This window comes from Cryobacterium glucosi (genome assembly GCF_004402235.1).
GTDB lineage: Bacteria > Actinomycetota > Actinomycetes > Actinomycetales > Microbacteriaceae > Cryobacterium > Cryobacterium glucosi.
In genome coordinates, this window is the sequence record NZ_SOFS01000012.1 from 227,877 (window position 1) to 285,547 (window position 57,671).

Below are 57,671 nucleotides of genomic sequence, written 5' to 3' on the forward strand. Positions count from 1 at the left end.
CGTAGGCGAGGTGCGTCTTGTATGGTTCGAGCTTCACGACGGACGGCGGGTTCTCCTTGTCGCGGCCGGCCGGAAGCCCAGAGGACGGGCAGTCGATCGTCTCGGGGATTTCATCATCGGGCAGGTTCGCCGCGAAGTAGCGGACGGTCTCGTTGCCGAGAGCGTCCCAGTAGGAGACGCGGATCCGGTCCGCCTGGAAACCGCGGTCCTGCTCCCCCATGGGGCCGGCTCCGACCCTGGATCCACGAATTGCGCTGCCACCAGATGCCATTGTGTTCCTCCATGAAAGGCGATTGTGCTTGTGGCCGCACGGCCACGGGTGTGGGAAAAGCGAAGGGGGTGTGAGGGAGTTACAGTGCCGTGTCGAACTTGGTGATGAGGCCCAGGACGACGATGCACGCGATCCAGAGGACGGCGAGGATCACGGTGATGCGATTGAGGTTTCGTTCCGCAACGCCGGAGGCGCCGAGGTTCGAGGTGACGCCGCCACCGAACATATCGGAGAGGCCACCACCACGGCCCTTGTGCAGGAGGATGAGCATGGTGAGCAGGAGGCTCGTCAGTCCGAGGACAACCTGCAACACGACCTGGAGAATCTGCACGCGAAACCTTTCAGAATGGTGGAGTTTCTCCACCGGGATCAGTGATCATCATAGCCTGACTGACGAACCAGCCCGCCTCCCCTGGTCAGGGTGGCGGGCTGGAGCGGTGATATCAGGTGGAACTTCGGGCTAGACGCCCACGTGCTTCTGGAATCGGACGATGCTCGAGAACTCGTCGATATCCAGGCTTGCCCCGCCGACGAGCGCTCCGTCGACGTTGGGTTCGCGCATGTAGCCCGCGATGTTGACGCCCTTCACGGAACCGCCGTAGAGGATGCGGGTCTTGTCGGCCACATCCTGTCCGAGGGTCTCGCTGAGGACCAGGCGCAGCTGGGCTGCGACCTGTTCGGCCTGCTCAGGCGTTGCCGCCTGGCCGGAGCCGATGGCCCACACGGGCTCGTATGCCACTACGATGTCAGCCGCGCTGTCGATGCCCGACAGTGCGGTGCGCAGCTGGGCGACAGGGACGGCGCTCGGACCGTGCAGTTCCAGGTCCGCGGCGGTCTCGCCGACGCAGATGATCGGAACGAGTCCGTGCTTGACGGCGGCGGTGACCTTCGCGGCCACCTCCTCGTCGTTCTCCCCGTGCAACGTGCGACGCTCGGAGTGCCCGATGAGCACGTACGTGCACTCGAGCTGAGCGAGGAACGCGCCGGAGATCTCACCCGTGAAGGCGCCGGAATCGTGAGCCGAGACATCCTGCGCGCCGAAGACGACGGGCAGCTTGTCGGCTGACACGAGCGTCTGCACGGAGCGAAGGTCGGTGAACGGCGGGAACACCGCAACCTCGACGGCCGCGAAGTCGTGCTTGGCGTCCTTGAGGTTCCAGGCGAGCTTCTGCACGAACGCGATGGCCTGGAGGTGATCCAGGTTCATCTTCCAATTGCCTGCAATCAGCGGGGTGCGCTGAGTGTTTACTGCCATCCGAGGACCTCCAGTCCTGGGAGACGCTTGCCTTCGAGGAACTCAAGGCTCGCGCCGCCACCGGTAGAAATGTGACCGAACTGGTCGTCCGTGAATCCGAGCGTGCGCACGGCGGCGGCGGAATCGCCACCTCCTACGACGCTGAGACCGTCAACCTCTGTGAGTGCTGCGGCCACCACACGGGTGCCCTCAGCAAACGGTGCGAGCTCGAACACGCCCATGGGCCCGTTCCAGAACACCGTCTTCGATGCGCGGATGATCGCGGCGAATGCCGCGGCCGTGTCCGGTCCGATGTCGAGGCCCAGACCGGTGGCACCGAATGCGGTGTCCTCAATCGAGTCGGCAGCGGTGACCACGTGCTCGGCGTCAGCTCCGAATTTGGAGGCGACGACGACATCCGTCGGCAGGACGATCTTCACGCCCAGGCGCTCGGCCTCGACCAGGTAACCGCGAACGGTTTCGATCTGGTCGGCCTCGAGCAGGCTTGCGCCCACCTTGTGGCCCTGAGCTGCGAGGAAGGTGAAAAGCATTCCGCCACCGATGAGCAGCGAGTTGACCCGCGGCAGGAGGTGACCGATCACGCCGAGCTTGTCCGAGACCTTGGAGCCGCCGAGGACGACCGTGTACGGCGCCTCCGGCTTTTCGGTGAGACGGTCGAGCACGTCGAGCTCGGCAGCGATCAGCAGGCCGGCAGCGCTCGGCAGGATTGCTGCCAGGTCGTACACGCTTGCCTGCTTGCGGTGAACGACGCCGAAGCCGTCAGACACGAGGACGTCGCCGAGGGCGGCGAGCTCGGTCGCGAAGGCGACCCGCTCTGCGTCGACCTTGCTCGTCTCCCCCGGGTTGAACCGGAGGTTTTCGAGCACGACGACGTCGCCATTGGACAGCGCGCCGACGGCGGCCTTTGCGGCGTCACCGACGGTGTCGGTCGCGAAGGCGACGTCGTGTCCGAGCAGTTGCGCAAGGCGCACTGCGACGGGCGCGAGGCTGTACTTCTCTTCCGGTGCACCCTTCGGCCGTCCGAGGTGGGAGACGATGACCACGCGGGCGCCCTGTTCGAGCAGCGCCTTGATGGTCGGGAGGGACGCGCGAACGCGACCATCGTCCGTGATCTCGCCGTCTTTCAACGGCACGTTCAGGTCACAGCGGACGATGACGCGTTTTCCGGTGAGCAGCCCCAGCGATTCGATTGTACGAAGCGTCACTGCGGGCCCCTGCTACAGGCTCTTGGCGACGAGCGCGGTGAGGTCAACCATGCGGTTGGAGTAGCCCCACTCGTTGTCGTACCAGGACGACAGCTTGACCTGGTCGCCGATGACGCGCAGCAGGCCGGCGTCGAAGATCGAGGAGTGCGGGTCCGTCACGATGTCGCTGGAGACGATCTCGTCTTCCGTGTACATCAGGATGCCCTTGAGGGGACCGGACTCCGCAGCAGCCTTGTAGGCGGCCTTGATCGCTTCGATCGTGACGGGGCGCTCCGCGATGACGGTGAGGTCGGTGATGGAACCGGTGGGAACCGGAACGCGCAGTGCGAAGCCGTCAAGCTTGCCCTTGAGCTCGGGGAGGACGATGCCGAGGGCCTTGGCCGCACCGGTCGAGGTCGGGATGATGTTGATGGCTGCGGCGCGGGCGCGACGCAGGTCGGAGTGCGGGCCGTCCTGGAGGTTCTGGTCGGCGGTGTACGCGTGGATCGTCGTCATCAGGCCGGACTTGATGCCGAAGTTGTCGTTGAAGACCTTGGCCAAGGGCGCGAGGCAGTTCGTGGTGCAGGACGCGTTGGAGATGATGTCGAACTTGGCCGGGTCGTAGTCCTGCTCGTTGACACCCATGACGATCGTCGCTGCGTCGCCTGAGGCGGGAGCGGAAACGATGACCTTCTTGGCGCCTGCGGTGATGTGCTTGCGCGCATCCTCTGCCTTGGTGAAGCGGCCGGTGGACTCGATGACGATGTCGACGCCCAGGGCGCCCCAGGGAAGGTTGGCCGGGTCGCGCTCGGCGAGAACCTTAATCGGCTTGCCGTTGACGAGGATGGAGTCGCCCTCGACGGAAACGGTGGCGTTCAGGCGTCCGGTGATGGAGTCATATTTAAGAAGGTGGGCCAACGTCTTCGTGTCGGTCAGGTCGTTGACGGCGACGATCTCGATGTCGCTGCCCTGCGCCAGGGCGGCGCGAAGATAATTGCGGCCAATGCGGCCAAAGCCATTAATACCGATCTTTACAGACACGAATGTCTCCTAATCTTGTGCGCCGAAGCGCGGTTTCTTGTGGGTGAAATACACGGGGGACGGGCCCCTCACGGGGCCCGTCCTACGGCTGCGCTATGAGAGCAGCAGAAGCCCGTTGGTCTTTTCGCGAGCGATCGTGAATCGGTCCTGGACGTTCGCCCAGTTGACGATGTTCCAGAATGCCTTCACGTAGTCCGCACGCACGTTGCGGTAGTCGAGGTAGTACGCGTGCTCCCAGACGTCGAGCATGAGTACCGGAATCGTGCCGGCTGCGAAGTTCGACTGCTGGTCGAAGAACTGCTGGATGATCAGGCGCTGCCCGATCGAATCCCAGGCGAGCACCGCCCAGCCGGATCCCTGCACACCGAGGGCTGCCGCCGTGAAGTGCGCCTGGAACTTGTCGAAGGAACCGAAGAAGTCCTCGATGGCGCTCGCAAGCTCGCCTGTGGGCTTGTCGCCGCCGTCCGGGGAGAGGTTGGTCCAGAAGATGGAGTGGTTGACGTGACCGCCGAGGTTGAAGGCGAGGTCTTTTTCAAGCTTGTTGACGTTGGCCAGCTGGCCGGAGTCGCGAGCTTCCGCAAGCTGCGCGAGGGCGGTGTTCGCGCCGGTCACGTAGGCCTGGTGGTGCTTGCTGTGGTGAAGTTCCATGATGGTGCCGCTGATGCTCGGCGCGAGCGCCGAGTAGTCATAGGCGAGAGCGGGCAAAGTGTATTCAGCCATTCATATCTCCTCTGTCGAGTTGGCGCGAAGTACTCCGCCACGAGTGTGTAAGCGACGTTTCAAGTCTACTCAGGTCAGGGTGCCCCGCTGACGAGGGGGCCTCAAACATCGTCGAGGTCAGCCGGAAGGTTCGCATCGGTTCCGGGGATCCCGAGGTCGACGGCCTTTTTGTCCGCCATGGCGAGCAAGCGGCGGATGCGTCCGGCGACGGCGTCCTTCGTCATGGGCGGATCGGCGTGGTGGCCCAGTTCGTCGAGGCTGGAGTCGCGGAACGAGAGGCGCAACTCGCCTGCGTAACGGAGGTGTTCCGGAATATCGCTGCCGAGGATTTCCATCGCGCGCTGCACGCGGGCGCACGCCGCAACGGCGGCCTGCGCGCTGCGGCGGAGGTTGGCGTCGTCGAAATTGACGAGGCGGTTGGCCGTTGCGCGCACCTCACGGCGCTGTCGGAGCGCTTCCCAGTTGAGCACGGTCTCCGCCGCACCCATGTGCACGAGCATGGCGCCGATGGCGTCGCCGTCGCGGATCACGACCCGGTGCACGCCCCGCACCTCACGGGCCTTGGCGACGACGCCGAGTCGACCGGCCGTACCGACGAGGGCCATCGCGGCCTCGTTGCCCGGGCAGGTCACTTCGAGGGCCGCCGAGCGACCGGGATCGGTGAGGGAGCCGTTCGCGAGGAACGCACCGCGCCAGACGGCGGCGATCTCTTCCTTGGACCCCGTGGTCAGCCGGTTCGGCAGACCTCGGATGGGGCGTCGCCGGGCGTCGAGCAGGCCGGTCTGTCTGGCCAGGGTTTCTCCCCCATCGAGCACGCGCACCAGGAAGTGGCTGGTGCGGCGCAGGCCGGATGCCGAAATCACGGAGACTTCGCTGCGGACGCCGTAGAGTTCGGCGAGGTCCTTCCGCACCCGGCGGGCGAGGAGTGCGGTGTCGAGCTCGGATTCGATCGCGATCCGGCTGTTGATCATGTGCAGGCCGCCGGAGAATCGCAGAATCGTCGCGAGCTCCGCCGCCCGCACCGTGGTCTTCGACACGTCAACCCGTGCAAGTTCATCTTTGACGTCGGCCGTGAGTGCCAATCGTTTGTCCATTCTGTCGTACTGACCCCAAAATGGGTCGGTCTGTGGTCTGTGTGGCCCGGCGCAGCCCGCGGGGCGGCGCACCGGGCGGGGTCTTACTCCCGGCCGAGGTCGCGATTCTTGAGGCTTATCGCGACTCCGGGCAGATCGCCGATCCGGCGAGCGATTTCGCGGGCCATCGCCACCGAGCGATGCTTGCCGCCCGTACAGCCGATGGCGATGGTGGCGTGGCGTTTGTTCTCGCGCTGGTAGCCCGCCAGCACCGGTGCGAGCGCCAGGGAGTAGTGCTCGATGAAGTCCAGGGCGCCTTCCTGGGCCAGCACGTAGTCCCGCACTTCGGGGTCCTGTCCGGTGTGGGAGCGGAGTTCGGGCACCCAGAACGGATTCGGCAGGAAGCGGACATCGGCGACCATGTCGACATCCGTGGGAAGACCGTACTTGAAGCCGAAACTCATGACCGTGACGTGCACGCCTGCGGCATCTTCGGCCGCGAAGCGTTCGCTGATGGTCGTCGCGAGCTGGTGGATGTTGAGGTCGGACGTGTCGATGACCATGTCGCACGATTCACGGACGGCGCGCAACCGGGTGCGTTCGGCGTCGATGCCATCGAGGATGGTGCCGTCGCCCTGCAGCGGATGCGGACGGCGCACGGACTCGAAACGCCGCACGAGGACGTCGTCCCTGGCCTCGAGAAAGATCACGCGCAACTGGGAGCCGTTGCGGAGGGACTGCACGATCTCCTGGAAGTCCGCGAAGAAGTCACGGCCGCGGATGTCCACGACGGCGGCGATCTTGGGCAGGCTCGTGCCCGCCTTGCCGGCGAGTTCGACGAGCGGGCGCAGCATTTGCGGCGGAAGGTTGTCGACGACGTACCAGCCGAGGTCTTCGAGGGCGTTGGCCACTGTCGAACGCCCGGCCCCGGACATTCCCGTGACGATAAGCATTTCCTGCTTGTCGTTCTCCGTCATCCTGGGGGTGCGCCTTCTGTCGGTGGTGGGCCTGTCAGTCCAGCCTACCGACCGAGATCGGTTTCAGGCGCGAAAGTGCTGGTGGATCGTCGCCGCGAGGCCTGGTCCGATGCCGCGGACCTCCGCGATTGCCTCGATGGGGGCCTCTTTGAGCCGGGCGACGGATCCGAAATGCTGCAACAGCACTTTGACCCGTGCCGGGCCGAGGCCGGCGATCTCGCCGAGGACCGTTGCGATGTCGCGTTTGCGGCGGGCGCGCTGGTGGGTGATCGCGAAGCGGTGGGCCTCGTCCCGGATCCGCTGGATGAGGAAGAGTGCGTCGCTGTTGCGCGGCAGGATGACGGGATAGTCCGAGTCCGGCAGCCAGATCTCCTCGAGGCGCTTGGCGATGCCGCACAGCTGGATGCCGGTGACCCCGGATTCGCGAAGCGCCCTGGCCGCCGCAGCGACCTGCGGCTGGCCGCCGTCGACGATCAGGAGGTTCGGCTGGTACCGGAACTTCTTGCGTCTGGCCGGCGAGTCCGGCGACGCACCCGCGGGATCCGGTGCGGGCTCCGTGCCGGCATCCGTTGCAGGGCCGTCGTCTGGCACGAGGTAGGCGAGGCGCCTGGTCAGGGTGCGGTAGATCGAGTCGGTGTCGTCTGTGGACTCCGGGATGCTGAAGCGCCGGTATTCGTCCGTGCGTGGAAGCCCGTCTTCGAAGACCACCATCGAGGCGACGATGTTCGTGCCGCTCAGGTGCGAGACGTCATAACACTCCATTCGGAGCGGCGCCGAGTCCATACCGAGCGCCTCCTGGATGTCCTCGAGCGCCTTGGAGCGTGCGACGAAGTCGGAGCTGCGGCGGGTCTTGTAGAGCATCAGTGCCTGCCGTGCGTTCTGGGTGGCCGTCGCGAGCAGAGCGGCCTTCTCGCCGCGCTGGGCGGCCACGAGGTGCACCTTGCGCCCGGCGATGCCGCCGAGCCATTCTTCGAGCGCTGCGGAGTCGTCAGGAAGCAACGGGACGACGACCTCCCGCGGCGGCACGGCGTCCCTGGAGTATGCGGTCTGCAGCACGGAATCGATCAGCTCCCCTGTTGTCAGGTCCAGCTCCTTGTCGACGACCCAGCCGCGGACACCGCGGATCCGGCCGCCGCGCACGATGAACAGCTGCACAGCCGCAGCGAGCTCGTCCTCCTCGACGGCGAACAGGTCGATGTCGACGTTGTCACGCAGCACGACCGCACTCTTCTCGAGCACGTTCGTGAGCGCCTTGACCTGGTCCCGCCGTTTGGCCGCGAGCTCGTACTGCTGGCCGAGGGCAGCGGCCTTCATCTCGTTGGTCAGTCGGTTGATCATGGTGCGGTCCTGGCTCGCCATGAAACTCACGAATTCGTCGACGATGACGCGGTGCTCCTCGATCGAGACCTTCTGGGAGCACGGGCCGAAGCAGCGGCCGATCTGGCCGGCGAAACACGGTTTCCCCGATTGCATGGCGCGTTTGTAGTTGGCGTTGTTGCAGGTGCGGATCGGGAAGGCCTTGAGCATCAGGTCGATCGTCTCGTGAACGGCCCAGACCTTGGGGTACGGGCCGAAATAACGCGCGCCGCGGATGCCGGTGGTGCGGGTGACGAGGGCGCGCGGCGCCTCGTCTGCGAGGGTCACGGCGAGGTACGGGTAGGACTTGTCGTCCTTGAACTGCACGTTGAACGGCGGGTCGAACTCGTTGATCCAGGTCCATTCGAGCTGGAGGGCCTCGACCTCGGTTCCGACTGTGGTCCACTCGACGGACGCGGCCGTCGTGACCATGCGCCGGGTGCGCTCGTGCAGGCTGCTGAGCGGCGCGAAGTAGTTGCTGAGGCGGGCGCGCAGGTTCTTGGCCTTGCCGACGTAGAGCACCCGCCCGGTCTCGTCGCGAAAGCGGTACACGCCAGGGACCGTGGGGATCTCCCCCGCCTTCGGCCGATAGCTCAACGCGTCCGACATGAACTCTCCTGGTACTTCCCCGCGCCGGACAGAAACCGGCCGAACAGAATTTTAGCGCGCCGCCAGGATCTCTTTGAGGAAGGTGCCCGTGTGGCTCTTCTTGACGGTCGCGATGTGCTCCGGTGTTCCGGTCGCGAGCACGCGCCCGCCGCCGGACCCGCCCTCCGGCCCGAGGTCGATCACCCAGTCGGCCGATTTGATCACGTCGAGGTTGTGCTCGATCACGATCACGGTGTTGCCCTTGTCGACGAGACTGTTGAGCACCAGCAGGAGCTTGCGCACGTCTTCGAAGTGCAGCCCGGTCGTGGGTTCGTCGAGCACGTAGACGCTGCGGCCGTTCGAGCGACGCTGGAGTTCGGTGGCGAGCTTGACGCGCTGCGCCTCACCTCCGGAGAGCGTCGTGGCGCTCTGGCCGAGGCGCACATAGCCGAGTCCGACCTCGACGAGGGTCTTCAGGAAGCGGTGGATCGCCGAGATCGGCTCGAAGAATTCCGCAGCCTCGCTGATCGGCATGTCGAGGACCTCGGCGATGTTCTTGCCCTTGTAGTGAACGGTGAGGGTGTCGCGGTTGTACCGCGCTCCCCCGCAGACCTCGCACGCGACATAGACGTCGGGCAGGAAGTTCATCTCGATCTTGATCGTGCCGTCGCCGGAGCAGGCTTCGCAGCGGCCGCCCTTGACGTTGAAGCTGAACCGGCCGGGCAGGTAGCCCCGCGCCTTCGCCTCGATCGTCTCCGAGAAGAGGGTGCGGATCTTGTCGAACACGCCCGTGTACGTCGCCGGGTTGGACCGAGGGGTGCGGCCGATCGGGGCCTGGTCGACGTGGATGACCTTGTCCAGCTGCTCGAGCCCGGTGACCCTGGTGTGCTTGCCGGGGAGCTTGCGGGCGCCGTTCAGCCGGTTGGCGAGCACCCGGTAGAGGATGTCGTTGACGAGGGAGGACTTTCCGGAGCCGCTCACGCCGGTGACGGCGGTGAAGGTGCCGAGCGGGAACGTCACGGAGACCTTCTTGAGGTTGTTCGCCTCCGCCCCGATCACGTTGATCTGGCGGTCAGGGTCGATCGGCCTGCGCGTCTCAGGCGTCTCTATCGACTTGCGGCCGGCGAGGTAGTCTCCCGTGAGCGACTCCCGGTTCTCCAGGAGGCTCGCGTAGGAGCCGGAGTGCACGACGTGGCCGCCGTTCACGCCGGCGCCGGGACCGATGTCGACGATCCAGTCGGCCATCTTGATGGTGTCCTCGTCGTGTTCGACGACGATGAGGGTGTTGCCGAGGTCGCGGAGGGCGACGAGGGTCTCGATGAGTCGCCGGTTGTCCCGCTGGTGCAGGCCGATGCTCGGCTCGTCGAGCACGTAGAGCACCCCGGTCAACCCGGAGCCGATCTGCGTGGCCAGACGGATGCGCTGGGCCTCTCCGCCGGAGAGGCTCGCGGCTGCGCGGGCCAGGTTCAGGTAGTTGAGGCCGACCCGGATCAGGAAGTCCAGCCGCGCCTTGATCTCGCGGAGGACCTGGGCCGCGATCATGGCCTCACGGTCGGTCAGTTCGAGCAGGTCCATGAACGACCGGGCGTCCGCGAGGCTCAGGTTGCAGACATCCGCGATGCTGGAGCCGTGGATCAGCACGGCGAGGACCTCGGGCTTGAGCCGGGTGCCCGAGCAGACCGGGCAGTCGATCTCGCGGAGGTACTCGCCCCAGCGGGCCCGCTGGGTGTCGGACTCCGCCTGCAGGTACTGGCGTTCGATGTACGGCACGACGCCTTCGAAGCCGGAGGTGTAGCTCATCTCACGGCCGTAGCGGTTCTTCCACTTCACGCGGACCTCGAAGTTGTCGCCGCGGAGCACGGCATTCTGCACGTCGGGCGTGAGTTCGCCCCAGGGGGTGTCGAGTGAGAAGTCGAGGTCGTGCGCGAGGCCGTCGAGCAGCTTCTCGTAGTACTGGAAGAGTCCCTTGCCCTGGGTGGTCCAGGGCAGCACGACGCCCTCCGCGATGCTGAGCTCAGGGTCGCCGAGAAGGAGATCCTGGTCGACGGACATTCGCGTGCCGAGGCCGGAGCACTCGGGGCAGGCGCCGAAGGGCGCGTTGAAGGAGAAGGTGCGCGGTTCGATCTCGGTGAGCTGCACGGGGTGGTTGTTCGGGCAGGAGAGCTTCTCGGAGTAGCTCTGCCACGCCGCGTCACCCTCCCCGTCGACGTAGTTGATCTGGACGATGCCGTCGGTGAGTTTGAGCGCGGTCTCGAGGGAGTCGGTCAGGCGGCTGAGGAGTTCCGGCGCCGCGACGAGGCGGTCGACGACCACGGAGATGTCGTGCTTGAGCTGCTTCTTGAGCGTCGGCGGTTCGCTGAGCTGGATCTGGGTGCCGTCGACCATGGCGCGGGAGTAGCCGCCGGCGGCGAGCTCCTTGAACAGGTCGACGAACTCGCCCTTCTTCTGGGAGACGACCGGGCTCAGGATCTGGTACCGGGTGCCCTGCGGAAGTTCCATGAGCTGGTCGGCGATCTGCTGAACGGTCTGGGCCTGGATGACCTCGCCGCAGACGGCGCAGTGCGGCACTCCGATGCGCGCCCAGAGCAGGCGCATGTAGTCGTAGACCTCGGTGATCGTGCCGACAGTCGACCGCGGGTTGCGGTTGGTCGACTTCTGGTCGATCGAGACGGCGGGGCTGAGCCCCTCAATGAAGTCGACGTCCGGCCGGTCGACCTGGCCGAGGAACTGGCGTGCGTACGCGGAGAGCGACTCGACGTAGCGGCGTTGCCCCTCCGCGAAGATGGTGTCGAACGCGAGTGAGGACTTGCCCGAACCGGACAGTCCCGTGAAGACGACCAGGGAATCCCTGGGGATCTCCAAATCGACGTTGTGCAGGTTGTGCACACGCGCACCGCGGACACTGAGCTTGGACCCGGACGTTACCTTGGAAATTGACACCGTTCGAGTCTATTGAGTGCCACCGACACTCCTGCGCCCCGGACGCACGCCCTGAGCGAACAAACGTTCGAATTCCGACCGCGACGTTGGGCGGTTGTTGATCAGATGTGCCCGGCCTTCTCCATCTGGCGGAGTTCGCGTTTGAGTTCGGAGACCTCGTCCCGGAGCCGGGCAGCGAGTTCGAACTTGAGCTCGCCCGCGGCCTCGAGCATCTGGCCACTGAGGTCGGCGATGATCGACTCGAGGTCGTTGGCTCCGTTCGCGGCGATGCCGGTGCGGAGCGGGGTCGCCGCGACCTTGCGCCGGGCGTCGCGACCGGCGAGGAGCTCGGCGGTGTCGGCCTCTTCCCGCGCGAGGATGTCGGTGATGTCGGCGATCCGTTTGCGGAGCGGAGTGGGGTCGATGCCGTGCAGGGTGTTGTAGGCGACCTGCTTTTCGCGGCGGCGGTCGGTCTCGTCGATCGCGCGTTCCATCGAGGCGGTCAGCCGGTCGGCGTACATGTGCACCTCGCCGGAGACGTTCCGGGCGGCCCGGCCGATCGTCTGGATGAGGGAGGTTGCGGAGCGCAGGAACCCTTCCTTGTCGGCGTCGAGGATTGCGACGAGCGACACCTCGGGCAGGTCGAGGCCCTCCCGGAGGAGATTGATGCCGACGAGGACGTCGTACACGCCCGCGCGGAGCTCGGTGAGGAGCTCGACCCGGCGCAGGGTGTCGACGTCGGAGTGCAGGTAGCGCACCCGGACGCCGGCCTCGGTGAGGAAGTCCGTGAGTTCCTCGGCCATCTTCTTGGTGAGGGTCGTGACGAGTACCCGCTCGTTGAGTGCGACGCGCTTGTGGATCTCCTCGAGGAGGTCGTCGATCTGTCCCTTGGACGGCTTGACGATGATCTGCGGGTCGATGAGCCCGGTCGGGCGGATGATCTGTTCGACGATGCCGTCTGCGATGCCCATCTCGTATTTCCCGGGCGTGGCGGACAGGTACACGGTCTGGCCGACCCTGTCCTTGAATTCGTTGAACTTGAGCGGCCGGTTGTCGAGGGCGCTCGGGAGCCGGAAGCCATGCTCGACGAGCGTGCGTTTGCGGGACGAGTCCCCCTCGTACATCGCCCCGATCTGCGGGACGGTGACATGGGATTCGTCGATGACCATCAGGAAGTCGTCGGGGAAGTAGTCGAGGAGACAGTGCGGCGCCTCCCCCGGTGACCGCTGGTCGATGTGCCGGGAGTAGTTCTCGATGCCGGAGCAGAAGCCGATCTGTTCCATCATCTCGAGGTCGAAGGTCGTGCGCATCCGAAGTCGCTGCGCCTCGAGCAGTTTGCCTTCCCGTTCGAGCTGGCCGAGCCGTTCGGCGAGTTCTTCCTGGATGGTGACGATGGCCCGCTGCATGGTCTCGGTGCTCGCGACGTAGTGCGAGCCGGGGAAAACGGACACGGATTCGAGCTTGCGGACGATGTCACCGGTGAGCGGGTGCAGGCTGTAGAGCGCCTCGATCTCATCGCCGAACATCTCGATCCGGATCGCGAGTTCCTCGTACATCGGGATGATCTCGATGGTGTCGCCGCGCACCCGGAAGTGGCCCCTGGAAAAGTCGACGTCGTTGCGCTGGTACTGCATCGCAACGAACTTGCGGATCAGCCAGTCACGGTCGACCTTCTGGCCCACCTGGAGGGCGATCATGGCCTCCATGTATCCCTCGGGTGTGCCGAGGCCGTAGATGCAGGACACGGTGGAGACGACGACGACGTCGCGGCGGCTCAGGAGCGAGTTCGTGGTGGAGTGCCTGAGCCGCTCGACCTCGGCGTTGATCGAGGAGTCCTTCTCGATGAAGGTGTCCGTCTGCGGGACGTACGCCTCCGGCTGGTAGTAGTCGTAGTACGACACGAAGTACTCGATGGCGTTGTTCGGCATCAGCTCGCGGAACTCGTTCACGAGCTGGGCTGCGAGGGTCTTGTTGTGCGCGAGCACGAGCGTCGGGCGCTGCACCTGTTCGATCAGCCAGGCGGTCGTCGCGGACTTGCCGGTTCCGGTGGCTCCGAGGAGCACGATGTCGGTTTCACCGGCGTTGATGCGTTCGGCGAGTTCTTTGATCGCGGTCGGCTGGTCGCCGCTCGGCGTGTATTCGCTCACGACCTCAAAGGGATGTACGGATCGCGTGGGTTCCATCCCTCCAGTCTAGATTCGACCACCGACACTCTCGGTGCCGGCAGAGTTTCCGGCGCTCCGCACGCGTTCCCAGAGCGCGTCGACCTGTCGCAGGGTGTGTTCCAGGGTGCCATCGGTGTCGATCACGACGTCGGCGATCGCAAGCCGTTCGGCATCATCGGCCTGGGCGCGGATGCGCAGGGCCGCGTCCTCCTGGCTCATCCGGCGCAGGTCGACCATCCGTTGCATCCGGGTCTCCGGAGTCGCCTGGGTGACGACGACGAGGTCGAACGGATGCTCGACGGCCGCCTCGACCAGAAGGGGTACGTCGTAGACGACCACCGCCGAGGGATTCGCGAGCCCGGCTGCACGAATGCGTGCGTTCGTGAGCGACCGCACTGCGGGGTGCACGATCGCGTTGAGCCTCGCCAGGGCCGCCGGGTCGCCGAAGACGATCGCGCCGAGTCTGGGCCGGTCCAGCGCACCGTCCGGTCCGACGAGAGCGGTGCCGAACTCCGCCGCGATCGCCGCCAGGACGGGGCTGCCCGGTTCGACGACCTCGCGGGCGAGGCGATCCGCATCGATGACGACGGCCCCGTGTTCCGTGAGGGCGCTCGCAACGGTGCTCTTGCCGGATGCGATCCCGCCGGTCAGTCCAATGAGGTACACCCCGGCAATGCTACCGATGTGGCCAGGGCGCAGAAAACCGGCCGGGCCCCGAAGGGTCCGGCCGGTTCTGGTGTTGCGGTGGAGCTGCGTGCTAGTTGTTGCTGCTGAGCTTCTCGCGCAGTGCGGCGAGTGCCTCGTCGTCAGCAAGCGTTCCGGCTCCGGCCGTCTCGCTCGAGAACGAGTTGCCAGCTGCGGAGGGAACGTCGCCGACGGCGATGATCTCGTCGTTCGCGGACGCGACCTGCTTCTTGTGGGCTTCCCAGCGAGCCTGGGCTGCAGCGTAGTCCTGCTCCCACTTCTCGCGCTGGTTTTCGAAGCCTTCGCGCCACTCGTTGGTCTCCGGGTCGAAGCCCTCGGGGTACTTGTAGTTGCCCTGGTCGTCGTACTCGGTGAGCATTCCGTAGAGCGCCGGGTCGAACTCGGTGCCCTCGGGGTCGACACCCTCGTTGGCCTGCTTGAGGCTCAGCGAGATGCGGCGACGCTCGAGGTCGATGTCGATGACCTTGACGAAGACCTCGTCGCCGACCGAAACGACCTGCTCGGCGAGCTCGACGTGCTTGCCGGAGAGTTCGCTGATGTGGACCAGGCCCTCGATGCCCTCTGCAACGCGAACGAACGCGCCGAAGGGGACGAGCTTGGTGACCTTGCCCGGTGCAACCTGGCCGATGGCGTGGGTGCGGGCGAAGACCTGCCACGGGTCTTCCTGGGTGGCCTTGAGCGACAGCGACACGCGCTCGCGCTCGAGGTCGACCTCGAGGATCTCGACGGTGACTTCCTGGCCAACCTCGACGACCTCGCTGGCGTGCTCGATGTGCTTCCAGCTGAGTTCGGAGACGTGAACCAGGCCGTCAACGCCACCGAGGTCGACGAACGCACCGAAGTTGACGATCGAGGAGACGACGCCCTTGCGGACCTGTCCCTTCTGGAGGTTGTTGAGGAACGTGGTGCGGCTCTCGGACTGCGTCTGCTCGAGCAGGGCACGACGGGACAGCACAACGTTGTTGCGGTTCTTGTCGAGCTCGAGGATCTTCGCTTCGATCTCCTGGCCCAGGTACGGGGTCAGGTCGCGAACGCGGCGAAGCTCGATGAGCGAGGCCGGCAGGAAGCCACGGAGGCCGATGTCGACGATGAGCCCGCCCTTGACGACCTCGATGACCGAACCGGTGACAACGCCATCGGATTCCTTGATCTTCTCGACGTCGCCCCACGCACGTTCGTACTGGGCGCGCTTCTTCGAGAGGATGAGGCGGCCTTCTTTGTCTTCCTTCTGGAGAACAAGGGCCTCGACCAGGTCGCCGACCTTGACAACCTCGGAAGGGTCAACGTCGTGCTTGATGGAAAGTTCGCGGGAGGGAATGACGCCCTCGGTCTTGTAACCCACGTCGAGGAGGACCTCGTCGCGGTCGATCTTCACAACGGTGCCCTCGATGAGGTCTCCGTCGTTGAAGAATTTCAGAGTCTTTTCGACCGCGGCAAGAAAGTCTTCAGCAGATCCAATGTCGTTGATGGCGACCTGCTTAGGTGCCCTATCGGTCGTTGCGATTGTCATGTAGTAGTTGCTCCAGGATGGACATAAGTCGGGCCATACGCGAACGGGTGGGGATTGTGGACTCCGCGCATGGCAGCGGATAGTTCGTCACAAACGTGACAGTCAAGCTTAGCTGTTTGCAGGGGCCACCGGCAACATCCGCTTGTCACGTCGTGTACGCGGAGAGACGTCAGGACAGCAGCGCCGCGCGGAGGGTGTCGAGGCCGACGCCGCCGAGGTCGAGGGCTCGCCTGTGGAAGTCCTTGATCGAGAACGCCGCACCCTCCCTGGCCGTGCTGGCGTCGCGGAGTTCCTCCCAGATGCGCTGGCCGATCTTGTACGAGGGCGCCTGTCCCGGCCAGCCGAGGTACCGGTTGACTTCGAACTGCACCGTGCTCTCGTCGACGTTGGCATTGCGGCGGAAGAAGTCGAAGGCATGCTCGGCCGTCCAGACGCCGCTTCCATCCGGCAGGGTCTTGCCGAGGTGCACGCCGATGTCGATCACGACGCGGGCGGCGCGCATCCGCTGGCCGTCGAGCATGCCGAGACGGTCGGCCGGGTCGTCGAGGTAGCCGAGCTCGCTCATCAGGCGTTCGGCGTAGAGCGCCCAGCCCTCTGCGTGCCCTGACGTGCCCGCGAGCTGGCGACGCCAGGTGTTCAGGATGCCGCGGTTATGCACCGCCTGTCCGATCTGCAGGTGGTGGCCAGGAACACCCTCGTGATAGACGGTCGACAGTTCGCGCCAGGTGGAGAACTCGGTGACGCCTGCCGGAACCGACCACCACATCCGGCCCGGCCTGGAGAAGTCGTCGCTCGGCCCGGTGTAGTACACGCCGCCGTCCTGCGTCGGGGCGATCAGGCACTCGAGCGCGCGGATCTCCTGGGGGATGTCGAAGTGACTCACCGACAGTTCGGCGACGGCGCGGTCGCTCGTCTCCTGCATCCAGCGTTGCAAGGCCGCCGTGCCGTGCAGGGTGCGGCTCTGGTCGGCGTCGAGGTGGGCGATGGCCTCCTGCACGCTCGCTCCCGGGAGAATCTGCCTGGCGATGCCCTCCTGCTCCGCGACCATCCTGGCGAGTTCCTCGATCCCCCACTCGTAGGTTTCGTCGAGATCGACAGCGGCCCCGAGGAACCGGCGGGACTGGAGCGCATAGATCTCCCGGCCGACCGCATCCGCCTCTGGCGCGGACCGTTCGAGCTCGTCGCCGAGGAATGCGGCCAGCGCGGAGTATGCGGCGGCGGCGGCGCGGGCGCCGGACCCGAGGTCGGTCGCGAGACTCGCGGGCAGGCTGCCCGTCACGGGACTCGCCTCCGCGGCGAGCGTGGCGAAGAAGCCCGTCTTCGCCGCGTGCCGGCGTGCCTGAACTGCGACCTCGCGCACCTGGCGCTTCGCGGGCATGATGCCTTCGCGGATGCCGAGGCGCAGGGTCTCGATGTAACCCGCGACGGCCTCGGGCACGGCGCCGAGCCGCGTGGAGATGGTGCGCCAGTCCTCGACGGTTTCCGTCGGCATCAGGTCGAAGGCCGCGCGGATGTCCTGCGCGGGCGAGGCGAGATTGTTCAGGTCCCGAAGCGGCAGGCCCGCATCGGCGCTCTCGACGCCGAGGGCGAGTTCGCTGCGCAGATCCGTGCGGGTGACCTCGTCGACCGCGTCGACGACGACAGCGGCATCGAGGCGCCTGATCGTTGCGAGAGACGCGAGGCGATGCCGTTCCAGGCCCGCCGGGGAGTAGTCGCCATACCGGTCGGCGCCCACGCTGCGGCCGATGTAGGTGCCGATCGTGGGATCGAGGTCGACGAGGGTGTCGACCCAGTCTTCCGCGATCGCATCAATCGCTGTGGGCGTACGCACGGTGTCTTGGCTCATGGACCGAGCCTAGATCACCGTACCGGCAGCGACACAGGGAGCGAGCCGGGACCTCAGTGCGCCGCGGCGTCCCAGTTCGCACCCCTGCCGACCTGCACGTCCAGGGGCACGAGCAGCGCAGCGGCGGTCTCCATCCGGTGCGTGACGACGGTGCGGAGAGCGTCCCACTCGCCGGGCGCGACCTCGAAGATCAATTCGTCGTGCACCTGGAGCATCATCCGGGACTCGAGGCCTTCCTCGAGCATGTCCTCCGCGATGTTGTTCATTGCGATCTTCATGATGTCGGCGGCCGAGCCCTGGATCGGGGCGTTGAGCGCAGCCCGCTCCGCGTTCTCCCTGAGCACGCGGTTGGAACTGTGCAGTTCGGGGAACGGGCGGCGGCGCCCGAAGATCGTCGCCGTGTACCCGTCGACCTTGGCCTGTTCGACGACGTGCCGCAGGTAGTCGCGCACGGCGCCGAACCGGGCGAAGTAGTCCGTGATGAGCTGGCGTGCTTCCTTCTGGTCGATCCGGAGCTGCTTGGAGAGGCCGAAGGCACTCAGCCCGTACGCGAGTCCGTAGGACATGGCCTTGACCTTGCTGCGCATCTCGTTCGTGACCTCCTCCGGCGTGACCCCGAAGACGGATGCGCCGACGAAGCGGTGCAGGTCTTCCCCGGCGTTGAAGGCCTCGATCAGCCCGGCGTCTTCGGAGAGGTGCGCCATGATGCGCATCTCGATCTGGGAGTAGTCGGCCGTCAGCAGGCACTCGGCGTCCGGGCCGGAGTGGAAGGCTGCCCGGATCCGCCGGCCTTCCTCTGTGCGCACGGGGATGTTCTGAAGGTTCGGATCGGCCGAGGAGATCCGGCCTGTGGCAGTGCCGATCTGCACGTAATTGGTGTGGATGCGCCCGGTCGCGTCGATCGCCTTGTCAAGGGTCTCGACGATTTGGCGGAGCTTGGTCGCGTCCCTGTGCTGCAGGAGGAGACCGAGGAAGGGATGCGGGTTGCTCGCCTGGAGATCGGCGAGGGCGCCGGCATCCGTCGTGTATCCGGTCTTGTTCGCGCGGGTCTTCGGCATGCCCAGTTGCTCGAACAGGACCTCCTGGAGTTGCTTGGGCGAGCCGAGGTTGACCTCGCGGCCGATCTCGGCGAACGCGCCCGCCGCGTACTCCGCCGCCCGCTCGCCGAGCTGGGCCGACAGGACGGACAGCTCCTCGTGTGACACGGCGACGCCGGTGAGTTCCATGTCGACGAGGGTCAGCAGGGTCGGCATTTCGATGTCGGTGAGCACAGACTGGGAACCCGGATCGAGCAAGGCCCCGAGCGCGGCCGAGAGCCGGTAGGCGTACCAGGCCTCGGTGGGCACGCCGCCAGACTCCGACTCGTCCGGCACCAGCTGGTTGGGGTCTGCGACAGGGAGCGTCTCGTCGAGGTAGCGGGTGACGAGGTCGGCGAGGGTCTTGTCCGGCCCGCCCGGGCGCAGCAGCCAGGCAGCTACGAGGGTGTCGGTGACGAGCCCACCGAAGCCGAGGCCACTGCGGCGCAGGGCCTTGAGCTGGTGCTTGGCGTCGTGCATGATCTTGGGCGCGTCGCTCGCGAGCCAGTCCTCGAAGGGCAGGTAGTCCGTGCGTCCCGGCTGCCACGGAAGGTTCACGGACTCCTCGAGCCCGGACACACCGAAACCGATCGCCTTGCCGTCCTGCACCTCGACCTGGAGGCCGAGTCCGCCCGGGTTGGCCGCTACGACCCGGGTGAGCCAGGCATCCAGCTCCTCGTCGAGAAGGTCCTTGGCGACCGGCGCGGAGGGCGCATCGTCACGCTCGACCGGCACGACGGCCGCGCCAGACTCGTCCGCGCCGCCCTCGAGCTTGATCACGCGTTCGAGCAGGTTCTTGAACTCGAGGCGACCGAAGACCTCGCGCACGGCGGCTTCGTTGATCGGGGCGCGGACGAGGTCTGGCAGTTCGACGGGGAGGTCGAGGTCGGTCACGAGCCGGTTGAGGCGGCGATTGCGGATCGCGTTCTCCTTCTGCTCGCGCAGGTTGTTTCCGACGACACCCTTGATCTCGTCCGCGTGTTCGAGGATGCCGGCAAGGCTGCCGTAGAGGCCGAGCCACTTGACGGCGGTCTTCTCGCCGACCTTGCTGATGCCGATCAGGTTGTCGCTCGTCTCGCCGACGAGGGCCGCGACATCGGGATACTGGGCCGGATCGATGCCGTATTTCTCGCGCACACGTGCCGGGTCGTACCGGGTGAGCGCCGAGACGCCCTGGCTCGCCGGGTAGAGCAGGGTCACGTTGTCGTTGACGAGCTGGATCGAATCCCTGTCGCCGGAGACGACGAAGACGTGGTACCCTTCCGCGGTTCCGCGGACGGACAGGGTCGCGAGGATGTCGTCCGCCTCGAAGTCTTCCTTCGTGATGGTCGTGATGTTCATGGCCGCGAGGGCCTCCTGCAGGAGCGGCACCTGACCTTTGAATTCCGGAGGGGTACTCGCCCGGGTTCCCTTGTATTCGGGGTATTCGCGGGTGCGGAAAGAGGCGCGCGAGATATCGAAAGCGACGGCGATGTGCGAGGGGTTCTCGGTGCGCAGCAGGCTCAGCAGCATCGAGATGAACCCGTGAATGCCGTTGGTGTGCTGGCCGTCCCGGGTCTGGAAACTGTCGACCGGGAGCGCATGGAACGCCCGGTAGGCCAGTGAATGGCCGTCGATGATCATCAGGGTAGGCTTTTCGGAATCCGACACACAGACAGCCTACAAGCGTCGTCCGACGGCGCAGGGCCCTATCCAAGGTGACCATGACCCAGAAGACCGAAGACGCCCTCAGCTGGGTGCAGCAGCGCGGCGGCGGGGCCCTCGCCGACAAGATGGGCATCGAATTCCTCGAGTTCAGCCTCGAGCGGGCGGTGGCACGGATGCCGGTGTTCGGCAATACCCAGCCGGCCATGCTCCTGCACGGGGGCGCCTTCGTGGTGCTCGGCGAGAGCCTCGGATCGATGTCCGCGAACCTGCACGCGGGACCGGGCAAGCTCGCCGTCGGCATCGAGATCAACGCGACGCACACCCGCTCGGCGACGAGCGGCTGGGTCACCGGCGTCTGCACGCCGATCCACCTCGGGCGCACCCTGACGACCCACTCGATCGAGATCGACGACGATCAAGGCAGGCGCTGCTCGACGATCCGGATCACGAACCTGATCACCGACCGCCCCGGCATCGCCTGATCTGTCACGCCCGCCGTGCACACACGACAAAGGCGGGCCCGGTCGCCATTGACCGGACCCGCCTTTCGTCTGTGCAGTGGTGCTACTTCTTTGCGGAGAGCTGCTCGATGATCGCCTGGGCGACATCGTGCATGGTGAGGCGGCGGTCCATCGACGCCTTCTGGATCCAGCGGAACGACTCCGGTTCGGTGAGGCCCATCTTCTCGTTGAGCAGGCCCTTGGCCCGGTCGACGAGCTTGCGGGTCTCGAAGCGCTCGACGAGGTCGGCGACCTCGGCTTCGAGGGTGATGATCTGGCTGTAACGGGACAACGCGATCTCGATCGCGGGCAGCAGGTCGTTCGGGGTGAACGGCTTGACGACGTATGCGAGTGCGCCGGCTTCCGTCGCCCGCTCGACCAGTTCCTTCTGGCTGAACGCGGTGAGGAGCACAACCGGGGCGATGTGCGCCTTGGTGATCCGCTCCGCGGCCGAGATGCCGTCGAGGTGCGGCATCTTGACGTCCATGATCACCAGGTCGGGTCGCAGCTCGGTCGCCAGGGCCACAGCGGTTTCGCCGTCGCCGGCCTCGCCGACGACCTCGAATCCGGCGTCACGAAGGATTTCGACGATGTCGAGACGAATGAGGGACTCATCCTCGGCCACGACAACACGGCGAGGAGGTACTGGGGTTGAATCTTGGTCGGTCACGGGTCAAAGCCTACGGTATTCTGAACCAGGTGTTGTGAGCCGGTGTGGCGGAATGGCAGACGCGGAGCACTCAAAATGCTTTGTTCGAGAGGACGTGTGGGTTCGAGTCCCACCACCGGTACCAACACAGGTCAGTCATGACGCGGAACTCGGGCGAATCAGGCGCCGGTGGCCCACACGTGAAGCTCCGATTGCGTGATCGAGGCGGTCTGCGACGGCGTCCAGGTCGTCGTCGTCAAAGAGGTCTTCTGCATCAGCCAGGTGGCGACTAGTCCCGTTTCGCCAGTCTTGCCGAGGTATCGTGTGCGCATGGCTGACCGCATCGGAACTCTCGTCATATTCGGAGCGGGCGGGGATCTCTCAAAGAGGTTGCTTCTTCCGGGCCTGGGCCAGTTGCTCAGTAGCTCCCGGGGCTACGATCTTCGCCTGATCGGTGTGGGATCCGATCCCATGACGAGTGCGCAGTGGCGTTCCCGTGTCGTCGAGTCCTTCGCCGCAGGGGGATCCGAGAGCGCCCGGTCTGCCAGGGTGGCGAACAACTCGATATACCTCCAGGCCGACGTGACGAAACCAGCTGACCTCGCTCGCGTGCTTGCTGCCGCAACGGGCACACCGGCGCTCTACTTCGCTCTGCCGCCGAACGTGACGATTCTCTCGATCGCTGCACTGGGGAAGGTCAGGCTGCCTAAGAACACCGTTCTCGGGATGGAGAAACCGTTCGGCACCGACTTGCGCAGCGCCCAGGCGCTCAATAGGCGGCTCGTGAGGCTTCTGCCAGAGAACCACATCCACCGGGTGGACCACTTTCTGGGAAAGTCCACGGTGCTCAACCTGCTCGGCCTCCGTTTCACCAACCGCTTGTTCGAGCAGGTCTGGAGCGCAGAGCACATCGAGCGAGTGGATATCGTCTTCGACGAGACCCTTGGCCTCGAGGGTCGCGCCGGGTATTACGACAAGGCGGGCGCCCTCGTTGACATGATCCAGAGCCACCTGCTTCTCGTGATGGCGCTCACTGCGATGGAGCCCCCGTCGAGTCTGGACGCCGACGATCTGCGCGGATCAATGGCCCAGGTACTCCGCGCCACCCGCGCCTGGAAGGGCGACCCGGTAGCCAGCAGCCGCCGTGCCCGATACACCGCCGGCACAATTGACGGGCGAAGACTTCCCGCTTACGTGAAAGAGACGGGCGTGACTCCCGAACTCGACACCGAAACACTCGCGGAGGTGACCGTCGGGATCGAGAACTGGCGTTGGGCCGGCGTTCCATTCCGACTTCGGTCGGGAAAAGCCATGGCCGACCGCCGCCAACAGATCGTCGTAACTTTCAAGGATGTACCGCACCGGCCCTACGGCTTCACCGGCAACCCCGGTCCCGCGCGGCTCACTATCTCGCTCACCCCGGACAGTATCGATCTCGACCTCAACATCAACGGCGAAGATGATCCTTTCGCTCTCGACCGGGTCAATCTTCAGGTGCAATTCGCCCAGGGAGAACTAGGCCCGTACGGCGAAGTACTGCACGGAATCCTCTCCGACGAACCCACCCTTTCGGTGCGTGCAGACGCGGTGGAAGAGTGCTGGCGCATTGTCACTCCGATCCTCTCCGCCTGGCGCAAAAGCTCCGTACCTCTCGACAACTATCGAGCCGGCTCCGCGGGGCCAACCACCTGGCGCTAGAAAAACTCCTCCCGTGGTCGGCCTCGTCCGGGGTTCCCAATCCGAACCGCACGGGGGATGATCGAGCCAACACCTCGAGCGCGAACACTCACCGTTTGACATTGTCGCGGAGGAAGAAGGCACCGATGGGGGTCGCCACACCAGGAGACCAGCCGCCAGCGCGCCTGGGACCGCGTAACGATCCGCCGGTGCGGCTGCCCGCTCGGCGGCCGTTGCCGGTCTACGCGTTCGATCCGATGTCAACTCGACTGAGCGGCCGATTTTTGACGGTCGATGTTCCGTTCGAGCGCGATTTGGAGCCGGGACCATCGGGCCGGCTGGTGCAGGTCGTCGACTACGACGCGGCTCGCGATGTCTGGTATCGGCCGGTCGATCTGAATGATCCGGCGATCCTGGCCCAGGGCGGGCTTCGTCCGTCCGAAAGCGATCCGCGCACCCACCAGCAGGTTGTCTACGCCGTCGCGATGAGCGTGATCGAACGGTTCGAACGTTTCGGTGGGCAGCGTTTCCGCTGGCGGGGCGGGCGGGAGTTGCGGATCGTGCCGCACGCGTTTGAAGGCCGCAATGCGTTCTTTGATCCAACGCGGCGTGCGGTGCTCTTCGGCTACTACAAGGCCGACGAACGCGATCCGGGATCGAATCTGCCCGGCCAGGTGATGTTCACGTGCTTGAGCGTCGATGTTGTGGCGCACGAAGTGACGCATGCAATCGTCCATCGCATCCGCAAGTACTTCTCGGAGGCATCGAATCCGGATGTGTTCGCGTGGCACGAGGCATTCGCCGACCTGGTGGCGCTGTTTCACCACTTTCTCTTCCCGGACGTGGTGGCTGAGGCGGTGGCCAACTCGAGCACAGACCTTCGGGAAGGGTCGGCATTGCTCGACCTGGCGCTCGAATTCGGGGAGTCGACAGGCCGCGGTGCGGCGCTGAGGTCGGCCATCGGGTCGCCGCGCACGCCGGACGCGTTCCTGGCGGCGACCGAGCCGCACGCGCGGGGGGCGTGCTTCGTGGCGGCGGTCTTCGACGCCTACCTCGACACCTATTTGAAACAGATCAACGATCTGCGCCGGCTGGCAACCGGCGGAACCGGAGTCCTCCCACCAGGGGCCTTGCCAACCGACCTGGTGAAACGGGTGACGGTCGAGGCGATCCGGAACGCAGACCGTATCCTTGGGATGGTCGTGCGGGCTTTCCAATACCTGCCGGTGGTCGACGTGACGTTCGGGGACGTGGTCCGCGGTATCGTGACGGCCGACCGGGCGCTCTACCCGGATGATGCGATGCGTTTGAGGACGAACCTCGTGGAAGCTCTGCGGCGGCGCGGGATCTATCCGCCGTCGGTGTCCTCGCTGACAGAAGAAGCATTGACCTGGCCGGGGCCGGCGGATCCGGCACTCAGCCTGACCCGCGGGGCACACAGTGTCGACTTGGCGCCCCTCATCCTGGAGGCGACGCAGAACCTCGACTTGGGCGGCGAGGCGTCGACGACCATCACCGGAGCGGACGCGGACCCGGAGATCGAGGGGCCGGACAAGTCGGATGCACGGCCACGGGTATCCACTCGTGCGCGACCCGCGGTGCCGGCGGTTCCGGCGGTTCCGGCGGTTCCGGCGGCACAGTCGGGAGCCCTGAAACCGGCGCCGGCGACGACAGCGAATTCGGCGACGGTCGTGGCGCTCATCGAGTGGGGCAGGTATCACGCGTACGAACTCGGCCTGGATCCGGACCTCCCTCTGGAATTGGTGGGCGTGCACGCGGTGTTCGTGCAAGCATCCGACCTGCAGCCCCGGCCGATCGTGGTGGCGCAGTTCGCGCAACGCCATCAGGAGCTCGAAGACCAGTCCCTGCCCGCGGGTAAACGCATGGCGATCCGAGCGGGAACGACGGTCATCGCCCGCGTCGACGGGCAAGTCGTGCACGTGGTGGCCAAGCCACTTCCCTTGTCGAACCCCGATGCGTTGACGAAGCCGGAGACATTCACCGGGAAACCGGACGCGGTGCGAGCGTTCGCGGAATCGAGTGCTGCGATCGGTGCGAAGCGGGCGAAAGCGCTGCAGGCGTGGAGCGACCACGTGACGTCGGCGGATGCGCTCGCGGCCTGGACCGACCAGCCCTCGCTGCTTCGCATGACGTTCGCGTCTCTCCACGCCGCAGAGGAGGTCCCGATGCCGAAAGTCGTGCCCCATGCCTGACCAGACGACCGTTGCCGTGCGGATGTACAACGTTGGCTTTGGTGACTGCTTCCTGGTCACGATCACACGAGGTCTACAGGTGTGGCGGATGCTCGTCGATTGCGGTGTGCACAGTCAGGGCCGCGCGACGATCAACGGTGTCACCCGGGACATTTCCGATGTGGTCCACACGGTCATCGCGGACCTCACAGCGGTTGCCGCTGCCGGCTCTCCCCCGCACCTCGACGTTGTCGTCGCCACCCACCACCACCAGGACCACATCAGCGGCTTCGCGGTCGACGAGTGGACCAGCGTCGATGTCGGCCAGGTGCTGGTCCCGTTCGTGGAGGACACGAGCGATCCGGCTGCCCAGGCGCTGCGCAATTCACTCGTGTCCACAGCGACCCAGATCCACGGTTTCATCGAGGCGAAGGCCCAGACGAACTCAGGGGATCTGCCGGCTCCGCTGGCATTGGCCAGCGCCCTGGCAGCCAACTCGATGGGCAACGCGAAAGCAACCGACCGGCTGCTCAGCCGCAACGGCACCCAGTTCAAGAACACGCCGCCGGTCATGTTCGTTCCCAACCGGGACCCCGCGAAGAACGTGATCGCCGTGCCCATCGAGGGGGTGAGCATCCACCTGCTCGGCCCGTCGCGCGATCCGAAGCAGCTCGCGTTGATGGACCCGCCGGTGTCAGCACAGTGGCTGCAACTCGATCCCGACCAGCACCCCGACGACGACGACGAAACACCGACCATCTTCGATCCGATCTATGTAGTGGCGGACGAGGACGTCCAGTCGATCCCTTCGGAGCTGAGGGACGCGCGCGCCTCCCTGCGCCTGACCCAGCTCGGCACCGACGACGACGCGCTGCTCGACGCAGCGGCCGTTCTCGAACGCTCCGTCAACAACACGAGCGTGTACTTCGTGCTCGACGTGTCCGGGACGCGGTTGCTGTTCGTGGGCGACTCGCAGGAAGGCGCCTGGGAGCACGTGCTCGACGACCCCGTGTCGAAGGCTCTGGTCAGCAGTGTCGCGTTCTACAAGATCGGGCACCATGGATCGCACAACGCGACTCCGAAGCCGTTCGTTGAGTCCGTGCTCGGGCAGGGGGCCTATGCGATGCTGCCCTGGGGACTGGTCAAACAGTGGGAGAACACCATTCCCAAGGCAGAACTTCTCACGGCCCTGGCTCAACTCAACACGCATGTGGTTCGAGCGGATGCGCCAGTCGCCGCGCCACCGGCTGTAGTGGTGGACCCGGGACTGCTGTGGAGTCAGGTGACCTTCACGGTGTAGTGGGTCGGGTCGCTACGGCCGCTGGCGCGGGATGCTCCGTAGGCGCCGGAGCGGACTCGATCGGATTGGCGGCTCGGACCGGGACGGGCGCGAGGTCGATCCAATTCGGGTCAGCCCACTGCACGCCCGATGGGATCCGCGTTTCATAGAGGCCCGGGGCCTCCATACGGGGCCTGACGCTGGAGTGGATGAACGCGTTCGCCGGGATCGGGCGTGTTCGGTCGATAAAGATCTTCCACATCCAGCTATTCGCGTGCACGGTTCCGTCGGCGCTCAGCTCAGTGACGGTGCACGCTTTCGCGTACGGACCAGGTTCAACGAGCATTCCCTCCTCAAGGGCGCCCTCGACGATCCACTTGAGGGTGACGTTCGAGAGGCGCGGGTCGTCCTCGAAAGTGCCCCCGACATCCGTGTGCACACCCGCGAACCAGACCTCCTCAAGCTGGGACTGAGGGGACGGCGTGACGAGGTATTCGCGGAAGGGTCGGCGCTTCTCATCGATCGACACGGCATGACGCACGCGCACATCATTGTCCAGCTTGCGCGTATAGGGCCATTTGATATCCCATTTGAGGAATCCAGCCGCCTTCACCGTGTCGAATGCGCCGAGGTACGCGACGCGCACGGTACTCCGCCCGTTGACTTTGCGGGCGAAGTTCTCGGAGAACTCGTCGATTCCTGCCCAGAATGCCCTCGACGCGACAGTCTGCGGGGTGCGAGGTGCGGCGTTCGTGGGGGTCTTCCCGCTCGGGGTGGTGACGCCGTCCTTTCCCTGGGGACGGTCATCCTTGCTGCGCTTGGTGAACTCGGAAACTGCATAGGGCACGAGGTTCTCCGAGCCGGCATGAAGAAGGCCGATCGTGCGCAGCATGCCTGATAGAGCGCGGGCGGTGTATGCGCCGCGGCTGAATCCGAACACGAAGATGCGGTCACCCGGATTCCACTCCCGCATCAACCATGTGTATGCCTCGCCCAGGTTCTGGCGAAGCCCATTGCCGAACGCAAGCCCGCCGACGCGCGAGAGCCAACGCGCGAGCGGACCCCACGAGGCCGACGACGAGAATGTGCCCACCCCCGGGTCGTAGTAGGCGATCTGTTTCGTCGGGTCGGTGAGGTCGAGCATCCCGAACACCTTGATGACGTTCGAGTCACCCCGTGCTCGCGGCTGGGCGCCCGTGCCATCAAGACAGATGACCAGATTCCTAGCCATGAAGTTCCTCCCCTGGCTCGCGTAGCGGTATCAACCGGACGGGTAACAAGATAGCCGTGGTTTGAGCGCAGTTACCAGAGCGATCACGCGGGATGGGTGCAGCGGGACCGTGCTTCGAAGTGCCCGGCATTCCCCTCCGTGTGAATGTTCGCCTCCGCCGCTTGCCATTCCTGATCGGGATCAACGGAACCTGACCGGCTCTGACCGTCGTGCAGCGAGCCAGAGCACGTCGCGGCCAAAGGATTCGAGGAGCAGGACGAGCGCCAGCGCGACGAGCAGGGCATCAAGACCGGGGAGAAGCCGTGTCGCGGCCGTCGCCAGGGCGATGCCCTGCACGGCCGTGACGACCTTCCGCCAATACCGGGATGGCAGCTGCCGGCGGAGCCAGGGAAAGATCCACCCGGCGATGACGAAGAGGTACCGCATGGTGCCGATCGCGAGGACCCAGGTCCCCAGGTTCTTCGACACATAAACGCTCAGCACGAGCAACAGGAACGCATCGACTTCCATGTCGAACCGCGCGCCCAGCTCGCTCGTGGAGTTCGTGTGCCGCGCGACCCAGCCGTCGACGGCGTCCAGGACGAGGGCAGGCACGACGAGGGCCATCATCAGGGTGGTGGGAACCGGCGCGACGAACGATGCAACGACGATCCCGCTGATCATCCCGACGAGCGTCGACCGCACGGCCGTGACACGGTTCGCTGGTCCAAATCGTGTCGAGTTTCTGCTCCGTAGCCCGCGCACGAGCAGGGCATTCGACACGACCAGGTAGCTGAGGGCCACCAGCCAGCCGACAGCGGGCGCCCACGACCGGTCCCAGGACCCAGCGGCAAGGCCGAGGACCGTCGCGGCCGCCGTCCCCGCGATTGCTGAGGAAATCGGCGCGAATTGAACTCTGCGCATCCCTGTCTCGTTTCTTTGTTAACTCATCTGTTAAGACGGCGCTCCGGCATAAATCGTTCACGAACGGGAGGGACTGTGGTCGAGTCATCCGCATTCTGGGTGGAGTCGCCCCACGTCGGGGTGCTCCGCCGGGAAACCGTGCCGAAACCCGGCGATGGAGAGGTGCTCGTAAGGACCCTCTACACCGGGGTCAGCCGAGGCACGGAGATTTCGGTATTCAGCGGACACGTCCCGCAGAGCGAGTTCGACCGGATGCGTGCCCCCCACCAGGACGGTGAGCTTCCGGGCCCGGTCAAATACGGTTATCTGAATGTCGGCGTCGTAGACCAGGGACCCGAATCCCTCGAGGGCCGGATCGTGTTCACGCTGTTCCCCCACCAGTCAGCGTTCGTCGTCCCCGCCGATGCGGTCGTGCCGGTTCCCGCCGGGATACCGGCACGTCGCGCCGTGCTCACGGGCGCGGTCGAAACAGCCATCAATGTGCTCTGGGATGCTCGTCCACTTATCGGCGACCGGGTGTCCGTCATCGGCGCCGGCATGATCGGGTGTTGTGTCGCACGACTGCTCCGCGGCATCCCCGGGGTCGAGGTCACTCTGATCGACGTCAACCCGGCGCGCCAGGTGGTTGCGGATCGACTGGGCGTGGGCTTCGCCGACGTCGCGCGGCCGCCGGGTGACCGGGACATCGTAATCAACACGAGCGGTTCGGCCGCCGGGTTGCAGCTCGCCCTCGAAACAGTGGTCACCGACGGTGAGGTCCTCGAGGCGAGCTGGTACGGCGATCGCCCGGTCACGCTCATGCTGGGCGCCGACTTCCACTCGCGACGATTGACGATCCGGTCGAGCCAGGTCGGAGCGGTGGCGGCGAGTCGCCGGGGAAACCGGTCGAGGCGTGAACGCCTGGAGCTGGCCATGCGGCTCCTGCACGACCCGGCCTTCGATGCCGTGCTGACCGGTGAGTCCTCGTGGCGCGACCTTCCCGAGGTGATGGCGAGCCTCGCCCGGGGGGCTCCGGATGTCCTGTGTCACACCATCACGTGGGGAGAACCAAAATGACGTACACGGTCACGGTCCGCGATCATCTGATGATCGCCCACAGTCTCACGGGCGACGCCTTCGGTGCTGCCCAGCGACTCCACGGAGCCACATTCATCGTCGACGCGACCGTCGCGTCGGGCGGCCTCGACGCCAACGGTGTGGTCGTGGACATCGGCAGACTGGCGAGCGCGCTCGCGGAGATCACGGGGGCGCTCACGTATCGCAACCTCGACGAAGACCCGCGGTTCCGGGGCCGGAACACAACCACCGAAGTGCTCTGCACAGCGATCGCCGATCTGCTGGCCGAAGGGGTGAAGGCAGGGTCACTCGGCCCCGTTCAGCAGCTGGACTCCATCACGGTCACGCTTCATGAGTCACACATCGCGTGGGCAAGCTACACGAGGACGGCATGAGCATGTCCGCCGAACGTCGGGTCTCCTTCTTCGTGCCCGCAGCGATCGACGACCCCGCCAGGGTCAGCGGTGGCAACGTCTACGACCAGCACGTTCGCGACGGGCTCCGACGCAGCGGCTGGGAGGTGCACATGGTTCCGATCCCGCCGGATGACGGCATGCTCACGGGCCTGACCCTGTCGAGGCTGCCGGACGGTGCCCTCGCCCTGGTCGACGGCCTGATCGCCGCACGCGAATCGGTGGCATTGGGCCTCCAGGCCACCCGGCTCCGGTTGATCGTCCTCGCGCACATGGTCACGGCCGACAGCCGTGAACGAGACGCATTCCGGGCTGCGAAACGCATCATCGCCACGAGCGGATGGACCCGGTCTGAGATCATCACGCGTCACTCCCACGCGGCCCACGACGTCATCGTCGCTTACCCGGGAACGGATCCCGCCGCCACGACGAACGCTTCACCAGCAGGCGACCGGCTGCTCTGCATTGGCGTGGTTGCCCCGCACAAGGGCCAGGACCTGCTGATCGGCGCCTTGGCGCACCTCACCGACGTTGACGGCTGGACGTGCACCTTCGTCGGATCACTCGACGGTGCACCAGGTTTTGTCGACGAGCTGACGCGCGCCCGTCACCGGGCACGCCTCACCGCCAGGGCACCGTTCAGGGGTGCGCTGGTCGGAACACGGTTGGACAGCGCATACGCCAGGACCGACCTTGTCGTCGTGCCATCCCGGTACGAGAGCTTCGGAATGGTCGTCGCAGAGGCCCAGGCCCGCGGCATCCCCGTCCTGGCCTCCCGTATCGGTGGCATTCCGGAAGCGCTCTCGAACGAGTCGGCGGGGATCCTCGTCGCGCCGGAGGATCCGCGGGCGCTCGAGGTCGCGCTGCGCCACTGGTTAGCCAGTCCGGCACAGCGGTCGCAGCTCAAGGCAGCCGCCGTGGCGGCCAGCAGACGGGCCAGGCCGTGGAGTGCGACGGTAGCCGCCATTGCGTCAACGCTCATCGAGGTGGCATTCCGTGAAACGGCGGTTTCCCCATGACCGGCATTCCCCTGGTCAGTCCGGACTGGCTGGCGCTGCGTGAACCGGAGGACGCAGCTGCGCGCTCACGCGATCTTGCGCTCACCGCCGCCGCCAAAATCCCGGATGGACCGGTGATCGTTCACGATCTCGGCAGCGGGACCGGTTCGATGATGCGCTGGCTCGCTCCCCTCCTCCCCGGTCCGCAGACCTGGATCCTGCACGACTGGAATCCGGACCTGATCGAATCGGCCATCGGCAGGATGCGTCCGCGGGACGGGAACTCGGCAGCGATCTCCGTTCTCGCCCGACCGGGGAACCTCGCCGACCTGCGGGCATCCGACCTTGAGGGTGCGTCCCTCGTGACGGCATCCGCCCTGCTCGATGTGCTGACCTCCCACGAGACCCACACCATCGTGGACGCCTGCGTTGACGCCAGCTGCCCCGCTCTTCTCACCCTCAGCGTGACAGGCCGGGTTCGCCTGAGCCCACGGGACCACCTCGACGCGGCATTCGAGGAAGCCTTCAACGCACATCAACTTCGACTGGCAGACAATCGCAGGCAGCTCGGTCCGTATGGCGCGCCGATTGCGCGCGGACTGTTCACACAGGCCGGCTGGGAGGTGCGCCAGACCGCCACGGAATGGCTGCTCGACCACAGCAGGCACCGCCTGCTCCTCGACTGGTTCTGCGGATGGGTGGACGCCGCCGTCGAGCAGGATCCCCGGCTGGGCGCTGAGGCCGCGCGCTTCCGGCGACTTCGGATGTCCCAGATCCGACGCGGGGAGCTGGCAGCGCGCATCCGCCACGTCGACCTGCTGGCCTGGCCGCGCGGATGACCCACCGCAGCCGAGCCCTGATTCGCCAGGTCTTGCGGTCGGCGGGATTCCGCCGTGCCATCCGTCCGGTCCTCGGCGCCGGCGTCCTCATCAGCGTCATCGGCCAGGTGGGAACGGGCCCGTTCCTGCAGGGCATCGTCAGCCTGGACGGACCGACGATCGGCGCGGCGCTGCTTCTTTCGGCCGTTGCAACGGTGGCTGCTTCGTGGCGGTGGCAGCTCATCGCGACCCGCCTGGGAGTTCCGCTCCGCTTGTCGACCGCCATCGGAATGTACTACCAGTCCCAGTTCTTGAACACGATCCTTCCGGGCGGAATCGTCGGGGACATCCGCCGGGCAGTCGACAGCGGCCCGCGCGGCACAAGCGTCAGGCCCGCCGCGCGCGCTGTCGCGGTCGAGCGCCTGTCGGGGCAGGTCGTGCAGCTCGGCCTGGCGCTGATAGTGCTGGCGTGCTTCGGAACCGAGTTCGAGGGCTACCTGCTGCCGGCGCTCGGGATCGGATTCGGCGTTGTCGTCGCCGGGCTTGCCGCGACGATAGCGCTGAGCACACGCGCCCGTGCGGTGCTGTTCAGCGAGGCGCGCGAACTCCGGGCCGGCCTCGGATCACTGCGCACCTCCCTGCAGGTCGCGATCGCGTCGGTCATCGTCGTCGGCTGCCATGTCACGACTCTCACGCTCGCAACTACGGCCGTTGGCGCGAGGATGCCGGGGCTGCGGATGCTCACTCTCGCTCTCGTCATCCTGCTCGGCGCCTCGATCCCGCTGAACATCGGCGGCTGGGGACCTCGCGAGGGCATCGCCGGCTGCGCATTCGCAGTTGCGGGATTGGGCGCGCCGGCGGGGGTGGCGGCATCCACCCTGTTCGGCGTGCTCACGATGCTCTCGATCACGCCGGGCGCGCTCGTCGCCGCCGCTGTCGCCGTTCGTCTGCGCCGACCGGAGTCCATTCTCGTTCCACACGCTCTCGACCAAGAGGAGACATCGTGACACTCACGCCATACGTCACCCTGAGCTGCGCCATCTCGCTCGACGGGTATCTCGACACAGCGCGTCCACCGCGGCTCACCCTGTCGAATGCAGCCGACCTCGATCGTGTTGACGCCGTGCGGGCAAGGAACGACGCAATCCTGGTCGGTGCACGAACCGTGCGAGCCGACAACCCGCGATTGCTGGTGAGGAGCGCTGCCCGCCAGAACCGTCGAGAGGCAGCCGGCCTGCCGCGCTCACCGTGGAAGGTCACGGTGACGGCAACGGGCGACCTCGATCCGAACGCGGCATTCTTCACATCCGGCGACACCACACGGCTCGTGTACTGCCCCGCACCGCTGGCCGGCGGCCTCCGGCGACGACTCGGACCCGCCGCCGTTGTCGTCGGTCTGGACGGTGGAGTGAGAATGGCCGACCTCGTCGCCGACCTGGGTCAGCGTGGGATCAGCACGCTCATGGTCGAGGGAGGAGCGATAGTCCACACGCAGTTTCTGGCGGCCGATCTTGTCGACGAGCTCCAGCTATGCGTGGCACCGTTCTTTGTCGGCTCAGCCGGGGGCGCCCGCTTCGTCGGCGACGCCCTGTTTCCCTGGACGAGTGACCGGCGGGCTCACCTCGCAGAAGCCAGGCCGATCGGTGACATGGTTCTGATGCGCTACGCGCTCTCAGATCGGTTCACCGAGCACGACGCGGAAGCCCACCCGGCTGTGATCACGGCGCCTCTCATGGCGGGAATGCGGTGAGCGCCAACCGTCCGCCGATGGTTCGACGACGGGTGGGTTTGGCCGCCGCCCTCGTCCTGGCATTCGTCTCTGTCCTCGCGCCTGGATGGATCAGCACGGGGTCGCTGCTGGCCCTGGTGCGCGTACCCCTGGAATCGGTCGTCGTCGTCCTGATCCTGGCGGGACTTCGGCGTCCGTTCGCGCGCCGGACCGTCTCGATCCTCGCCGCCATGGTCTTCGTCGCAACCATCGCTCTCGCGGCTCTCGATCGGGGGTTCAGAAGCACGGTCGGTCAGCCGTTCAATGTGGTGACCGGCTGGCCGGAGGTGCGGGACGCCTACGGTGTCCTCCGGGATTCTGCCGGCCCGGTCGCATCGGTCACACTGCTCATCCTGATCCCGATATCGTTTTCGGCTGTCACTCTCATTCTCGCTGGTGCATTCCTTCGGATCACGGACGCAGTGGGTCGGCACCGCCGCCCCGCAGCGATCGGTGGCTTCGTGATCGCAGCGAGTTGGATCGCGCTCGGATTCAGCGGCGCCCAGGTCGTACCCGGCGAATCCGTCGCCGCTGCGGACACGATCCACACGGTCGTCGTGAAAGCCGAGCAGGTCAGGATCGCGGATGCCGACCAGGCCAGATTCGCACGCGCAAGCGCAACCGACGAATACGCCCGATTGCCGGCATCCTCTCTCCTCACCGGGCTGAAGGGAAAGGACGTCATCGTCGCGTTCATCGAAAGCTATGGCCAGGTCGCCGTCCAGGACACGTTCTTCTCCGTCGGCGTCGACGACGTCCTGCGCAGGGGAAACACGGAGCTCGCGGCCAAGGGCTATTCGGAACGCAGCGCCTTTCTCACTTCGCCGACGTTTGGCGGAATCAGTTGGCTCGCCCACGCCACCCTGCAGACCGGGCTCTGGATTGATTCACAACAGAAATACGATCAGGTGACCGCTGGAAACCGGCTCACCCTCAGCAGGGCCTTCGCTGAGGCGGGCTGGCAAACCATCAGCGACGTGCCATCGGACAGCGGGCCGTGGCCGATCGGCCGATCGTTCTATCATTTCGGGACAGAACTCACCTCCCAGAACGTCGGATATCAGGGTCCTCCGTTCAGCTATGCCCTGATACCCGACCAGTACACCTGGGAATACTTCCAGAAGCACGAACTGGCCGGACCACACCGTCCGCTGATGGCGGAGATCGACCTGGTGTCCTCGCACACCCCGTGGACTCCCCTGCCCCACGAGGTGCCGTGGACCGCTGTCGGGGACGGCTCACTCTACGACCCCCAGCCGGACCAGGGACTGTCTCCGAGCGAGGTCTGGCAGAACCCGCATCTGGTGCAACAGCTCTACGGACAATCCGTTGAATACTCGCTCAGCACGCTCATCTCGTTCCTCACCACCTACGACAACCCGAACCTCGTCCTCGTCGTTCTCGGCGACCACCAACCGGCGACCGTGGTCAGTGGCGAAGGCGCGAACCACACCGTGCCGATCAGCATCATCTCCCGGGATCCCGAGGTCATGAGTCGGATCGCTTCCTGGCAGTGGCAACCGGGAATTCTGCCGGATCGCGCGGCACCCGAATGGCGGATGGACGAGTTCCGTGACCGGTTTTTCGCGGCATTTGAGTGACGACCTGTCCTCAATAGTGTGCTGGTCAGAGGAAGTTTCCACACACCTGAGCCATGCTCACAGAATGTCGGTGGTCGGTCGTAACGTGGGGGCATGACCAACCTCCCGGAGTCGCCCGCCTCACCCGACAAGCCGCACGGCGACCGGGAGCATGACGACCCGGTGCTCGGCGGCGGCGTGCTCGGCGGCGGAGTGCTCGGCGGGTTGCGCTCGATGGCAAATGTCGTCACCGGGTTGGGCGGTTCGTCCGCCGCCGTCGACACGCTCAGTGACGAGGCGGTGCTCGAGGGACACGCACTGATCGCGAAAGCCCGGCGGGCCCTCGACACCCAGGCAGCATGGTTCGCAGCGACCCTGGCCCGCAGGTCCCGGCCCGACCTCGGCGGGAAGGGTCTTGCGGCCCGGAAGGGGTTCCGCTCCCCGGAGGACCTGCTGCAGTCGATCTCCGGGTCGAGCAAGGGCGATGCGGTCAAGCTCCTCGGGGTGGGCCGGCTGGTGGCCGAGATCGACGCCGCTGAGAAGGCCGCCCGCGACGCCGCCGAGGCCCAGAAGCTGCTCGACGGCACCCCGCCCCTCGACGGGGCCGCTCCAGATCTGCCGCCGGTCGACCAGCCGGTTCCGTCGGCAGCGGTACCACCGTGGCACGCCCCGATCGGCCGCGCCCTCGCCGAGGGCTGGCTCAGCGTCGAGAAGGCGGACTCGCTCCGGAAAGGGCTCGGCGACCTGGACCGGGCGATCACCCCGGAGAAACTCGCGACGGCCCTGGCCCGGCTCCTCGCCGAGGCGCGCACGGTGAACGCTGACCAGTTGTTCAAGCGCGCCCGGCGGGTGCGGGACGTGCTCGATGAGGCCGGCATCGCCGCCCGCGAGAAGGCCGTCTACGACGACCGGTCCCTGCGGTTCTGGCGACTCCACACGGGGCAGGTGCGCCTGGTCGGCCTGTTCGCCCCCGAAGACGGCGAATACCTGATGAGTACCTACGACGCCATCACCAGCCCCCGCCGGGGCGGGGTCCGCTTTGTGAACAAGGAGCAGGCAGCGTGGGCGAAGCGCGTGCAGGACGACCCGCGCACCACCGAACAGCTCACCGCGGACGCATTCCTCGCCCTGACCAAACTCGGCGTCAAAGCCGACCCCAAGCGCATCGCCGGAGGACGAAGCCCCGCCGTCCGCATGATCACCATCCGCCCCAGGAGCACCACACCGACCAGCACCACACCGACGGGGACCGCATCCACCGGCACCGCACTCATCGGCGTCGCACCGCACGGGACCGCGCCGGTCCGGACCGCGTCGATCGAGACCGCAGCCGGTAGGACTGAACCGAGCTGGCCGACTCCCGACGCGGTGACCGGACCCACGTCCGATGCCGAGGCAGGCCGCCGAGACGAGGCACCCGCGCTCCAGCCGGGCGTGATCGAGGGAACCGCGGTTCCGGTCTCCACCGAGACTCTAGAACGGAACCGGTGCGACACCGGACTCCTCGACGTCACCTTCGACGACCACGGCAGCGGCGTCGACCTCGGCCGCGAACAACGCACCTTCAGCCCCGCCCAACGCGACGCCCTCGCCCTTCGCGACGGCGGCTGCATGTGGCCCGGCTGCGACCGACCACCCTCCTGGACCGAAACCCACCACATCCAGCACTGGAAAGACGACACCGGCGCAACCAACCTCGCCGACGGGATCCTGCTCTGCCGGGCCGACCACCTCAGACTCCACAACGAACACTGGCGCATCACACGCGACGACACCGGCCACTACTGGCTCACACCACCCCCGGGACTCGACCCCGAACAGAGACCCATCCTCCTTACCAGCAAAAGCCCGATCCTCCGGGACGACGACTGAGTCGGCGAGGAAGATCGGCGGTGTAGCGGGGACGGCAGCGGCACCGACCGCCGAGTCTCCTTGTTCCGTACTAACGGTGTTCGAAACTGGACGTTTCGGACCCGGCAGTTCAGACATCGGCGCTTCAGACCTCACCGCTTCAGACCTCACCGCTTCACACTTCACGGTTTCAGACCAACCGTCTTGCCCGCGGCGGGTCCGACCGCCGGATCCGCTCCTACTGGTGCGGGACCTCGGCGGTGTCCCGCAGCGGGGCGAACATCCGGTCGAAGACGTTGCGCCGGTCGAACTGCATCGCATACTCGCGCGCACGGTCAGCCCAGTCCCTGCGCTCCTCCGCCGTGGTCTCGAGAATTGCGCGGTCGATCGCCTCGGCGATCGCCTGCGGGTCTTCGACGGGGATGATCAGGGCGTGGTCGCCCACGGCTTCGCCGATGCCACCGGTGACGGTGGTGATCACGGGACCGCCGCCGGCGAGCATCTTCTCGGCCAGTGCGATGCCGAACGTCTCCACGAACTCCGGCCGCGGCTTGCTCGGAAGCACGAAGGCGGCGCATCCGGCCATCAGGTACGGCTTCTCCGCATCGCCGACGTCGTCGAGGAACCGGATGCGATCGGCGAGCGGCGAGGCCGCGGCGATGGCCCGGAGTGCCTCGGACTGCGGGCCGCGGCCTGCGATCACGAGGATCTTGTCCTGGCTGGCTGCGCTGATCGCGTAACCGGCGATGAGATCGTCGACGCCCTTCGCCGCGGTGAGCCGGGAGAGGAACAGGATGTACCCGTCCCGTTCGAGGCCGCGGGCGGTGAGAACGTCGTCCGTCACGCTCTCGTCGAGGTGCAGGTAGGAGTCTGCGTCGATCGCCGGGTAGGAGATCGTGATCCTTTCGCGGCACTGGGCCGCGTAGCGGGTGCCGTGGTGCTGGTCGACGAGTTCGGCCTCGGTGATGATGAGCTGCCGGGTGTACTCGGACACTGCGACGCAATAATCCTGGCTGAGATAGCTCGACAGGATGTGCGCAGCGGCGCCGAATCGTCCCTCGTTGACCGCGGTGCGCACGACATTCGTGACGTCCGAACCCACGGCTTCCGCGATCGTGGTCACGTTGACGGGCAGTCCGGTCCCCCAGGCAGCGCGCACGGCGTCGGAGACCGCGAGCGTGTGCGGCGTGAGGTAGAGCGAGAGGCAGACCGTGGGCACGCCATCGGTGAAGAGCTCGATCAGCCGGCCGGTGACCCCGGCGAGGTGGCGCCCGTCGAGCACCTTGTAGTCCCCGACCGGTGCGGGGCGGTCGACGAAGATCCCGGGACTGTACGGCAGCACGGAATCGAGCGGTTTGAGCGGCAGTCCGGACGCCTGGAGCTTGTCGATCGGCCACGTCACGATGCGCACCTCGTCGAAGCCGCGCTCGAGCGCGGTCTCAGCGAGATTACGCGCTTCGACGGAGTGGCCGCAGATGACCGGATCGGCCCGGACCACGATGACAAGCCGGTTCTCAACAGAATTCATGGTGTCTCTCCCGTGGATCGTGACGCTCGTGATGGTGACAAGGATGATGGCGTCGAGGGTGGGAAGTCCGTCGTTCCCCAGCTGCCCGGCTCAGGCCCCAACTCCACGACGAGTTCGCCACCGGCGTGGAATTCATTTCCACTGAGCCAGGTGCGCCCGAGCGGTTCCCCGTTGAATTCCATAGCCTGCACATACTGTACGGGTCCGCCCGGTGCCGGTTCAATGAATCCACGAGTACGGATGGTGAACGAGTGCTTACCGACAGAAAACGTCGACTTCTCGAAGGAGGGTGCGTTGACGAGGAAGATGTTCTGGCCGGCCACCGGGAACAGCCCGAGTGACGCCCAGACGAACCAGGAACTGAGCCCGCCGGAGTCGTCGTTTCCTGGCAGCCCTCCCCGGCCGGTGCCGAACTGCTGATGCACGATGTTGTGCACGATCTCGGCCGTGCGGTCCGGCCGGCCCACGTAATGGTACGACCACGGCGCTTCCATGTCGGGCTCGTTGTTGAGTCCCTCGAATCGGCCGAGTCGGTAGCCGGCGATGACTTCCTCCGGGCCGGAGCCCCGGACGAGCTGCTTCACCGGCTCGGCGCCGTAGCCGAAGAACTCGTCGAGCTGGGCGATGAACCGCTCGGCCCCTCCGCTCAGGGCGATGCGGGCATCCATGTCCTGCACCAGCCGGAACGAGTAGTTGTGCCGGGTGCCCTCGTAGTACGTGGAGTCCTTCAGGAGACCGGTGACCGGGTCGTACGCATTCACCCAGCGTTCAGCGAGGGCGACGAACTGCTCGACGAGGGCCCTGTCGCCGACGTGCCCGGCGACCTTCGCGGTGCACCAGTATCCGAAAGCCAGGTCGAGGGTGTGGCTGATCGGATGCGCCTCCCCGTGAACCAGGAACTCCTCGCCGTAGGTGCGGCGCAGGTCGTCGGACATGTGCACGAGGGCCCAGTCCCAGTCGATGCCGGGGAGGCCGAGCTGGCACAGGTCGGCGAGGAAGGTATGGGCGAGAGCACTCGCCTGCCGTGAGAAACGGTCGCTTCCGCGGGCCATCCGGTACCCGATGGGGAAGTTGCCCTCCTCCTCCGAGATGGTGATCATCGCGTTCGCGAGCTCGACCGCTCGTTCCGGCATCAGCGCAGTGATCAGGGGAAGCTGGGTGCGGTAGATGTCCCACATGGTGCTGATGTCGAAGACGAACGGTCCGTCCGTCGGCCAGAACGGGCTCTCCGAGGGGGCCAGGCAGGGCTTGATCAGGGCGTGGTAGAGCGCCGTCGAGAACACCGTCTGGCGAGCGGCAGACGGTGTCCTGACCGTGATGCCCTTGAGCTTTTTGCGCCAGACCTTCTGGGTCCGCTCCCGGCGGGGCGTGAACTGCGCCGGTCCGGTTCCGCAATCCGCCTCGAGGTTGCGCTTGGCCTGGTCGACGCCCCGCAGGGAGAATCCGATCCGCAGCTCGATCGTCTGGCCCTCCTCGCTCGGACCGGCCCACATCAGGCCGAACGGGCGCAAGGTCGTCGGGCGGATGTGGTCGAAGTCGAGCCGGGTCCCACCCGGCATCAGGCGTCTGTCGTACCAGAGCATCTGACGCCACTGGGGGTTGTCGCACTCGATGTACACCGAAAGAGGGGCGCCCTCCACCACGATCTCCCCGCTGGCGACTCCGGGCTCGAGGCACTCGAGATGGGCCCGCACCGGGATCGTAGCGCCGTACGGAATCGACAGTCCACCGTGCGAGAAGTCGATGACCACCCGCGCCTTGGAATGTGCCGGAAAGGTATACCGGTGCACCGCACTCTTCGGCCCGACGGTGAGCTCTGCGGTGATGCCGGAGTCGAGGGTTCCTGAATACCAGCCCGGCTCGGCTTGTTCGTCGGTCAGCTCCCAGGTCCGACCGAGCACGTCGAGTGGTTCGATCATCGGCGTGACGCGGAAGTAGTTGTAGTACTTTCGGATGGCGCCGGTACCGGACTGCTGGAAGTGCGCGAATCCCGAAGCGAGGTGACGCTCGTGCAGGAGGGGCGGGATGCCCTCGAGAGAGAGGTCGTACCGGCCGTACCCTGTCGGATAGGCCCCCGAATACGCGCAGGCCGATACCATCCCGAGCGGGTAGGTAGCGCCCGGGTGCGTGTTCCCGATTTGAGGCTTCGGCCACCACCAGGTGGCGGCGAGGCCGGTCTGGGGAGGAAGGTCCGTAACCTCGGTGCCGATAAACGGGTCAACGCGACCGATCATGCAGTATCTCCTCTGAATGCCTTCCTCGGAGAGTAGCCGCTGCACTGCGTCGAAGATGACGCGACTCCGTTACCGCGAGGTAAATTCTCGCGCCGCCGCTACCGTTGAAGGATGACCACCCCAGAGCCCGAGGGCGCAGACCTGACGCCGAGCTACATCGAACCCGGACAGCCCTTCGATCGCGACACCCACTACATCGAGGACCGCATCACCCGGGACGCCCGTGACGGCTGGCCCGTCGAGCCCGGCCGGTACCGTCTCGTGGCCGCGCGGGCGTGCCCGTGGGCGAACCGGACCGCGATCGTCCGGCGCCTGCTCGGGCTGGAGGCGGTCATCTCGCTGGGCCTGCCGGGACCGACGCACGACAGGAACAGCTGGACCTTCGACCTCGACCCCGGCGCCGTTGACCCGGTGCTCGGCATTGAACGGCTTCAGCAGGCCTATTTCGCGAGATTCCCGGATTACCCGCGCGGCATCACCGTTCCCGCGATCGTGGACATTCCGAGCGGACGGGTCGTCACCAACAACTACCCGCAGATCACGATCGACTTCGAAACCGAATGGGTGGAGTATCACCGTGAGGGTGCTCCCGATCTGTATCCGGTCGAGCATCGCGCCGAGATCGACGAGGTCGCCGACCTGGTCTTCCACGACGTCAACAACGGCGTCTACAAGTGCGGCTTCGCCGGCAGCCAGAAGTCCTACGAGCGGGCATACGACGCCCTCTTCGCCCGCCTGGACTGGCTCGAGGAGCGCCTCGCGACCCAGCGCTTCCTTGTCGGCGACACGATCACCGAGGCCGACATCCGGCTCTTCACGACGCTCGCACGGTTCGACGCCGTGTATCACGGCCACTTCAAGTGCAACCGCAACAAGCTCAGCGAGATGCCCGTCCTGTGGGCATACGCGAGGGACCTCTTCCAGACGCCGGGTTTCGGCGACACGATCGACTTCGAACAGATCAAGCGGCACTACTACGTCACCCACAGCGACATCAATCCGAGCGGCATCGTCCCGAAGGGGCCGGATGCCCGTGGCTGGCTCGAACCGTCTGGTCGCGAGGCCCTGGGCGGGCGTCCGTTCGGCGACGGCACCCCGCCGGGGTCTCCCCTGCCGGCAGAGCGGGTGCCGGCGCTCTGACTCTGTCCCGGGGACAGCACCGCGGGCATGCTCCGGCACGATGACCCTGCGCGTCTGACGAATTCCGATTCCCGCCTGCCGCTCAGTATTCTGGGGGGCATGAAGATGCCAGTACTCGTTACGCTCACCCTGCTCGGAGCGCTGGCGCTCAGCGGTTGCGCCACCGGCCCGTCCACGTCGCCCAGCGGGACAGCCGCGCCCGGAGCCGCAGCAACGGCCGCCGCCACGGAGTCCGCCTCGCCAGAGGCCTGTTCCGGGGTGAGGGTTGTCGTCGATTTCGGAACCCTCGCCGCACCGAAGATCACCGACTGTGTGGACACCGGGACGGCGACCACGATCGCTGCAAGCGCCGTCATGAAGACCGCGGCCGTCGCGACCGAGGGAACCGTCCAGTACGGCGACCAGGTCGTCTGCCGCGTGAACGGGCGCCCTGCCGCCGACGAGACCGTCACGGTCACGGGCCAGGCCTCGTTCGTCGAATCGTGCCAGTCGATGGCGCCCGCATACGCATACTGGGCGCTGTGGATCCAGCAGTCCCCCGGCGCGGCCTGGGAGTACGCCCAGGAGGGCCTCGGGAGCCTCCAGGTGACGCCGGGTCAGTCCCTCGGCCTCGTGTTCACCACCGGTACCGAGACTCCGACGCCCGGGAGCTAGGGCTCCGACCCCGGTGTTCCGCTTTCGCCTGGCCCCCCTCCGCGCGGCCGTGCTCTTCGCGCTCGGATTCGTGGTGCTTCGGATCGGATACCGGGTGCTCTTCGGCGGCGGCGGGGGCACGGGGCTGGTGCTGCTCGACCTGCCGCGAGTCCCCCTCGCCGGACCGTTCAGTCACGTCGTGCTGTTCGGACCTGTCACGACCGGCGGCATCGGGAACGCGGCGCTGAGCGCGCTCCCGGTCGCGGCCGTGATCCTCGTGTTCGGGGTGCTCAACGCGCTCGTCGACGTGAGCCGCCTGTTCGCCCGCGGCGCCAGGCGCGGGCCGCTGCGCACGGTCTCCCGCGCGCTTGTGATCGCGTGGGCCACGTTTCCCGCACTCCTGGACTCGGTCAGGCGCGTCCGCCTGGCCGCTGCCCTCCGGGGTGAGCGGACCGTGGCAGCCCTGCTCGTCCCGGTGTTCGAGCAGACCATCGAGCGCGCCCTCGCCCTCGCTGCATCGATGGAGGCGCGGGGGTTCGCGTCCGTCGGGGCCGTCGGCGGCGCCTGTGACCGGCCCGTCGTCCTGGCGGATGCCGCGCTCGATTTCGACGGGGACTGGCGCCTCGAGCACCTCGACCTCGCTCTCGCCCCCGGCACCCTCACGGTCATCGTCGGGCCGACCGGTTCGGGCAAGTCCGGCCTGCTCCAGGCGATGAGCGGGCTGTTCCAGCACTTCCACGGCGGCCGCCAGCACGGCCGGATCGAGATCGGCGGCGTCGACAGGGCCGAGACTCCCCCGCGCGACACCGCCGGTTTCGTCGGCCTGGTGCCACAGGATGTGCGGCTTTCCTTCGTCGCGGAGACCGTGGCGGAGGAGATTGGTTTCGCCCTCACCGTGCGCGGCGTCGCCGCGGTGATCGTGGAGCAGCGTGTGCGGGAGGTGGCCGCGCAACTCCGCATCACGCCGTTGCTGGGTCGCCCCGTCTCGGCGCTCTCCGCCGGGGAGGCCACCCTCGTCTCCCTCGGTGGCGCCCTGATCTGCCGGCCGGTGCTCCTGCTCGTCGACGAACCACTCGCCGAACTCGACACCGAGGCGAGGGACAGGGTCCTCCGCGTGCTCGACCGGCTGGCCCACGAGGCCGGAGTCTGCGTCGTGGTCGCCGAGCACAACAGCCGCGAGTTCGAAACGATCGCGGATGCCTGGCTCGTGCTCGACGGGCACCGCGCGCGCATGCTGCCTCCGGGTGATCAGCCGCCGAACCGGGTCGGCGATCGCAGCGTCCCGAGCAGGAACGCACGGGCCGGGCACCGTCCGAGTCCCGGATCGGAGTCGGAGGCCGGGCTGCGCGCCGCGGTGCCGTTCGCCGGAAAGCCGCTCGCCTGCATCCGCGGGCTGACGGTTCGACACGGCGACCGGACCGTCGTCGACGCGGTGTCACTCGAGCTGGCAGCCGGCGAGATCGTCGCCCTCGAGGGCCGGAACGGGGCGGGCAAGAGCAGCCTCCTGAACGCGCTCGCGCTGCCGTCGACCCGTGGCACCGTGATCGTCGCCCGGCAGGATGTTTCGGCCATGCACAGGAGGAACCGGCGCCGGGCGGTCGCGCTCGTTCCGGAGAATTTCGACGACCTGTTCTTCGCTACGACGGTCGCGGACGAGTGCCGCCGCAGTGACCGGTCGACGCGGCGACGCGCGGGACGACGCGCGGGCTTCGCACCGGGCTCCACAGCCGGGACGTTCGCGCGGCTTCTGGGGCACGACTCCGCCGCAGCAGCTCCCCTCCTCGAGCGTCACCCGCGGGACCTTTCTGCGGGCCAGCGGCTCTGCCTCGCGATCGCGATCCAGCTCGCGGACACCCCTGCCCTGCTACTCGTCGATGAGCCGACCCGAGGCCTCGACGCCGCAGCCCGTTCGCTCGTGGGCACGGCGCTGGAACGCGCGTCCAGCCGGGAATCCGCGGTGCTGTTCGCGACGCACGACCACGACTTCTCCCGGTTTTTCGCCACCCGGACCCTGCACCTCGAGGCCGGGTGCCTGAGTGCAGAGCTGTACATCGGCGCCGGGGCGTCGGGCGCGGCCTCAGCTGTCGGTACTCCGGGCCGGGACAAGCCGGTGACGCCGTGAAGCGCCGCAGCGGGCGGTGGACATCCGCGGTGTTGTGGGTTGGCAGCCTGCTCGCCGCCGCGGGTTTCGGCTGGCCGCTGTTCGCGACCGCCGTTCCCCGGGACGCGCAGGGCGCTGTTCCGTTCGTCGCGTTCGCCCTCGTGCCCGCCGTGATCGTCGCGCTCGCCCTCGTGGTGGACCGCGAGATGTACACCGCGAAGACGGTGGCCCTGCTCGGGGTGCTCGCGGCAGTGGGAGCTGCGGTCCGGATCGCGGGCACGGGCGTCGGCGGTGTCGAGGCCGTGTTCATCCTGCTCATCCTGGCCGGACGGGTCTACGGTGCCCGGTTCGGGCTGCTGCTCGGGCTGCTGACCATCGCCGTGTCTTCGGTGCTCTGGGGCGGGTTCGGGCCGTGGACCCCGTTCCAGATGTTCGCCTGCGGCTGGGTCGGCGCGGGTGCAGCCCTGCTGCCGCGCCTGCGCGCCGGTGGGCGACTCGGCCCGCGTGCCAGGGCACGCCTCAAGATCGCGCTCCTGGCCGGGTACGGCGTCGTCGCGTCCTACCTGTTCGGGCTCGTGATGAACCTGTGGTTCTGGCCGTTCGCCGTTGGAACGGGGACCGGCATCTCCTACTCCCCCGGAGCGTCCCTGGGCACGAACCTGGCCTCCTTCGGCCTCTACTCGCTCGTCACGTCGACGCTGACCTGGGACACCGTTCGCGCCGTCACGACGGTGCTCGGCATCTTCCTGGTCGGCCCGGCGGCCCTCGCCGCCCTGCGCCGGGCGAAACTGCCCGCCGCCAGGAGCGCGCCATCGCCGGGCGACGCTAGACCGAGAAGTACTTCGCTTCCGGGTGATGGAACACGAACGCATCCGTCGACTGCTCCGGATGAAGCTGCAGCTCCTCGGACAGCACGACGCCCATCCGCTCGGGCCTGAGCAGTTCGACGACCTTGCGGCGGTCCTCCATCTCGGGGCAGGCCGGATAGCCGAGTGAGAAACGGGCGCCGCGGTATTCGAGCTTGAACATGCCGGCCACGTCGGCCGGGTCCTCGGCGCCGAGACCGAGCTCTGAGCGCACGCGAGCGTGCCAGTACTCGGCGAGGGACTCGGTCAGCTGCATGGTGAGACCGTTCAGCTCCAGGTAATCGCGGTACTTGTTCGCAGCGAAGAGCTTCGCGGTCACGCTGTCGACGTTGGCGCCGGCCGTGACGAGCTGGAGGGCGACGACGTCGACCTGCCCGGACTCGCGCGGACGGACGAAGTCGGCCAGGCACAGGTGCCGGTCCCGTCTCTGGCGCGGGAAGGAGAATCGCAACCGTTCGGTGCCGACCGCTCCGCCGGAACCGCCGTCGGGCGCGAGCAGGCCCGGCGTGCCGAGGCGCCCGTCCGGGTCGTCGTCGTGGTGCAACACCACGAGGTCGTTGCCCTCGCTGTATGCGGGGAAGTAGCCGTACGCGACGGAGGCGTCGAGCATGCCCTCCGCGAGGATCCGGTCGAGCCAGTACCGCAGCCGCGGCCTGCCCTCGGTGTCGACGAGTTCCTGGTAGCTGGCGCCGTCTTCCGCGCGGCTGGGCTTGAGGCCCCACTGGCCCATGAAGGTCGCCCTCTCGTCGAGGAACGCCGAGTATTCGGCGAGGGCGACGCCCTTGACGATCCTGGTCCCCCAGAACGGCGGAACGGGCACCGGGTTGTCTGCGGCCACGTCGCTGCGCACCGGCATGGCGTCCGGCTCGGTGACGGTGAGCAGGCTGCGCTTGTGAATGCGTTGTTTCAGCGGTGGCAGGCCGACGGATGCCGGGTCTGCGCCGCGGGCGATGGCCACGAGCGGCTCCATCAGCTTCAGGCCCTCGAAGGCGTCCCTGGCGTACCGGACCTGCCCCTCGAACAGTCCGGCGAGGTCTTCCTCGACGTAGGCGCGGGTGAGGGCTGCGCCGCCGAGGATCACGGGCCACTTCTTCGCGAGCCCCCGGTTGTTCAGTTCGAGCAGGTTCTCCTTCATCACGACCGTGGACTTGACCAGCAGGCCGCTCATCCCGATCACGTCGGCGTTGTGCTCCTCCGCGGCCGCGATGATCTCGTTGATCGTCTTCTTGATCCCGATGTTCACGACGTCGTAACCGTTGTTGGTCAGGATGATGTCGACGAGGTTCTTGCCGATGTCGTGCACGTCGCCGCGCACGGTCGCGAGGACCATCGTGCCCTTGCCCGCTGCCTCCGACTTCTCCATGTGCGGCTCGAGGAGCGCGACGGCGGCCTTCATCACCTCGGCGGACTGCAGCACGAACGGCAGCTGCATCTCTCCGCTGCCGAACCGGGCGCCGACGATCTGCATGCCGGCGAGCAGGTGCACGTTGACGATGTCGAGGGCACTCATCCCTCCGGCGCGGGCGAGGTCGAGGTCGGCCTCGAGCCCCTTGGCCTCTCCGTCGATGATGCGTCGCTCGAGGCGCTCGCCGACCGGCAGGGCCGCGAGCTCCGCCGCGCGCTCGTCCTTCAGTGCGGCGGAGTCGACACCGGCGAACAGGTCGAGGAGCGCGGCCAGTGGGTCGTAGGTCAGGTTGCCGTCGACGTCGTACTCGCGGCGATCCCAGACCAGGTCGAGCGCCACCTTACGGCGGTCGTCCGGCACCGAGGCGAGCGGAACGATCTTGGCCGAGTTGACGATGGCGGAGTCGAGCCCGGCCGCTGTCGCCTCGTGCAGGAACACGGAGTTGAGCACCGACCTGGCCGCCGGGTTCAGCCCGAAGGACACATTCGAGACGCCGAGCGTGGTGTGGATGCCGGGATACTTCGCCTTGATCTGCCGGATCGCCTCGATCGTCTCGATCCCGTCCCTGCGGGTCTCCTCCTGGCCCGTGGCGATCGGGAAGGTCAGGGCGTCGACGATGATGTCTTCGACCCGCATCCCCCAGGCGTTCACGAGGGTCTCGACGAGCCTCGTCGCGATGCGCACCTTGTGCTCTGCGGTGCGGGCCTGGCCCTCCTCGTCGATGGTGAGGGCGATCACGGCGGCTCCGTGTTCCTTGACGAGCGGCATGATCCGGCCGAAGCGACTGCCGGGTCCCTCGCCGTCCTCGAAGTTGACCGAGTTCACGACCGGGCGTCCGCCGATGAGTTCCATGCCCGCCTGCAGCACCGCAGGCTCTGTGGAGTCGACGACGAGCGGCAGGGTCGAAGCGCTCGCGAGCCGGGAGATGACCTGGCGGATGTCGGCGACGCCGTCCCGCCCGACGTAGTCGATGCAGACGTCGAGCAGGTGGGCGCCGTCGCGGACCTGGGCGCGGGCGATGTCGACGCAGTCGTCCCAGCGTTCCTCGAGCATGGCGTCGCGGAATGCCCGGGAGCCGTTGGCGTTCGTGCGCTCCCCGATCGCGAGGAAGGCACTGTCCTGGTCGAAGCTGACGTGCTGGTAGAGGCTCGCCACGCCGGAGTCCTCTTCGATCGTGCGTGCACTGACGGTGGCGCCGCGCAGGCGGTCGACGACCGCGCGCATGTGCGCGGGAGTCGTCCCGCAGCATCCGCCGACGAGGCCCAGCCCGAACTCCTTGACGAACTGTTCGTGCGCCGTCGCGAGCTGGTCCGGCGTGAGCGGGTAGCTCGCCCCCGTCGCCGTCAGCATCGGCAGGCCGGCGTTCGGCATGCACATCACCGGAACGTGCGAGTAGCGCGCGAGATGGCGCAGGTGTTCGCTCATCTCTGTCGGACCGGTGGCGCAGTTCAGGCCGATCGCGTCGATGCCGAGGGGTTCGAGCGCCGTGAGCGCCGCCCCGATCTCACTCCCCATCAACATGGTGCCTGTGGTCTCCACGGTCACCTCGACGAAGATCGGCAGGCGGATGCCGGTCTCCGCGATGGCCTGCTTGCAGCCGTTCACCGCGGACTTGGTCTGGAGCAGGTCCTGGGAGGTCTCGATCAGGAAGGCGTCGGCACCGCCGCGAATGAGACCGACGGCCTGCTCGGCGAAGGTCGCCTTGAGGTGGGCGTATGTGGTGTGGCCGAGGCTCGGGAGCTTGGTGCCCGGACCCATCGAACCGAGCACCCAGCGCACCCGGCCGTCCCTGTACTCGTAGTCCTCGACGCTCTTCCTGGCGATCGCCGCTCCGAGCCTCGCGAGTTCCTCGATGCGGTCCTCGATGTCGTAGTCGGAGAGGTTCGACCAGTTGGCTCCGAAGGTGTTGCTCTCGACGGCGTCGATGCCGGTGTCGAGGTACGCGCCGTGGATCGCCTCGATCATGTCGGGACGACTCACGTTCAGGATCTCGTTGCAGCCCTCGAGCTGCTGGTAGTCGTCGAGGGTGGGGTTGTGCTCCTGCAGCATCGTCCCCATGGCGCCGTCGGCGATGACGACCCGTTCCTTCATCGTGTCGAGCAGGGCCTGCGACCGGGCCGGGCGCACGGCATCCGCGAATTCGGGGTGCTGCACGGCATCGGATCTCACTGTCAGTTCACTCACCCGTCTACAGTAGCGGCCCGGGCCAGAGACCTGGCCGCTCCCCGCAGCGCTCGCCCCGGCCGCCGGCGTGGTCAAATAGTGGACGATGAACACTCGAACAGCGCCCGCCCACCGCTTCGTCTACTCCGCGGACGGGGTCAACCTCGCGACCTACGAATTCGGTGATCCGTCGGACCCGACCGTGCTCGCCGTGCACGGCTTCGCGTCGAGCGCCGTCGCGAACTGGCACGCCACCGGCTGGACGAGGGACCTCCTGCGCGCGGGCTTCCACGTGATCGCGATCGACCAGCGTGGCCACGGCCTGAGCGACAAGCCGCACTCCCCCTCCGCGTACACGATGGACACGCTCGTCGCCGACGTGCAACAGGTCCTCGACGCCTACCTGCTCGACGAGGTCGCCTACGCGGGCTACTCCCTGGGCGCACGGGTCGGCTGGCAGGCGGCGAGTGAGCTCGAGGGGCGCGTGACCCGCGCGGTACTCGGCGGCATTCCGGACGGTGACCCGCTCACGCGGTTCCAGGTCGCCGATGCCCGCGCGCACATCGAACACGGCACCGAGGTGGGCGACCGGCTCACTGGCGCGTACCTCACCATGGCCAAGGCGTTGCCGGGCAACGATCTCGAGGCGCTCGTCGCGCTCGTCGAGGGCATGCGCGGCGGTCCCCAGCCCGGACCAGACAACGCGCCGTCCCAGCCGCTCCTGTTCGCGACCGGGAGCGAGGATCGAATCCTCGAGGCTTCGCGGGCCCTCGCGGAGGCCACGCCTGCCGGATCGTTCTTCGAGATCCCCGGCCGCAACCACTTCAACGCCCCGACCTCCCGCGCCTTCCGCGACGCGGCCATCGCGTTCCTGGGCACGACGGACTGATCCCGCCCGGACACTGGAAAAGCCCCGCCGACCGAAACGGTCGACGGGGCTTTCCTTCCAACGGGACTACTGCTTGACGTATGCCGGAGCAACCTCGTTGTGGGCGTCGCCGATGCGGTGCACCCGGATGTCGTTCGTCGAGCCGGCGATTCCGGGAGGGGAACCGCTGATGACGACGACCTTGTCACCGAGCTGGGCCAGGCCCTGGCCGAGCAGGATGTCGTCGACCTGGCCGAACATGGAGTCCGTGTGCGTGACCCGGTCCACGAGGTACGTCTGCACGCCCCAGGTGAGCGCGAGGCGGCGGCGGATGCCGGGCTCAGGCGTGAAGGCGAGCATCGGGATCTTCGACCGCAGGCGGGACATCCGGCGGGCGGAGTCTCCGGATTCGGTGAAGATGCAGAGGAACTTCGCGTCGACGAATTCCGCGACCTCGATCGCGGCGAGGGTGATCGCCCCGCCCTGGGTGCGCGGCTTGTTCGTGAGCGGCGCGATGCGCTCCAGGCCGTGGTCTTCGGTGGATGCGACGATCCGCGCCATGGTCTGAACCGTGACGACGGGGTATTCGCCGACACTGGTCTCGCCGCTGAGCATGACCGCGTCCGCGCCGTCGAGAACGGCGTTCGCGACGTCGGACGTTTCCGCACGCGTCGGGACCGGGCTGTGGATCATCGATTCGAGCATCTGCGTCGCGACGATGACCGGCTTGGCCATCCGGCGGGCGAGCTCGACGGCGTGCTTCTGCACGATCGGCACGGCTTCGAGCGGGAGCTCGACGCCGAGGTCACCACGGGCGACCATGATCGAGTCGAAGGCGTCGATGATCTCTTCGAGGTGCTCGACGGCCTGCGGCTTCTCGATCTTGGCGATGACGGGGACCTTGCGGCCTTCCTCTGCCATGATCTCGTGCACGCGGGTGATGTCTGCCGCGTCGCGCACGAAGGAGAGGGCGATCAGGTCGGTGCCGAGGCGGAGGCCCCAGCGCAGGTCTGCTTCGTCCTTCTCGGACAGTGCGGGAACGTTGACGGCAACACCGGGCAGGTTGATGCCCTTGTTGTTCGAGACCGGGCCGGCGACGATGACGCGCGTCGTGACGACGATGCCGTTTGTCGCGACGACCTCGACCTTGACCTTGCCGTCGTCGATCAGCAGGAAGTCGCCGGGCTTGACGTCGTTGGGCAGGCCCTTGTACGTCGTGCCGGAGAGTTCCCTCGTGCCGAGGACATCGTCCGTGGTGATCTTAAAGATGTCGCCGACGGCCAGTTCATAAGGGCCGCCCTCGAACTTGCCGAGCCGGATCTTCGGGCCCTGCAGGTCGACCAGGACGGCGACCGCACGACCGGAATCATTCGCTGCCTTGCGGATGTTCGCGTAGACGGCCTCGTGCACGGTGTAGTCACCATGGCTCAGGTTCATCCGGCAGACATCGACACCCGCGTCGATCAGGGCTCGAATTTGATCGTAACTGGCGGCTGCCGGCCCGAGGGTAGCGACAATTTTGGCGCGTCTCATTCTGAAAGTGCTCCGTTTTCCGCGCCGGGTAGGCGCATTCTTGTTCTGTGGTTCTGGAGGCCGCTTGGTGGCGTCCTCCGGCTAATCGCTCACTTCACAGGGACCGTTAGATGGCGAAGGCATGGTCGGTCGGTTTGACCGGAGCAGGTAGTTGTGTCTCACCTTCGAGGAATCGATCGACGGCGGCTGCAGCAGCACGACCTTCAGCGATCGCCCAGACGATGAGGGACTGTCCGCGACCGGCATCGCCGGCGACGAACACGCCCTCACGGCTGGTTTGGTAGTTACCGTCTCGAACGACATTACTCCGCCCATCGAGCGGCACGTGCAGCTGGCTGGTGAGCTCCGCCGATTCCGGGCCGGTGAATCCGAGTGCGAGGAGTACGAGGTCCGCGGGGATTTCACGTTCCGTACCCGCCTTGGGCACGCGCCGGCCATCGAGGTACTCGGTTTCAGCGACGCGGATGGCGCGCACCTCGCCGGCCTCGTTGGAGAGGAACTCGATCGTCGAGGCGAGGTATTCGCGGGTGCCGCCCTCTTCGTGGGCGCTCGAGACCTCGAACAGGGTCGCGGACATCGGCCACGGCTGGTGTTCGGGCCGTTCTGTGCCGGGCTGCCTGCCGATCGCGAGGTTCGTGACGGATGCCGCGAGCTGGCGGTGCGCCGTGCCGATGCAGTCGGCGCCGGTGTCGCCACCACCGAGGACGACGACATGCTTGCCCTCTGCGGTGATCTGGCTGTCGACCGTGTCCCCAGCGCCCGTGCGGTTCTGCTGCACGAGGTATTCCATCGCGAAGTGCACGCCGGGGAGGTCGCGGCCGGGGACGGGCAGGTCGCGGGGTACGAGCGCACCGGTCGCGACGACCACGGCGTCGTACCTGGCTCTGAGGTCGTCCCAGGTGATGTCGACGCCGATGTTCACGCCGGCGCGGAACCGGGTTCCCTCCGCCGTCATCTGCGCAAGGCGCAGGTCGAGGTGCTTCTTCTCCATCTTGAAGTCGGGGATGCCGTAGCGGAGCAGGCCGCCGATCCTGTCGTCGCGTTCGAACACGGCGACCGTGTGACCTGCGCGGGTGAGCTGCTGGGCCGCGGCGAGACCGGCGGGCCCCGATCCGACGACGGCGACCGTCTTGCCGGTCAGGCGCCCCGGCGGCTGCGGCTGCACCCAGCCGTTGGAGAAGGCCTGGTCGATGATCGAGACCTCGACCTGCTTGATCGTCACGGCTGGCTGGCTGATCGCGAGGACGCACGCAGACTCGCACGGGGCCGGGCAGAGCCGTCCGGTGAACTCAGGGAAGTTGTTCGTGGAGTGCAGGCGCTCGATGGCCTGCCTGCCTTCCTCCCGCCAGGTGAGATCGTTCCACTCCGGAATCAGGTTGCCGAGCGGGCAGCCCTGGTGGCAGAAGGGAACGCCGCAGTCCATGCAGCGGCCGGCCTGCCGTTTGAGAACGGCGGCGTCTCCCTGTTCGTAGACCTCTTTCCAGTCCATCAGGCGCACGGACACCGGGCGACGCGGCGGCAGTTCGCGCGCCTTCGTCGTGAGGAATCCCTTCGGATCAGCCATTGGTAACCTCCAGGATGCGGTTCCAGACGACGTCGCCGTCGGGGTCGAGACCCTCGGCGACGGCGTTCTGCCTGGTCGCCAGGACGGCGGCGTAGTCCCGCGGCAGAACCTTGACGAATGTGGACATGGTTGTTTCGAGATCCGACAGGAGAGCCGCGGCGAGCACGGAATCCGTCTGGTCCCGGTGTTGTTCGAGGAGATCGCTGACGATCTCCCTGTCGGCGCTTCCGAGCGGGAGAAGAGTGAGCTCCCCGGACTCGAGCGCCTGGCTGTTGACGTCCTCCGTGCGGAGTCCGTAGACGTATGCGGTGCCGCCGCTCATGCCCGCACCGAGATTGCGGCCGGTCTGGCCGAGGATCAGGGCGAGCCCGCCCGTCATGTATTCGAGGGCGTGGTCCCCGACGCCTTCGACGACCGCGGTCGCTCCGGAGTTGCGCACCAGGAACCGTTCGCCGACGATGCCGCGGATGAACATGCTGCCCTGGGTGGCGCCGTAGCCGATCACGTTGCCGGCAATGACGTTCTCCTCGGCGGAGAAGATGCTCGAACGGTCGGGGCGGACCACGATCTGACCGCCGGAGAGGCCCTTTCCGACGTAGTCGTTCGAGTCGCCTTCCAGCCTGAGGGTGATCCCGCCCGGCAGGAAGGCCCCGAACGACTGTCCCGCCGAACCGGTCAGCGTCACGTCGATCGAGCCGGCCGGAAGGCCGTTCTCGCCGTGCCGGATCGTCACCTCGTGGCCGAGCATCGTGCCGACGGCCCGTTCGGTGTTGCGGATCGGCAGGGCGATCTCGACCCGGCCGCCGTGCTCGAGCACGCTTCCCGCGCGCCTGATGAGCTCGTTGTCGAAGTGTTTGTCGAGTTCGTGTTCCTGGGGTCGACCGAACTGTCTCGGCTCGGAATCCGGGAAGTCAGGTCCGTCGAGGATCGGCGCGAGGTCGAGGCCCGCTGCCTTCCAGTGTTCGAGTGCGCCGTCGACGTCGAGGATCTCGTGGTGGCCGACGGCCTCCTGGAGGCTGCGGAAGCCGAGCTCCGCGAGATACTCGCGCACCTCCTGGGCGATGAACTCGAAGAAGTTCACGACATGGTCTGCCTTGCCCGTGAAGCGCTTCCGCAGCTCGGGGTTCTGGGTGGCGACGCCGACAGGGCAGGTGTCAAGGTGACAGACCCGCATCATGACGCAACCCTCGACGATCAGGGGCGCGGTCGCGAAGCCGAACTCCTCCGCTCCGAGCAGCGCGCCGATGATGACGTCCCTGCCGGTCTTGAGCTGGCCGTCGACCTGCAGGACGACGCGGTCACGCAGGCCGTTGAGCATCAGGGTCTGCTGGGTTTCCGCGAGTCCGAGTTCCCAGGGCGTCCCCGCGTGCTTGAGCGAGTTGAGCGGGCTCGCCCCGGTGCCGCCGTCATGGCCGGAGACCAGGATCACGTCCGACAACGCCTTGGCGACGCCGGCAGCGACAGCGCCGATGCCGGACTGGCTGACGAGCTTCGTGTGGATGCGAGCATCCGGGTTCGCCCGTTTGAGGTCGAAGATGAGCTGCTTGAGGTCTTCGATCGAGTAGATGTCGTGGTGCGGCGGCGGTGAGATCAGACCGACGCCCGCCGTGGCGTGCCGGGTGCGCGCGATCCAGGGATACACCTTGGTCGGCGGCAGCTGGCCGCCCTCACCGGGCTTGGCTCCCTGGGCGAGTTTGATCTGGATGTCGTCGGCGTGCGACAGGTACATGCTCGTCACCCCGAACCGTCCGGAGGCGACCTGCTTGACGGCGCTGCGGCGCTGCGGGTCGATCAGCCGGTCGAGGTCCTCGCCGCCCTCCCCGGTGTTCGACTTGCCGCCGATCCGGTTCATGGCGATCGCAAGGGTTTCGTGGGCCTCCGGGGAGATCGAGCCGTAGCTCATCGCACCGGTCGCGAAGCGCGTGACGATCGACGCGACCGATTCGACCTCGTCGAGGGGTACGGGGTGCCGCTTGTGCGTGTCGAAGGTGAACATGCCGCGGAGCGTCATGAGGCTCTCGGCCTGGTCGTCGACGAGTTTGGTGTACTCGCGGAAGATGTCGTAACGGCCGGTCCTGGTCGCGTGCTGGAGCCGGAAGATCGTCTCCGGGTTGAACAGGTGCGGGGAGCCGTCGCGGCGCCACTGGTACTCGCCGCCGGTGCTGAGGCGTTCGTGCGCCGTGACCGCTGCATCTTCCGGGTAGGCCGAGGCGTGGCGTGCTTCGTTTTCCGCGGCGATGACATCGATGCCGATGCCGCCGAGCTTGCTCGTCGTCCCGGTGAAGTACTGGGCGACAAAGTCCTGGCTCAGGCCGACGGCCTCGAAGGTCTGGGCTCCCGCATAGGACGACACCGTCGAGATGCCCATCTTGGACATGATCTTGAGCACGCCCTTGCCCAGGGCCTTGATGACGTTGCGCACGGCCTTCTCGGGTGAGACGTTCGTGATGTACCCGCTGCGGACCAGGTCCTCGCAGGTTTCCATCGCGAGGTACGGGTTGACCGCTGAGGCGCCATAGCCGATCAGGAGCGCGACGTGGTGCACCTCGCGCACGTCACCGGCCTCGACGACAATGCCGACCTTCATCCGGTTCTCCGTGCGGATCAGGTGGTGGTGCACGGCGGCGATCATCAGGAGCGACGGGATCGGCGCGAGATCCTTGTTGGAATCGCGGTCGGAGAGCACGATGAAACGGGCTCCGGCCTCGATGGCGTCGTCGACTTCGAGGCACATCGCGTCGATGCGGTTGGCCAGGGCGTCCGGGCCATCGTCGAAACGGTACAGGCCCCGGATGGTCGAGGTCGTCCGGCTGCCGGGGGCGGGGTCGATGTGCTGGATCTTGGCGAGTTCGTCGTTGTCGATGACCGGGAAGTCCAGGACCACCTGGCGCGCATGCTCCGGTCCGACGGACAGGAGGTTCCGCTCCGGCCCGAGTCCGAGCTTGAGGGAGGTCACGACCTCCTCCCGGATCGAGTCGAGGGGCGGGTTTGTCACCTGGGCGAACTGCTGGGTGAAGTAGTCGAAGATGAGCCGGGGCCGGTCGCTCAGAACGGCGATCGGCGTGTCGCTGCCCATGGCGCCGAGGGGTTCCCCGCCGGTGCGGGCCATCGGGGCGAGCAGGATGCGCACTTCTTCTTCGGTGTAGCCGAAGGTGCGCTGGCGGCGCACGACGGATGCCGGCGGGTGCACGATGTGCTCGCGCTCAGGGAGGTCCTTGAGGTTGATCCGGCCGGCGTCGAGCCAGTCCCCCCACGGTTCCATCGCGGCGAGTTCTGCCTTGATCTCGTCGTCCTCGATCAGCCGGCCCGCGACGGTGTCGACGAGGAACATCTTGCCGGGGCGGAGCCGGCCCTTGCGGACCACGCGGGCGGGGTCGATGTCGAGCACGCCGATCTCGCTCGCGAGCACGACGAGGCCGTCGTCGGTGATCAGGTACCGGCCGGGGCGGAGCCCGTTGCGGTCGAGCGTGGCGCCGACGAGGGAACCGTCGGTGAAGACGATCGCCGCGGGACCGTCCCACGGCTCCATCAGCATCGAGTGGTACTCGTAGAACGCGCGTCGTTCCTCGTCGAGCGCGGTCTGGTTCTCCCAGGCCTCAGGGACCATCATCATGACGGCGTGCGGCAGGGAGCGGCCGGAGAGGCTCAGGAGCTCGACGACCTCGTCGAAGGACGCGGAGTCGCTGCCGCCGGGGGTGACGATCGGCAGCAGCGGGGCGAGGTCTCCGAGCAGGGAGGATTCGAGCTGGGACTGGCGCGCGCGCATCCAGTTGCGGTTGCCCTGCACGGTGTTGATCTCACCGTTGTGCGCGATCATCCGGAACGGCTGCGCGAGCGGCCACGACGGGAAGGTGTTGGTCGAGTACCGGGAGTGCACGAGGGCGAGCTTCGAGACGAAGCGCGGGTCGGAGAGGTCCGGGTAGAAAGGTTCGAGCTGGAGGGTCGTGACCATGCCCTTGTAGACCAGGGTGCGGCAGGAGAGCGACGCGAAGTACGTCTCGAGTTCCCGCTCCGCGCGCTTCCGCAGCCGGACGGTCTGGCGGTCGAGCGCGATGTCCGCGACGCGTTCACCGTCGTCCTCCGTGCGCGAACTCTGGACGAAGAGCTGCTGGATCGCGGGCATGGCCGCCCTGGCCAGGTTTCCGACCTCGTCGGGGCGCACGGGGACTTCGCGCCAGCCGAGGATCTCGAGGCACTCCTCCTGGGCGATCCGGCCGATCTGGCGCTTGACGGCGCTGCGTTCGGTCGGGTCTGTCGGGAGGAACACGTTGCCGACGGCGTACCGCCCGGCGGCGGGGAGCTCGAATTCGACGACCTGGCTCAGGAAGTCGTGCGGGATCTGCGTGATGATGCCTGCGCCGTCGCCGGTTCCGGCGTCTGACCCGACC

Annotated in this window: 41 protein-coding genes and 1 tRNA gene (2 of these 42 cut by a window edge); 18 read left to right on the plus strand and 24 right to left on the minus strand. The window is 66.8% G+C overall.

The window, feature by feature from the left end; genetic code table 11:
* The 15 genes from E3O46_RS03745 to polA all read right to left on the minus strand — a co-directional run.
* On the minus strand, positions 1-271 hold the 5' portion of the coding sequence (locus E3O46_RS03745) for an RNA polymerase-binding protein RbpA (protein ID WP_134560126.1). Its footprint begins 98 nt before the window's first position; the window shows 271 of its 369 coding nt (coding positions 1-271); the start codon lies at positions 269-271; its stop codon lies off the left edge, out of view.
* Positions 272-350: 79 nt separating this feature from the next.
* Positions 351-602 (minus strand): preprotein translocase subunit SecG, encoded by a 252-nt coding sequence (gene secG, locus E3O46_RS03750; protein WP_134448691.1) that lies wholly within the window; start codon positions 600-602, stop codon positions 351-353.
* A 129-nt stretch (positions 603-731) separates the two neighbouring features.
* Complete coding sequence (gene tpiA, locus E3O46_RS03755; protein ID WP_134448692.1) at positions 732-1,526, minus strand: triose-phosphate isomerase; 795 nt, start codon at positions 1,524-1,526, stop codon at positions 732-734.
* Positions 1,517-2,731, minus strand: a complete 1,215-nt coding sequence (locus E3O46_RS03760) for a phosphoglycerate kinase (protein WP_134448693.1) — start codon at positions 2,729-2,731, stop codon at positions 1,517-1,519. Before E3O46_RS03760 ends, tpiA begins: the two co-directional genes overlap by 10 nt.
* A gap of 12 nt (positions 2,732-2,743) precedes the next feature.
* Positions 2,744-3,751: a type I glyceraldehyde-3-phosphate dehydrogenase gene (gene gap / locus E3O46_RS03765; RefSeq protein WP_134448694.1), complete on the minus strand. Its 1,008-nt coding sequence runs from the start codon at positions 3,749-3,751 to the stop codon at positions 2,744-2,746.
* A 93-nt stretch (positions 3,752-3,844) separates the two neighbouring features.
* The gene (locus E3O46_RS03770; RefSeq protein ID WP_134561132.1) at positions 3,845-4,471 is read right to left on the minus strand and encodes a superoxide dismutase; all 627 of its coding nucleotides are present in this window, start codon (positions 4,469-4,471) and stop codon (positions 3,845-3,847) included.
* 101 nt (positions 4,472-4,572) lie between these two features.
* Positions 4,573-5,553 carry a DNA-binding protein WhiA gene (whiA, locus tag E3O46_RS03775; RefSeq protein ID WP_134448754.1) on the minus strand — a complete coding sequence of 327 codons (981 nt, stop codon included), beginning with the start codon at positions 5,551-5,553 and terminating at the stop codon, positions 4,573-4,575.
* A 95-nt stretch (positions 5,554-5,648) separates the two neighbouring features.
* Positions 5,649-6,521 carry an RNase adapter RapZ gene (gene rapZ, locus E3O46_RS03780; protein WP_134448696.1) on the minus strand — a complete coding sequence of 291 codons (873 nt, stop codon included), beginning with the start codon at positions 6,519-6,521 and terminating at the stop codon, positions 5,649-5,651.
* A gap of 63 nt (positions 6,522-6,584) precedes the next feature.
* Positions 6,585-8,486 (minus strand): excinuclease ABC subunit UvrC, encoded by a 1,902-nt coding sequence (gene uvrC / locus E3O46_RS03785; protein WP_134561133.1) that lies wholly within the window; start codon positions 8,484-8,486, stop codon positions 6,585-6,587.
* 51 nt (positions 8,487-8,537) lie between these two features.
* Positions 8,538-11,405, minus strand: a complete 2,868-nt coding sequence (uvrA, locus tag E3O46_RS03790; RefSeq protein WP_134448698.1) for an excinuclease ABC subunit UvrA — start codon at positions 11,403-11,405, stop codon at positions 8,538-8,540.
* A gap of 101 nt (positions 11,406-11,506) precedes the next feature.
* The gene (gene uvrB, locus E3O46_RS03795; protein WP_134448699.1) at positions 11,507-13,567 is read right to left on the minus strand and encodes an excinuclease ABC subunit UvrB; all 2,061 of its coding nucleotides are present in this window, start codon (positions 13,565-13,567) and stop codon (positions 11,507-11,509) included.
* A gap of 9 nt (positions 13,568-13,576) precedes the next feature.
* Positions 13,577-14,215 carry a dephospho-CoA kinase gene (gene coaE / locus E3O46_RS03800; RefSeq protein ID WP_134561134.1) on the minus strand — a complete coding sequence of 213 codons (639 nt, stop codon included), beginning with the start codon at positions 14,213-14,215 and terminating at the stop codon, positions 13,577-13,579.
* 91 nt (positions 14,216-14,306) lie between these two features.
* Complete coding sequence (rpsA, locus tag E3O46_RS03805; protein WP_134448701.1) at positions 14,307-15,764, minus strand: 30S ribosomal protein S1; 1,458 nt, start codon at positions 15,762-15,764, stop codon at positions 14,307-14,309.
* Between the two features lie 169 nt (positions 15,765-15,933).
* Positions 15,934-17,610, minus strand: coding sequence for a DUF885 domain-containing protein (locus E3O46_RS03810; RefSeq protein WP_134448702.1), 1,677 nt, complete (start codon positions 17,608-17,610; stop codon positions 15,934-15,936).
* Positions 17,611-17,663: 53 nt separating this feature from the next.
* A complete protein-coding gene (polA, locus tag E3O46_RS03815) occupies positions 17,664-20,336 on the minus strand; it encodes a DNA polymerase I (protein WP_134561135.1) in 2,673 nt (890 codons plus the stop codon).
* Between the two features lie 53 nt (positions 20,337-20,389).
* Between polA and E3O46_RS03820 the strand changes: the two genes are divergently transcribed.
* Entirely contained in the window at positions 20,390-20,815 is a 426-nt protein-coding gene (locus E3O46_RS03820) for a hotdog fold thioesterase (RefSeq protein WP_134448704.1), read from the plus strand.
* A gap of 82 nt (positions 20,816-20,897) precedes the next feature.
* On the opposite strand, the gene E3O46_RS03825 is transcribed toward E3O46_RS03820, so the two are convergent.
* A complete protein-coding gene (locus E3O46_RS03825; RefSeq protein ID WP_134366651.1) occupies positions 20,898-21,503 on the minus strand; it encodes an ANTAR domain-containing response regulator in 606 nt (201 codons plus the stop codon).
* A 38-nt stretch (positions 21,504-21,541) separates the two neighbouring features.
* Between E3O46_RS03825 and E3O46_RS03830 the strand changes: the two genes are divergently transcribed.
* The 4 genes from E3O46_RS03830 (at position 21,542) to E3O46_RS03845 (ending at position 26,651) form a co-directional block, all read left to right on the plus strand.
* Positions 21,542-21,627: transfer RNA gene (locus E3O46_RS03830), tRNA-Leu, on the plus strand.
* A 185-nt stretch (positions 21,628-21,812) separates the two neighbouring features.
* Positions 21,813-23,180, plus strand: a complete 1,368-nt coding sequence (locus E3O46_RS03835; RefSeq protein WP_134561214.1) for a glucose-6-phosphate dehydrogenase — start codon at positions 21,813-21,815, stop codon at positions 23,178-23,180.
* 125 nt (positions 23,181-23,305) lie between these two features.
* A complete protein-coding gene (locus E3O46_RS03840) occupies positions 23,306-25,372 on the plus strand; it encodes a gluzincin family metallopeptidase (RefSeq protein ID WP_134561136.1) in 2,067 nt (688 codons plus the stop codon).
* Positions 25,365-26,651 (plus strand): ComEC/Rec2 family competence protein, encoded by a 1,287-nt coding sequence (locus tag E3O46_RS03845; protein WP_134560116.1) that lies wholly within the window; start codon positions 25,365-25,367, stop codon positions 26,649-26,651. Before E3O46_RS03840 ends, E3O46_RS03845 begins: the two co-directional genes overlap by 8 nt.
* On the opposite strand, the gene E3O46_RS03850 is transcribed toward E3O46_RS03845, so the two are convergent.
* Positions 26,641-27,861 carry a T6SS phospholipase effector Tle1-like catalytic domain-containing protein gene (locus E3O46_RS03850; protein WP_134561137.1) on the minus strand — a complete coding sequence of 407 codons (1,221 nt, stop codon included), beginning with the start codon at positions 27,859-27,861 and terminating at the stop codon, positions 26,641-26,643. The genes E3O46_RS03845 and E3O46_RS03850 overlap by 11 nt on opposite strands.
* A 180-nt stretch (positions 27,862-28,041) precedes the next feature.
* Positions 28,042-28,764, minus strand: a complete 723-nt coding sequence (locus tag E3O46_RS03855) for a CDP-alcohol phosphatidyltransferase family protein (RefSeq protein WP_134448708.1) — start codon at positions 28,762-28,764, stop codon at positions 28,042-28,044.
* 75 nt (positions 28,765-28,839) lie between these two features.
* Between E3O46_RS03855 and E3O46_RS03860 the strand changes: the two genes are divergently transcribed.
* The 8 genes from E3O46_RS03860 (at position 28,840) to E3O46_RS03895 (ending at position 37,269) form a co-directional block, all read left to right on the plus strand.
* Positions 28,840-29,820, plus strand: a complete 981-nt coding sequence (locus tag E3O46_RS03860) for a zinc-dependent alcohol dehydrogenase (RefSeq protein ID WP_134561138.1) — start codon at positions 28,840-28,842, stop codon at positions 29,818-29,820.
* Positions 29,817-30,215 carry a 6-pyruvoyl trahydropterin synthase family protein gene (locus E3O46_RS03865; RefSeq protein WP_134448710.1) on the plus strand — a complete coding sequence of 133 codons (399 nt, stop codon included), beginning with the start codon at positions 29,817-29,819 and terminating at the stop codon, positions 30,213-30,215. Before E3O46_RS03860 ends, E3O46_RS03865 begins: the two co-directional genes overlap by 4 nt.
* Before the next feature lie 2 nt (positions 30,216-30,217).
* Positions 30,218-31,252 carry a glycosyltransferase family 4 protein gene (locus E3O46_RS03870; RefSeq protein ID WP_166791015.1) on the plus strand — a complete coding sequence of 345 codons (1,035 nt, stop codon included), beginning with the start codon at positions 30,218-30,220 and terminating at the stop codon, positions 31,250-31,252.
* Positions 31,249-32,070, plus strand: coding sequence for a small ribosomal subunit Rsm22 family protein (locus E3O46_RS03875; RefSeq protein ID WP_134561140.1), 822 nt, complete (start codon positions 31,249-31,251; stop codon positions 32,068-32,070). The genes E3O46_RS03870 and E3O46_RS03875 overlap by 4 nt, the downstream gene beginning before the upstream one ends.
* Positions 32,067-33,056 (plus strand): lysylphosphatidylglycerol synthase transmembrane domain-containing protein, encoded by a 990-nt coding sequence (locus E3O46_RS03880; RefSeq protein WP_134561141.1) that lies wholly within the window; start codon positions 32,067-32,069, stop codon positions 33,054-33,056. The genes E3O46_RS03875 and E3O46_RS03880 overlap by 4 nt, the downstream gene beginning before the upstream one ends.
* The gene (locus tag E3O46_RS03885) at positions 33,053-33,799 is read left to right on the plus strand and encodes a RibD family protein (protein WP_134561142.1); all 747 of its coding nucleotides are present in this window, start codon (positions 33,053-33,055) and stop codon (positions 33,797-33,799) included. The genes E3O46_RS03880 and E3O46_RS03885 overlap by 4 nt, the downstream gene beginning before the upstream one ends.
* Before the next feature lie 17 nt (positions 33,800-33,816).
* The gene (locus tag E3O46_RS03890) at positions 33,817-35,418 is read left to right on the plus strand and encodes an alkaline phosphatase family protein (RefSeq protein ID WP_166791016.1); all 1,602 of its coding nucleotides are present in this window, start codon (positions 33,817-33,819) and stop codon (positions 35,416-35,418) included.
* 93 nt (positions 35,419-35,511) lie between these two features.
* Positions 35,512-37,269, plus strand: a complete 1,758-nt coding sequence (locus tag E3O46_RS03895) for an HNH endonuclease signature motif containing protein (RefSeq protein WP_134561144.1) — start codon at positions 35,512-35,514, stop codon at positions 37,267-37,269.
* A gap of 217 nt (positions 37,270-37,486) precedes the next feature.
* Here E3O46_RS03895 and E3O46_RS03900 read toward each other — a convergent pair whose 3' ends face one another.
* A complete protein-coding gene (locus E3O46_RS03900) occupies positions 37,487-38,776 on the minus strand; it encodes a glycosyltransferase (RefSeq protein ID WP_134561145.1) in 1,290 nt (429 codons plus the stop codon).
* A complete protein-coding gene (locus E3O46_RS03905; protein ID WP_134561146.1) occupies positions 38,773-41,010 on the minus strand; it encodes a glycoside hydrolase domain-containing protein in 2,238 nt (745 codons plus the stop codon). Before E3O46_RS03905 ends, E3O46_RS03900 begins: the two co-directional genes overlap by 4 nt.
* A 111-nt stretch (positions 41,011-41,121) precedes the next feature.
* Between E3O46_RS03905 and E3O46_RS03910 the strand changes: the two genes are divergently transcribed.
* The 4 genes from E3O46_RS03910 (at position 41,122) to E3O46_RS03925 (ending at position 45,822) form a co-directional block, all read left to right on the plus strand.
* Positions 41,122-42,150: a glutathione S-transferase family protein gene (locus E3O46_RS03910; protein WP_134561147.1), complete on the plus strand. Its 1,029-nt coding sequence runs from the start codon at positions 41,122-41,124 to the stop codon at positions 42,148-42,150.
* A 99-nt stretch (positions 42,151-42,249) separates the two neighbouring features.
* Positions 42,250-42,804 carry a hypothetical protein gene (locus E3O46_RS03915; RefSeq protein ID WP_134448724.1) on the plus strand — a complete coding sequence of 185 codons (555 nt, stop codon included), beginning with the start codon at positions 42,250-42,252 and terminating at the stop codon, positions 42,802-42,804.
* A 13-nt stretch (positions 42,805-42,817) separates the two neighbouring features.
* Positions 42,818-44,905 (plus strand): ATP-binding cassette domain-containing protein, encoded by a 2,088-nt coding sequence (locus E3O46_RS03920; RefSeq protein ID WP_134561148.1) that lies wholly within the window; start codon positions 42,818-42,820, stop codon positions 44,903-44,905.
* Positions 44,906-44,934: 29 nt separating this feature from the next.
* Positions 44,935-45,822 carry an ECF transporter S component gene (locus E3O46_RS03925; RefSeq protein WP_241987331.1) on the plus strand — a complete coding sequence of 296 codons (888 nt, stop codon included), beginning with the start codon at positions 44,935-44,937 and terminating at the stop codon, positions 45,820-45,822.
* Here E3O46_RS03925 and metH read toward each other — a convergent pair.
* Entirely contained in the window at positions 45,710-49,246 is a 3,537-nt protein-coding gene (metH, locus tag E3O46_RS03930) for a methionine synthase (RefSeq protein WP_134561215.1), read from the minus strand. The genes E3O46_RS03925 and metH overlap by 113 nt on opposite strands.
* A gap of 178 nt (positions 49,247-49,424) precedes the next feature.
* Between metH and E3O46_RS03935 the strand changes: the two genes are divergently transcribed.
* The gene (locus tag E3O46_RS03935; RefSeq protein ID WP_134560091.1) at positions 49,425-50,207 is read left to right on the plus strand and encodes an alpha/beta fold hydrolase; all 783 of its coding nucleotides are present in this window, start codon (positions 49,425-49,427) and stop codon (positions 50,205-50,207) included.
* A 66-nt stretch (positions 50,208-50,273) separates the two neighbouring features.
* On the opposite strand, the gene pyk is transcribed toward E3O46_RS03935, so the two are convergent.
* The 3 genes from pyk to gltB form a co-directional block, all read right to left on the minus strand.
* Positions 50,274-51,719, minus strand: a complete 1,446-nt coding sequence (pyk, locus tag E3O46_RS03940) for a pyruvate kinase (protein ID WP_134448728.1) — start codon at positions 51,717-51,719, stop codon at positions 50,274-50,276.
* A gap of 106 nt (positions 51,720-51,825) precedes the next feature.
* Complete coding sequence (locus tag E3O46_RS03945; RefSeq protein WP_134448729.1) at positions 51,826-53,283, minus strand: glutamate synthase subunit beta; 1,458 nt, start codon at positions 53,281-53,283, stop codon at positions 51,826-51,828.
* A protein-coding gene (gene gltB / locus E3O46_RS03950; RefSeq protein ID WP_134561150.1) for a glutamate synthase large subunit crosses the window boundary here: on the minus strand, positions 53,276-57,671 show its 3' portion. 182 nt of this gene lie beyond the right edge of the window; only the last 4,396 of its 4,578 coding nucleotides appear in the window; its start codon lies off the right edge, out of view — the gene reads right to left on this strand; its stop codon occupies positions 53,276-53,278. Before gltB ends, E3O46_RS03945 begins: the two co-directional genes overlap by 8 nt.

Bases quoted from the DNA above. Each gene is read 5' to 3' on its own strand.
- rpsA (WP_134448701.1), bottom strand. From the start codon at position 15,764: ATGACAATCGCAACGACCGATAGGGCACCTAAGCAGGTCGCCATCAAC.
- E3O46_RS03935 (WP_134560091.1), top strand. From the start codon at position 49,425: ATGAACACTCGAACAGCGCCCGCCCACCGCTTCGTCTACTCCGCGGAC.
- E3O46_RS03835 (WP_134561214.1), top strand. From the start codon at position 21,813: ATGGCTGACCGCATCGGAACTCTCGTCATATTCGGAGCGGGCGGGGAT.
- E3O46_RS03945 (WP_134448729.1), bottom strand. From the start codon at position 53,283: ATGGCTGATCCGAAGGGATTCCTCACGACGAAGGCGCGCGAACTGCCG.
- E3O46_RS03915 (WP_134448724.1), top strand. From the start codon at position 42,250: ATGAAGATGCCAGTACTCGTTACGCTCACCCTGCTCGGAGCGCTGGCG.
- metH (WP_134561215.1), bottom strand. From the start codon at position 49,246: ATGAAGGAACGGGTCGTCATCGCCGACGGCGCCATGGGGACGATGCTG.
- E3O46_RS03890 (WP_166791016.1), top strand. From the start codon at position 33,817: ATGGTTCGACGACGGGTGGGTTTGGCCGCCGCCCTCGTCCTGGCATTC.
- uvrB (WP_134448699.1), bottom strand. From the start codon at position 13,567: ATGGAACCCACGCGATCCGTACATCCCTTTGAGGTCGTGAGCGAATAC.
- rapZ (WP_134448696.1), bottom strand. From the start codon at position 6,521: ATGACGGAGAACGACAAGCAGGAAATGCTTATCGTCACGGGAATGTCC.
- E3O46_RS03880 (WP_134561141.1), top strand. From the start codon at position 32,067: ATGACCCACCGCAGCCGAGCCCTGATTCGCCAGGTCTTGCGGTCGGCG.
- E3O46_RS03820 (WP_134448704.1), top strand. From the start codon at position 20,390: ATGACCCAGAAGACCGAAGACGCCCTCAGCTGGGTGCAGCAGCGCGGC.
- E3O46_RS03850 (WP_134561137.1), bottom strand. From the start codon at position 27,861: ATGGCTAGGAATCTGGTCATCTGTCTTGATGGCACGGGCGCCCAGCCG.
- E3O46_RS03865 (WP_134448710.1), top strand. From the start codon at position 29,817: ATGACGTACACGGTCACGGTCCGCGATCATCTGATGATCGCCCACAGT.
- E3O46_RS03875 (WP_134561140.1), top strand. From the start codon at position 31,249: ATGACCGGCATTCCCCTGGTCAGTCCGGACTGGCTGGCGCTGCGTGAA.
- E3O46_RS03840 (WP_134561136.1), top strand. From the start codon at position 23,306: ATGGGGGTCGCCACACCAGGAGACCAGCCGCCAGCGCGCCTGGGACCG.
- uvrC (WP_134561133.1), bottom strand. From the start codon at position 8,486: ATGTCGGACGCGTTGAGCTATCGGCCGAAGGCGGGGGAGATCCCCACG.
- E3O46_RS03870 (WP_166791015.1), top strand. From the start codon at position 30,218: ATGTCCGCCGAACGTCGGGTCTCCTTCTTCGTGCCCGCAGCGATCGAC.
- pyk (WP_134448728.1), bottom strand. From the start codon at position 51,719: ATGAGACGCGCCAAAATTGTCGCTACCCTCGGGCCGGCAGCCGCCAGT.
- E3O46_RS03900 (WP_134561145.1), bottom strand. From the start codon at position 38,776: ATGAATTCTGTTGAGAACCGGCTTGTCATCGTGGTCCGGGCCGATCCG.
- E3O46_RS03855 (WP_134448708.1), bottom strand. From the start codon at position 28,764: ATGCGCAGAGTTCAATTCGCGCCGATTTCCTCAGCAATCGCGGGGACG.
- E3O46_RS03895 (WP_134561144.1), top strand. From the start codon at position 35,512: ATGACCAACCTCCCGGAGTCGCCCGCCTCACCCGACAAGCCGCACGGC.
- E3O46_RS03910 (WP_134561147.1), top strand. From the start codon at position 41,122: ATGACCACCCCAGAGCCCGAGGGCGCAGACCTGACGCCGAGCTACATC.
- E3O46_RS03845 (WP_134560116.1), top strand. From the start codon at position 25,365: ATGCCTGACCAGACGACCGTTGCCGTGCGGATGTACAACGTTGGCTTT.
- tpiA (WP_134448692.1), bottom strand. From the start codon at position 1,526: ATGGCAGTAAACACTCAGCGCACCCCGCTGATTGCAGGCAATTGGAAG.
- E3O46_RS03770 (WP_134561132.1), bottom strand. From the start codon at position 4,471: ATGGCTGAATACACTTTGCCCGCTCTCGCCTATGACTACTCGGCGCTC.
- E3O46_RS03905 (WP_134561146.1), bottom strand. From the start codon at position 41,010: ATGATCGGTCGCGTTGACCCGTTTATCGGCACCGAGGTTACGGACCTT.
- E3O46_RS03810 (WP_134448702.1), bottom strand. From the start codon at position 17,610: ATGAGCCAAGACACCGTGCGTACGCCCACAGCGATTGATGCGATCGCG.